Raw genomic sequence first — 54,891 nt, forward strand, 5'->3', positions numbered from 1 at the left:
CCGCGTGCTGACCTGGACGATCGTCCTCTTCGCCGTCTTCACCGGCATGTGCGCGCTCGCCCAGGGTTACTGGGACCTGCTGATCTACCGCACCATCGCCGGCCTCGGGCTCGGCGGCGAGTTCGGCATCGGCATGGCGCTGGTCGCCGAGGCCTGGCCGGCCTCGAAGCGGGCGCGCGCCTCCTCCTATGTCGGCCTCGGCTGGCAGGTCGGCGTGCTCGCCGCGGCAATAGCCACCCCGATCCTGCTGCCCACGATCGGCTGGCGCGGCATGTTCGCCATCGGCATCCTGCCGGCGGTCGCGGCCTATTTCATCCGCCACTCCCTGCACGAGCCCGAGGTCTTCGTCGCCCGCTCCAAGGACCGGCCGAAGGAATCGGCGCTGCGCCTGCTGGTCAAGGACCGCGAGACCGCCAAGCTCAGCCTCGGCATGGTCATCCTCTGCTCGGTCCAGAATTTCGGCTATTACGGCGTGATGATCTGGCTGCCGAACTAYCTCGCCACCCGGTTCGGCTTCGCGCTGACCCAATCGGCGGTGTGGACGGCGGTAACCATCGCCGGCATGGCGCTCGGCATCTTCGCCTTCGGCCATATCGCCGACCGGATCGGCCGGCGCCCGGCCTTCTTCGGCTACATGATCGGCGCCGCCGTGATGGTCGTGGTCTATTCGCGCCTGACCGACCCGATGCAATTGCTGGTCGCCGGCGCGGTGATGGGCTTCTTCGTCAACGGCATGCTCGGCGGCTATGGCGCGCTGATCAGCGAGCTCTTCCCGACGGCGGCGCGCGCCACCGCCCAGAACGTGCTGTTCAACATCGGCCGCGGCGTCGGTGGCTTCGGCCCGGTCGTGGTCGGCGCCATCGCCGCGGCTTATGGCTTCCAGACCGCCATCGCGCTGCTCGCCGCCCTCTACATCCTCGATCTCCTCGCCATGTGGCTCCTCATCCCCGAGAAGCGCGGCGCGGAATTGACGTGAGGCAGGCATGAGCCAGCAGCCCATCATCGCGGCTGGCGGGTGTTCCGCCGGCTGGAAGCCGAGCATCGTCGCCGAGCTGGCGCGGGTCGTCCGCCACACGGCGGTCAACGCCGAATACCGCCATCTCGTGCTCGATTGCAGCGACGAGGCGGCTGCGGCGCAGCCCGGCCAGTTCTTCCAATTGCTCTGCCCGCATCCGGTTGGCGAGCAGCCCTTCCTGCGCCGGCCGATGAGCCTCTACGGTGCCGATCCCGAGAAGCGCCAGGTGGAGTTCCTCTACAAGGTCACCGGGGCGGGTACGCGCGGCCTCGATACGCTCGAGCCGGGCGACAGCCTCGACATCATGGGCCCGCTCGGCACCGGCTTCACGCTGGACGAGAGCATGAGCCATATCATCGCCGTCGGGCGCGGGGCAGGGCTTGCGACGCTCGCACCGCTTGCCGCTGCGGCGAAGGCGAAGGGGATCAAGGTCACCGCCATCCTCAGCGCAAGGCGGCCGGAATTGCTGGTCTCGGTCGATCTGTTCCGGAGCAAAGGCGCGGAGGTCATCGCGGTCACTGATTCCGAGCAGACGAGCGGGCCGGCCAATGTCGAGCGCATCCTGCGCCGCGAGATCGCCGAGGGGCGCTGCGACGCCTTCTTCACCTGCGGATCGAGCCGCCTGATGCGCGTGCAGCAGCGCCTTGCCCGCGAATTCGGCCTGTCCGGACAGGTCGCGATGGAGCAGCAGATGGCCTGCGGCATCGGCCTTTGCTATTGCTGCGTGCGCGACTTCAACGTCGATGGCGAGATCGTCAACCGCCGCGTCTGCTGGGACGGGCCGGTCTTCGACCTGATGGAGGCGCTGCCATGAATGCCGCCGCCGTGAGGCCCGCAATCGATCTCTCGGTGAAGGTCGGCGGGCTCACCCTGCGCAACCCCGTCATGCCGGCCTCGGGCACCTTCGCCGAGGGGCTGGAGAAGGTGATGGACTTCAACCGGCTGGGCGCCTTCGTCACCAAGACGATCACCCGCGAACTGCGCGCCGGCAATCCGCTGCCGCGCGTGGTCGAGCGGCCCGGCAGCCTGATCAACGCGATCGGCATCCCCTCCAAGGGCGTGCCCTATTTCATCGAGACCACAATGCCGCATTACGCGGCCTATGACACGCCGCTCGTCGTCTCGATCTCGGCGCCGACGGCGGAAGGTTTCGCCAGCCTCGCAGCCGAACTCTCGATCCCTGGCATTGCCGCGATCGAGGCCAATATCTCCTGTCCGAATATCGAGGAGGACGGCAAGGCCTTCGCCATGCGGGCGGAATCGACGGAAAAGGTGACGCGCGAACTGCGCCGGGCGACCGATCTGCCGCTCTGGGTTAAGCTCACGCCCAATACCGGAGATGTGCCGGAGGTGGCGCGCGCGGCAGAGGCCGCAGGTGCGGATGCCGTCGTCGTCGCCAACACCATCCTGTCGATGGCGATCGACTTGAAGACCTTCAAGCCCTGCCTCGGCAACATCATGGGCGGGCTCTCCGGCCCGGCGATCAAGCCGATCGTGCTGCGCCAGGTCTTCCAATGCGCCAAGGCGGTATCGATCCCGGTGATAGGCTGCGGCGGCATCTCGACCGCCGAGGACGCGATCGAATACATGCTCGCCGGCGCCACCGCCGTGCAGGTGGGCACCGCGACCTTCCTGCAGCCGGCAGCGATGACGACGATCATCGACGGGCTGGAGACATTCTGCCTGCATCGCGAGATTCCGCGCGCCGCCGACCTGATCCGCGGTGTCGTGATCGAGGAGGCGGACGAGCCCGAGCTCTCCTGGCTGGACCCGGTGTCATGAGCGTCGCCGCGATCGAACGCCCGAACGGCTTTGCGGGGAATGCCGAGGACCGGGCGCTGGCCGAGGCATTGTTCGATGCGCTGAAACAGGCGACCGGCGACGGCATCGGCATCACCCGCGAGGCCTATGGCCCCAAGGAGAGCGAGGCACTCGACATCGTCGAGGCGCGGGCGCGCGAACTCGGTCTGTCGACGGAGCGCGATGCCGGGGCCAATCTGGTGGTGACACTCGAAGGCAGCGAGCCGGACCTGCCCTTCCTCGCCTGCGGCTCGCACCTGGATTCCGTGCCGCAGGGCGGGAATTTCGACGGCGCGGCCGGCGTCATTGCCGGGCTCGCCGTCATCGCGGGCTTCCGGGCCGAAGGCTTCGTGCCGCGCCGGACGATCAAGGTCTACGGCCTGCGCGGCGAGGAAAGCTCGCGCTTCGGCCGGGCCTATATGGGTTCGAGCGCGCTGTTCGGGAAACTCTCGGCCGCCGATCTCGCGGTGAAGGATGCGAGGGCCGGGCGCACGCTGGCGCAATGCATGGCCGATGTCGGCGTCGACATGGGCCGCGTCAGCAAGGGTGAGCCATTGCTCGACCCCACCGCGGTCTTCGCCTGGATCGAACTGCATATCGAGCAGGGGCCGGTGCTGGTCGCGCGGGATTTGCCGGTCGGCATCGTCACCGGCATCAGGGGTAATATCAGGCATCGCACGGTGGAATGCGTTGGCGAGGCCGGCCATTCCGGCGCCGTGCCGCGCTGGCTCCGGCGCGATGCGGTCTTCGCCACGGCCGAGCTCATCACCCATCTCGATCGTCACTGGCGCACGTTGCTGGAGCGCGGCCGCGACGTCGTCGTGACCTCCGGCGTGTTCGGCACCGATCCGCAGGAGCACGCCATCGCCCGTATCCCCGGCACGGTGAACTTCTCCTTCGAAGTACGCAGCCAGAGCCGCGAGACGCTGGAGGCGTTCTACGACCTCTTCCTCTCGGAATGCGGGATGATCGGCGAGGAGCGCGGCGTGGACTTCAAGCTCGACCGCCGGCTGGAGGCCGAGCCCGCCGTGATGGATGCCGGCTGGATCGACAGGCTCAAGACCGCGGCGCGCGATCTCGGCCTGCCCGACGAGGAGATCCCGAGCGGGGCAGGGCATGACTCGGCGGTTTTCGCCAATGCCGGCATTCCCAGCGCCATGCTCTTCGTGCGAAACGAGCACGGCTCGCACAACCCGCACGAGGCGATGGAGATCGACGATCTCCTGGCCGGCATCGCGGTGATGCGGGCGGCGATCCAGGAGGCGGTGCGATGACGGTGACTCAGGCGATCCGCCCCGAGCGGGAGATCAGCCACGCGGTCGCGCGGCTGCTGCTGCGCGCCGGCGCCGTCCATGTCAGCCGGCAGCAGCCCTTCGTGCTGGCGGCCGGCTGGGCGAGCCCGGTCTATGTCGATGTCCGCCTGCTGCTCGGCGAACCGGACCTGCGCCGCGCGGTCACCGAACTGGCGGCTAGGCATCTCCGCGCAGGCTTTCCGGATGGCGGCTTCGATGCGGTCGTCGGTGCGGAGACGGCCGGCATTCCCTTCGCCGCCTGGCTTGCCGATGCGCTGGACCTGAAGCTGCGCTATGTCCGCAAGCGCCCGCTCGGCGTCGGCCGCAATGCCCAGGTCGAGGGCGGGCCGGTCGATGGCTTGCGCGTCCTCCTGATGGACGATCTGACCACCGATGGCGCGAGCAAGCTCAATTTCGTGCGCGGTCTGCGCGCGGCGGGGGCCGATGTCGGCGACGTGCTGACGATCTTCTATCATGACGCCTTCCCCGGAGCCGGCGAGCGCCTGACCGAGGCGGGACTGAGCCTGCATGCGCTGGCGACCTGGGCCGATGTGCTCGCCGCCGACGACGAGAATCGGCTGGCGCGCGAGGATCGCGCCGAGATCGAGCGCTTCCTCGCCGATCCCGTTGCCTGGTCGATGCGCCATGGTGGCCGTGCCAGCCTGACGCCGCGCGTCTGAGGGGAGGGTGGCAGGCCGCCGGCCCATGCGGTGAGTGCAATGCCGTGACGCCGGCTTATGAAATTGTGCGCGGGCCGGCGATCATCTAGAGCCTTCAACCGCGTCACGAGGCGGGAATCGGCCTGCCGGAGACGCCGCGGGACTAAGCCCAGATGACCGTCAGCGCGCCGACTGCCTCCCTGCCGCAACGCGCCATGATGCCGGTGCTGATCGCGCTGAGCTTCACGCATCTGCTCAACGACATGATCCAGTCGCTGATCCCGGCGATTTATCCGATCATCAAGGAATCCTATCGGCTCGATTTCGGCCAGATCGGCCTGATCACGCTGACCTTCCAGGTCTCGGCCTCGCTGCTGCAGCCGGCGGTCGGGCTCTACACCGACAAGCATCCGATGCCCTATTCGATGGTGGTCGGCATGGGCTTCACGCTGTCCGGCCTGATCGGCCTCGCCTATGCCGGCAGCTACGGCTTCCTGCTGCTCTCGGCGGCCTGCGTCGGCATCGGCTCCTCGATCTTCCATCCCGAGGCGACGCGGATGGCGCGTAACGCCTCCGGCGGGCAGCACGGGCTGGCGCAGGGCATCTTCCAGGTCGGCGGGCAGACCGGCGGGGCGCTCGGGCCGCTGCTGGCGGCCTTCGTCATCGTGCCGCGCGGGCAGGGCAACCTCGCCTGGTTCTCGGTCGCGGCGCTCATCGCGATGATGCTGATGGTCTGGACCGCCGCGAGCTACGCGCGGCTCGACAAGGCGAGGCCCCCGAAGGCCGCAGCGGCTGCGGCGCCGGCCCGGCCGGGCAAGCGCTCCGTCGCCTTCGCGATCACCATCCTGATCATCCTGCTGTTCTCGAAGAACGCTTATTCGGCGAGCTTCACCTCGTTCTACACCTTCTACCTGATCGGCAAGTTCGGGATCTCCGTGCAGAATTCGCAGGTGATGCTGTTCCTGTTCCTCGGCTCCTCGGCGGCGGGCGCATTGGCCGGCGGCATGCTGGGCGACCGGATCGGCCGCAACAAGATCATCTGGTTCTCGATCCTGGGCGCACTGCCATTCACGCTGATCCTGCCCTATGCCGACCTGTTCTGGACCGGCGTGCTGACGATCCTGATCAACCTGATCATGTCGAGCGCCTTCGCCGCGATCCTGATCTATGCGCTGGAATTGCTGCCCGGCCGCGTCGGACTGGTCGGCGGCTTCTTCTACGGGCTGTCCTTCGGGCTCGGCGGGCTCGCGGCAGCGCTGCTCGGCGAGTTCGCCGACATTCTCGGCATCGAGGCGGTCTACAAGATCTGCTCGTTCATTCCGCTGATGGGCCTGCTCGCCTGGTTCCTGCCGCGGCTGAGCGAGGGCACGCGGGGCGCCAGGGTCGGGCATTAGGCGGCTTGCGTCGTCACGCTCGGGCTTGACTCGAGCATCTCTGGAGGGAAGGGCGCCCTATCCCGTGGGAGATTCTCGGGTCGAAGCTTGGCTTCGCCCGAGAATCGAGAATGACGGGCGCTGTCAGAGCGCCAGCTTGCCGGCCTTGGCGGCGGCGTAGCGCTCGTTGACCTTCTTCCAGTCGACCACGTTCCACCAGCCCTTGAGATAGTCGGCGCGGCGGTTCTGGTACTTCAGGTAATAGGCGTGCTCCCAGACGTCGTTGCCGAGCAGGACCATCTGCTTGTCCATGATCGGGCTGTCCTGGTTCGGCTTGCCGAGCAGGGCGAGCTTCCCGGCCTTGTCGACCGTGACGAAGACCCAGCCGGAGCCGAAGACGCGCAGACCCGCCGCCTCGAAATCCGTCTTGAACTTGTCGAAGCCGCCGAGATCGCGCGTGATCGCCTCGGCGACCTCGCCGGTCGGCGCACCGCCGGCAGCCGGCGCCATGATCTCCCAGAACATGCTGTGGTTGGCATGGCCGCCACCATTGTTGCGGACGAGGGTGCGGATGCTGTCCGGGAGCTGGCCGAGATCGGCGATCAACTCTCCGACCGAGGCCTTGGCGAGGGCGCCATTGTCCTTGGCGGCGTTGTTCAGCGCGGCGACATAGGCGGCATGGTGCCGGTTGTAGTGGATGTCCATGGTGGCTGCGTCGATATGGGGCTCCAGCGCATTGGCCTCATAGGCGCGCTTCGGCAGCGAGAACGGGCCGGTTGGGGCTGCCGGCGCTGCCGCCTGCGCCCAGACCCTCGGCGCGGCGACGACGGCGAGCGCTGCGGCACCCAGGCCGATCAGGCTGCGGCGGGAGACGGCGGACATTGCGGTCATGGAATTCCTCCGGAAAGCGTTGGGGCGTGTCGGCTTCCTGCTCAACGCGCGTGCCCCGTTGCGGGTCCGTCGTCGATCGCTCCAACTATAGCACGGCCCGGCGCGCCGGTTGACCCAAGGGCAACATCGCAATCCCGGCGCCTGTATCGAAAGTGGTAAACCGCCCGATCGCGCTCTTAACCGGCGATTTACCGCGTTTCTCTACGGTTCTGGCAAGAAATCCTCCCGGGTTGAAGGGGCGCCCCGCCATGCATGCACTGGCTCGCAAGCTCGACCTGCCCGTTGACGCGGCAGGGCAGGACCTTGCCGGCGAGCCGACTGGGGTCGGTGCGGAGCGCGCGGTGCGCGAAATTGCCGCCCGTTTCGGCAAGCTCAGTGCCGAGATCACCGATATCGCCGGGCGCGTCGGCGACGTGACGCAACAGTTCGATCAGCAGACGGCGGGGCTGCGTCGGGTGGTCGGCGCGGTCGAGCAGGTGTCGCAGGCGAACAATGCGATCCGGCAGGCGGCCGAGGGTGCGCAGGCTGCCGCGTCCGGTGTCCGCAACGGCCTCGAGCGCGTCACCAAGTCGGTGCGGCTCGGTCTCAATGCAGCGCAGGCCGATATCGAGACGCTGTCGCAGGAAGCCCAGTCGATGTCGCAGGTGCTGGCGCAGGCCGTCGGCGACGCGCACAAGGCGCGGGCGTCGAGCGATGCGATCCAGTCGATCACCCGCGAGATCCAGCTCCTGTCGATCAATGCCGGCGTCGAGGCAGCCCGCAGCGGCGAGGCCGGCAAGGGCTTCGCGGTCATCGCCGCCGCCGTGAAGGCGCTTGCCGAGCAGACCCGCGCGGCGACGGCGGCGAGCGCAGCCCAGCTCGACCTGCTGGTCAAGGCGGTCGATGCGGTCGCCCGGCGCAGCCAGGAGAACGCGCAGACGGCGCAGCGCGCGCAGGCGGGCAGCCAGACTATCTCGCTGCAGATCGGCGAGTTCGACAGCTTCGGCCGCTCCGTCGTCGAATTGATCGGCGAGATCGAGGCCGTATCGCGCCCGACCCGGGAGAATGCCGAGGCCTGCGCCAAGGCCGGACAGGACCTCGCCGGCCTCGTGGCCGGGGTCGATGCATCTACCGACAATCTCGAGCAGGCGGGGCAGCGCACCGAGGCGCTGGTCGCGATCAGCGAGGGCATCCTCGGCTCGATCGCGGCCTCGGGCGTGCGGACGGCGCAGTCGGAACTGATCGCGACCGTCATGGAGACGGCCAGCCGGATCAGCGGGTTGTTCGAGGGGGCGCTGGCGCGCGGAGAGATCGGGCTCGCCGAGCTGTTCGACGAGACCTACCGTCCGGTGCCGGGCTCGGACCCGGTCCAGCACATGACCCGTTTCGTCGCCTTGACCGACCGACTGCTGCCGCCGCTGCAGGAGGAGCTCCTGACCTCGAACGGGCGGATCGTGTTCTGCGCGGCGGTTGACCGCAACGGCTTCCTGCCGACGCATAACCGCAAATATGCGCAGGCTCAGGGCTCCGATCCGGTCTGGAACAACGCCAATTGCCGCAACCGGCGGATCTTCGACGACCGGACCGGCCTCGCCGCCGCCCGCAACCGCAAGCCGTTCCTGCTGCAGAGCTACCGGCGCGACATGGGCGGCGGGCAGTTCCTGGTGATGGAGGACCTGTCGGCGCCGATCATGGTCAAGGGCCGGCACTGGGGTGCCTTCCGCTTCGGCCTCAAGGTTTAACGCTTCGTCCGTGCCTGTCCTGTCGAGTTGAGTGAGCGAGTTCCCGAGTCAGCGCCATGCATATCGCGCCATCCTTCCCCAACCTGTCGGTGCTGCTCATCGATCCGAGCCCGCATTACCGCCGCATCGTGCGCACGATGCTGTATCAGGCGCAGCTCAACCGCATCTTCGAGGCGGCCGACCTCTCATCGGCGGCCTCGACCTTCATCCAGAAGCAGCCGAACATCGTCATCCTCGACTGGGACATGCCCGAGGGCAACAGCATCAAGTGCCTGGCGGCGATCCGCTCGTTCAAGACCTCGCCCTTCGCCAAGGCGCCGGTGCTGGTGATGATGGAGCGGCCGGACAGGCGCTCGGTCGTCCAGGCCGCAAAGCTCGGCGCGCATGAGATCATCACCAAGCCGATCTCGCCCAACAATCTCTGGCTTCACCTGTCGGGTGTCATCAACGTGCCGCGAAAATACCGGGAGGCGACGGGCAAGATCACGCTAGTGCCGCGCGCGATCAGCAACAACATGTTCTGATGCTCGTGGCTGCGCACCGCAATTGCCACGAAAGCGCCAAGAGTATTGATAGGCGCGTCCCTATTTAGCGAAGTTTTTACCAGTTTGCCGCGATGCTCCAGGCGCAATCCTGGGTCGCCCTCCATGCTCATCACCGTCTCGCTTCCCCCTTTCCTCGGCCGCTCCGAGGCTGCGACGTTCCGCAACCAGCTTCTGGTGGCGCTGGAACAGCGGGAAAGCATCGCCGTCGAATGCGCCGAGGCGGGAGCCTTGCCCAGCCTCTGGATCCAGCTTCTTCATTCCGCAGCCACCAGCGCCGCCGCGCGGGGGCTTTCGGTCACGCTCAAGGCGGCTTCCGAGGAATGCCGCGAATCCTTGCGGGCGATCGGCTTCGATGCCGCTCACAGCGCTCTCGTTCTGGAGTGACAGGCATGAAAATCCTGGCGATCGACGATACCAAGACTTTGCTCAGTCTGCTTAGCCTGACGCTGCGCAATGCCGGCCATGAGGTGGCCGAGGCCGAGAACGGCGAGGACGGCCTCAACAAGTTCGAGCAGTTCAAGCCCGATCTCGTGATCACTGACCTGAACATGCCGATCATGGACGGCATCGAGTTTACCCGTGCCTGCCGCTCGCGCCCGGCCGGGCAGAACACGCCGATCATCGTGCTGACCACGGAGAACGGCGCCGAGATCAAGGCGGAAGGCCGCCGCGCCGGCGCCAGCGCCTGGATGGTCAAACCTTTCGAACCCGACACGCTGCTCGGCCTCGTCGCGCGCTACCAGAACTGAAGGTCGGCCGATGGATCCGTTGGCAGAACTCAAGCAGACCTTCTTCCAGGAATGCGAAGAACTCCTCGGCGCGCTGGAGCAGAAGCTCCAGGCCCTCGACGAGGGCTCCGTCGATCCCGAGGACGTCAATGCCGCCTTCCGCGCCATTCACTCGATCAAGGGTGGGGCCGGCGCCTTCGGCTGCACGGAGCTGGTCGGCTTCGCGCATGTCTTCGAGGCCTCGCTCGACCATCTGAGGTCCGGCCGCGTCGCCGTCGAGGATGCGCCGTTCACCCTGTTCCTGCGCTGCGCCGATGCCGTTGCCGATCTCGTCTCGGCCGCCCGCAACGACGAGCCCGCGACCGAGCGGCCGGATCTGCTGGCCGCGCTCGAGCAGGTCGGCAAGGAGCCGCAGGCGCCCATCGCCGCGCCGCCACCTCCCGCTTCTGATCCGGTAGCTCCTGCCGCCGACAACGACGCGCCCATCGGCATCGCCGCGCTCGGCAATCTGCTCGCCATGGTCGAGGCGAAGACGGCGGCGCCCGCCGCTGCCGCCGACGATGGCTGGGACGACGAGCCCGCTGCAGCGTCTGCCCCTGTCGCGGGCAAGCCAGGCCGCGACGTGCAGTTGCGCATCGCGCCGGAAACGGACCTGTTCCGCCGGGTGATCGAGCCGCGTGTCGTGCTCGGCTCGCTGCCGGCCGCCGACATCGTTTCGATCCGTTGCGACCTGAGCCAGGTGCCGCCGCTGGAAAGCCTCGATGTCAGCGATTGCTGGCTGCGCTTCGACGTAGCCTTGCGCACCGAGTTGTCGGTCGAGGACCTGCATGGCCGCTTCGACTTCAGCCTGGCGAACGAGGAATTCGAGATCACCTTCGCCGAGGAGGCCGTGACCGAGGCACTTCCGGCGAGCGAGCCGGAGGCCGCTGAGCCCGAAGTCTCCAGCGCGGTTGCCGCCGACCTCTCGGCGATCCTGGCCATGCTCGGCCCGGCACCTGAAGCGGCGAACGAGCCCGATATCAAGCCCGAGCCGGCCCCGGTTGCCGTCGCTGCTCCGGTCGTCGCCGCCGAGCCAGCGGTCGCCCGTGCCGCGCCGCGTGCTCCGGCGGCTCCCGATGCCTCCGCACGCCAGCGCCAGGCAGTCAGCGTGCGCGTCGATCTCGACCGCATCGACAAGCTGATGAACCTCGTCGGCGAGATCGTCATCACCCAGTCGATGCTGGTCGAATGCGTGCGCTCGCTGCCCTACGACGTCCACGCCAAGACCGCCGAGGGCATGCTGACCCTGTCGCGCCAGACGCGGGAGCTGCAGGACCATGTCATGGCGGTCCGCGCGCAGCCGGTGAAGGCCGTGTTCCAGCGTATGCCACGGCTGGTGCGCGAGCTCGCCCAGACGCTGGGCAAGGAAGTGCGTCTCGTGCTCGAAGGCGAGAACACCGAGGTCGACAAGACGATCATCGAAGAGCTCGCCGATCCGCTGACCCATATGATCCGCAATTCGATGGATCACGGATTGGAGACGCCCGACGAGCGCATCGCGGCCGGCAAGCCGCGCGAGGGCACGATCAGGCTCATCGCCGAGCATCGCGCCGGCCGTATCGTCATCTCCGTCACCGATGACGGGCGCGGCATCGGCCGCGACCGGCTGCTCGCCAAGGCACGCTCGCGCGGCCTCGTCGGCGCCGACGAGAGGCTGCAGCCGGAGGAGATCGACCAGCTCATCTTCGCCGCCGGCCTGTCGACGGCCGAGGTCATCAGCGACGTGTCGGGCCGCGGCGTCGGCATGGACGTGGTGCGCCGCAACGTCGAGTCGCTCGGCGGGCGCATCAGCGTCGATTCCGAGCCGGGCCGGGGCTGCAAGTTCACGCTCGCCCTGCCGCTGACGCTCGCTGTGCTCGAAGGCATGGTGATCCGCTGCGGCGACGACCGCTATGTCATCCCGATCGCCTCGGTCATCGAGACCCAGCATCTCGCCTCGACGCCGATCGAGCGTCTGCCTTTCGGCCAGGAGGTGCTGCGCTGGCGCGGCGAGGTCACGCCGCTCTACCGGCTCGGCGACGTGATGGGCTCGATGGGCACCACCAACGAGAACATCGTCATCATCGCCGAGACCGAGCGCGGCAACAATGTCGGCATCGCCGTCGACGAGATCGTCGGCCAGCAGCAGGTCGTCGTGAAGAGCCTCGAGGCCAATTACGGCGCGGTCAACGGTGCCTCGGCGGCGACGATCCTCGGCGACGGCCTCGTCGCCCTGATCCTGGATATCGACTCGATGCTGCGGCTGGCCGCTTCCGCCAGCCGCTCCTCCCAATCTGACCTCAAGATGGCTGGATGACCATGAGCCTCCAACTCGGCGAAAAGCACTTCTCGTCGGCGCAGCCGGAATCGGCGGCGCGCCGCATCGTGACCTTCAAGGTCGGCGACCGTACCTTCGGCATCGATGTCGGCATGGTTCGCGAGATCAAGGGCTGGCAGGCGACGACGCCGCTGCCGCATGCGGCCCCGCATGTGCGCGGCGTGCTCAACCTGCGCGGCGTCATCCTCGCGGTCTACGACCTGCGGACCGCGATCGGGCTCGGTGCCACCGACGCCACCGCGACCCATGTCATCGTGGTCGTCGATGTCGAGGACAAGACCGCCGGCCTGCTGGTCGACTCGGTCTCGGACATCGTCGATGTGCCGGTCAGCGCGGTGCGCCCGGCTCCGGAGCTGGAACGTGACGAGCACGGCCTGATCGAAGGCCTCGTCCTGCTCGACACCGACATCGTCGCGCTGCTCGACCTTGCGGCGGTGATCCGCGACGGCGGCGCCGAGGCCCAGATCAAGACCAGCCGGGCCGCCTGACCTTTTTGAGACCAGCCCGAGCGTAGCGTTCAAAAGCGGGCGAGAACAAGAAACGATCGACCCCTATGGGCAGCGCGCTCGGCCCCTTCTCACGTCTCTCGGTCAGCCAGCCGCTGCTCGCCGCCGGTTCGGCGGCGCTCGCGGGCAGCCTGGCGTCCTATGCGGCACTGGCCGGCGCTCCCGCGCTGGGTGCCGCCGCCGTTGCGGGCGTCGCATTGCTCGGCGGCTTTGCCGCCTGGAGCGCGGCCCGTCCGCTCGCGCGCAGCGCGGCGGCTGCGGCGCGCCTGGCCGAAGGCGGCGAGGTTACGCTTCCCGATGCATCCGGGTCGGGTGAGGGCGCGGATTTGTCGCGCGCGCTCGCAGCCATTCGCGAGCAGGGCCAGGAAGCCGAAAGGCTGCGCGCCGCGCTCGATCAGGGTCGCGCCAGCGTCATGCTCTGCGATCCCGATGGCCGGGTGGTCTATGTCAGCAAGGCGCTGTTGCGTTTCTTCGGCGAGGCGCAGGAGGATTTTCGCGCCGCCTTTCCGGGTTGCTCGGCCAAGGACATGCTGGGCCGCGTCATGGAGCGCGTGCAGGGCGAGCACCAGCCGGTCGGCGGCCAGCCAGTGCGCCTGACGCTCGGCCGTCGCACGATCTGCCTGACCTTGACGGCCATGGTGCGCAGCGATGGCCGCAGCCTCGGCACCGCCGTGGAATGGCGCGAGGTGACCGGGGATCTCAAGCTCGCGGCCGAGATCGTGGAACTGGTCGAGGCGGCCGAGGCCGGCGACTTTTCCCGCCGCCTGTCATCGGAAGGGCAGCCGCTGCCGCTCGGCCATGCGATCAAAGGCCTGAATCGGATCAACGCCGCGCTCGAAGGCACGCTCGAAGAGATGGCCCATGCTGTCGCCGGGGTGGCTCAAGGCGATTTCAATCGGCACGTTCCGGTGACCAGCCAGGGCAGCCTCGGCTTCCTTCAGGACAGCCTCAACGAGGCCTTCGGACATGTCGGCGCGACGCTTGCGACCATTCGCGACAGCGCGGGCCGGGTTTCGCATGTCGCAGCCGAGGTCGATGTCGCGACGACGGAGCTTGCAGCGGGAGCCGGGCGGGCGGCTGCAGAGCTCGGTGAAACCTCTGCGGCAGCCGAACAGGTCGCGGCCTCCGTCGGGCGCAGCAGCATCCGCACCCGCGAGGCCGGCGAGCTCGCCGGCGAGACGATGAGCGTCGCGCAGCAGGGGCAGGGCGTCGTCACCCGCGCTGTCGCGGCGATCGAGCGGATCGAAAGCTCGTCACTGAAGATTTCCGAGATTGTCGGGGTGATCGACGAGATCGCCTTCCAGACCAATCTGCTGGCGTTGAACGCCGCCGTCGAGGCGGCGCGCGCCGGCGATGCCGGCAGGGGTTTCGCGGTGGTCGCCTCCGAGGTGCGGTCGCTGGCGCAGCGCTCGGCGGGGGCCGCCAAGGACATCAAGGGCCTGATCGCCTCGTCCAACGGGCAGGTCGCTGAGGGCGTTGGCTTCGTCCGCGAGACCGGTACGGCGCTGGAACGCATCGTCACTGCCGCGGGCAAGGTCGCGACAACGGTTTCAGAGATTTCCACGGCTGCGGCCGAACAGGCACAGGGCGCCGGCGAGATGGGCCGCAGTGTGGCGAAGATGGACAAGGGTGTCAGGCAGAATGCCGCCCTGGCCGAGCGCAGCGCCGCGGCGGCTGTCGAGCTCGCCGACCGGGCAGCGGCGCTGCATGCCACGATCGAAGCATTCCGCGGCGGCCATGCCGCGGTCGGCGGCGCGCTGCCGCCGCGCCGCGCCCCGACCGCTGCGCAGCCGCCGCGGACGATGCCGCAGCCACAGCATCGCCGCGTCGCCGCCGGCGGCCGCACGGGGATTTGAGAGATGACCAGACCTGCCTCGTCGAATCCCTTTGCCATGATCCAGCCCGGCATGGCCGATGTCACGCTGACGCGCGACGACATGAAGTTCATCGCGACGCTGGTCTATGAGCAGGCCGGCATCGTCATCCGCGAGCACAAGGAGGCAATGACGCGCGGGCGGCTGGCGCGGCGCGTCAAGGCGCTCGGCATGGGTTCGGTTGCCGAATACTGCGCCTTCCTCAAGACCCCGCAGGCGGCGGGCGAGCTGCCGGAGCTGATCAATGCGGTGACGACCAACCACACCGCCTTCTTCCGCGAGCGCCACCATTTCGACCATCTGCGCAAGGATGTGATGCCGCGGCTGCTGCAGGAGCGGGGTGGGCGGCGCGGCCGAATACGCATCTGGTCGGCGGCCTGCTCGTCCGGCGAGGAGCCCTATTCGATCGCCGCGTCCTGCCGCGACGTCATGGGCCCGCGCAGCGATGTCGATTTCAAGATCCTGGCGACCGATATCGATACCGATATCCTGGTGCGGGCCGAGGCCGGCCTCTATCCGGCGGAGCTGTTCGAGCGCCTGCCGGGCGATGTGAAACCCTTGCTCAAGCTCGAAGGCGGGGCAGGGCGGGGCGAGGCCCGCATCGTCGAGGAACTGCGCCGCATGATCGCCTTCAAGCGGCTGAACCTGATCGAGAAATGGCCGATGAGCGGCCCGTTCGACGTGATCTTCTGCCGCAACGTCTTCATCTATTTCGACACGCAGACCAAGGCCTCGATCCTCGACCGTTTCGTGGCGCTGCTGGCGCCCGGCGGCTTCCTCTATCTCGGGCATTCGGAATCGCTGCCGCAACCGCATCCGAAGCTGCGCCTGATCGGCCGTACCATCTACGAGAGGACCGCATGAGCGTTTCACGGTCTTCCCGCCGTTATTTCGATCCGCGTTTCCAGGCGACGATCATCACGGTCGCGCCGGGCGAGCACGAGATCACCTCCGCCAAGGACGAGATCGTGGCGACGGTGCTCGGCTCCTGCGTCTCGGTCTGCATGCGCGATCCGGTTGCCGGTGTCGGCGGCCTCAACCACTTCCTGCTGCCGAAGAACAATGGCAATGCCGATCCCAGCGCCGGCGAGCGCTATGGCGACACCGCCATGGAAGTGCTGATCAACGACCTGCTCAAGCGCGGCGCCAAGCGCAACAATTTCGAGGCGAAGGTGTTCGGCGGCGCGCGCGTGCTCTCGGGCGCGACGATGCTGGCGATCGGCGACGGCAACATCGCCTTCGTCAACGAGTTCCTGAAGGTCGAGGGCATCCCGGTGGTCTCGCGCGATGTCGGCGGCACGCGCTCGCGGCGCATTCATTACCAGCCCTCCACGGGCCGGGCCTGGGTGCAGCACGTCCAGCCGACCGCGCGCGACAGCGGCCACGAGCAGGAAATCGCCTATCTCAACCGGCTCAAGACGCAGCCGGTGGCCGGTGAAGTGGAGGTCTGGTGATGAACATGCCGCTATCCTCCGCCACCCCGGTCAAGGTCCTCGTCGTCGACGATTCCATCCTGATGCAGAAGCTGATGACGCAGATCATCGACTCCGCGCCGGGCTTCAAGGTGATCGGCGTCGCCGGCAGCGCCGAAGAGGGTTGGGACGCGATCCAGGATCTCAGACCCGATGTCGTGACGCTTGATCTCGAACTGCCGGGCCGGCACGGCCTCAAGCTTCTGGCGCGCGTCCTCAAGCAGGATCCGCTGCCGGTGCTGATCGTCTCGGCCTTCGGCGGGCCGGGCGCCGACAACACCATTCAGGCGCTGGAGCTCGGCGCTATCGACTTCATCGAGAAGCCCGATGGCACGACCCATACGCTCGACGGCTTCATGAAGCATCTCGTCGCAGCGCTGCAGCGCGCCGCGGCCAGCCGCAAGATGCTCGCCGCCGCACGGCAGGTGGCCCAGGCCGCCGTGCCCGCCCGCCCTGCCGTACCCTCGCCGCGCGAGCCAGCCCGCGCCGGCAAGACCTCGCTGATCGCGATCGGCGCCTCGACCGGCGGCGTTCCGGCCGTGCAGACGGTGATGCGGGATCTCGCGCCGCTCAGGTTGCCGATCGTCGTGGTGCAGCACATGCCGCCGGGCTATACGGCGAAATTCGCGGCCCGGCTCGCGACCGCGACCGGTCTCGATGTCCATGAGGCCGTCGACGGCGACAGGCTGAAGCCAGGGATGGCGGTGGTGGCGCCCGGTGGTTCGCGCCATCTCGAGATCGAGGAGCGGCGCGGCGAATTCGTCTGCGCGCTACGCGAAGGGCCGCTGGTCAGCGGCCACTCGCCGTCGGTCGACGTGATGTTCCATTCGGTGGCGCGCAGCGCCGGCAGCCACGCGGTCGGGATCCTGCTCACCGGCATGGGGCGCGACGGTGCTGACGGTTTGTTAGCCATGCGCAAAGCCGGCGCCGAGACGTTAATCCAAAGCGGTGAGACCTGCGTGGTAAACGGGATGCCGAAAGCGGCCTATGAACTGGGAGCGACCGAGCGGGTCGTTCCGCTTACCCAGATTGGTACCGCGGTCAGCCAGTTGATCGGCGAGAGGCCGAACCTGCGCACCGCGTAAGGAGATTATGATGTCAAAGGCCAGAAGCGAATACCGCATCCTGGTGGTCGACGACCAGAAGAGCATGCGCGGCCTGGCGACCTATTTCCTCAAGCAGATCGAGTTCCAGGACATCGACGAGGCGGAGAACGCCCGCGAAGCCCTGATGAAGATGCAGACCAAGCGCTACGACCTGCTGCTGCTCGACTGGAACATGGACGGCATGAGCGGCATCGACCTGTTGCGCGCGATCCGCTCGGTGCCGGAGCTGAACCAGATCAAGATCATCATGGCGACCTCGGAGCGCTCGGTCGACAAGATGGACGAGGCGACCAGCAACGGCGCCGACCATTACGTCGTGAAGCCCTATGAATTGCGCGATCTCGAAGTGCGGGTGAAGAAGGTCCTCGCCTGCTGAGGCTTTCTCCGGTCTCGCCATCGTGAAGCGAAGCCCCGTAGCCGTTGGCTGCGGGGCTTTCTGCTTTCGGGCATGATGCGCCGGTTCGGTTGTCGGATCGGAGAGAAGCCATGCTGCCGTCACGCCGCCAGATCGTTGCCGGGATAGCCGGAGTGGCTGCTGCCGGTCTCGCCTCTCGCGAGACAGTGGCGCAGGCTCTCACCGGCGCCCATGCCTTCGGCTTCGACAAACCGGGGGGCGGGCGCCTGCCGCTGGCCGATTATCGCGGCCGGCCGATCCTCGTCGTCAACACGGCGACGCGCTGCGGCTATGCCGGGCAGATGGCGACACTGGAGCAGCTCTGGCAGCGCTACCAGACGCGCGGGCTGATGCTCGTCGCGGTGCCGAGCAACGATTTCGGCGGGCAGGAGCCGCTTGACGGCGCGGCCATCGCCGAGGCTGCAAAGCAGAGCCATGGCGCGACCTATACCTTCGTCGAGAAAAGCGTGGTGCGCGGACCGGAGGCGCATCCGTTCTATCGCTGGGCCGCGTCGGAGAAGCCGGCCGACACGCCGCGCTGGAACTTCCACAAATACCTGGTCGGCCGCGACGGCACACTGCTCGGCGGCTTTCCGGCCGCGACCGATCCGCTCTCGCCGCAGCTCGTGCAGGCGATCGGGCGGGAACTGGCGGCGGGGTAGTCGCTCAGGCTTTTGGCTTTGCGCCCGGACGGAACGCCGCGATCAACGCCGGATCGGTCTCCAGCCACGGCCCCTCGATCAGGTCGATGCAATAGGGGATCGCCGGCATCACCGCGTCCAGGCATTCGGCGATGGCGCGGGGGCGGCCGGGCAGGTTGACGATCAGGGACTTGCCCCGGATGCCGGCCGTCTGGCGCGAGAGGATCGCGGTCGGGACCTTGGCGAGGCTCACCTGGCGCATCAGTTCGCCGAAGCCGGGCATCGGCTTCTCGACGACATCTTCCGTCGCCTCCGGTGTGACGTCGCGCGGGGCGGGGCCGGTGCCGCCGGTGGTGACGATCAGGCAGCAGCCTTCGCGGTCGGCGAGATCACGCAGCGTTTCGGCGATCACGGCGCGGTCGTCGGGGATGACGCGTGCCACCGCTTCCCAGGGCGAGGTCAGGACCTTCGCGAAATAGGCCTGGATCGCCGGCCCGCCCTCATCGGCGTAGATGCCGGCCGAGGCGCGGTCGGAGACCGTGACGATTCCAATCCGGGCGGTCGCGGTCATCGGCTCTCTCCTGCGGGCGGGCCTGCTCTATCGGTGGCGTGGATGAATGGTCAAGCGGGCCTCTCGCCAGCTCCGGAGCGATCTGGTAGCGCAGCGCCATGCGCTCTGCCGCCTCGGCCCCATCTCCCACCGGCAACGGCTTCGCCGCCAGCTTCGCGGCGACGGTGATGCTTGTCGTTGGGCTTTTGGCCGTGCTGACCCTTTGGCGCGACCCCTATTGGGTGTTCCGCGACAGCCCGCCCTGGACCCGTGACGGTGCCGGCGCGAGCCGCCTGCTCGATGTCGAGATGCGCCTGATCAAGCCACTCCAGATCTCCAGGCTGAAGCCGCAGACGCTGCTGATCGGCTCGTCGGTGGTCTATCGCGGCCTCGATCCGCGCGATGCCTCCGGCGTCGGGGGGCAAGTCTACAATGCCGGCGTCTCCGCCCTGATGGCGCGCGAATTGCCGACGCTCGCGGCTTTGGCCGTCGATGTCGGCAGCGTCAGGCAGGTCGTGATCGAGCTCGACTATTTCATGTTCACCGCCTGGCCGCCGCCACCGCCGATCGACCGGAAGCTCGCGACGGCATCGGGCCGCCGGGAGGCCCTCGTTTCGATCGTGCTGAATCCGAAGGCGATCGACAACCTGCGCGGGCGGCAGTCCCGAAGGACCGAGCCCGGCCTCTGGCATGGCGACGGCTACAAGGCGACGCCGGATTTCGATGCGGAGCTGGTGGGCAGGATCACTCGCGAACAGAACATCGCGGCGATGGTCTACCGGCCGGGCGATCTGGCTCATCTCGAACGCGCGCTCGATCTGCTTCGGACGCGGAAGGTCTCGATCGTCCTGTCGCCGATGAGCGCGGCCCAGCGGCAGCTGGTCATGGATGGTGGGCGCGGCGCCGAACTGGCGGCCTGGCGGCGGGACGTCGCCGCGTTGGCGGCGGCGCGCGGCCTGCCGTTCCACGATTTCGTCTCAGACCATCCGTTCGAGGATTTCGATCCCGCCAAGGCGTCGTCGCGCTACTGGCTCGACACCCTGCATTTCAAGCCGGAGGTCGGCCGCTGGCTGCTCGGGCGGATCGGGCTCGGACGGCTTCCCGCAGGCGCCTGAGCCACATCCGGCTGAGGGCCGCGGCCTGCGCTGCGCCGGGGCGGCCGGGGCCAACGCGAATGATGGCATTGGCCATCTCGCGGCGCTCGCCCCAGACATAGGTGCCGGCATCGACACCTTCGCCGGCGCCGCTGTCGAAGAAGGCCGGCGGTGTCCCGTTGAAATCGGCCTGCAGCATGGCGATCGTCAGGGTCCGGCCGGGCGAATGGCGGCTTTGCGTCTCGTCGTAGGCGATCTTGAGGAAATGCCGGCGGTTGCCGCTCTCGACCAGCAGGCCCATGGCGATGGCCCGGCCGTCATGCAGCAAGGTGTCGATCAGCAGCGTGTCGTCGTTGGCGCAAAGCTCGGCCAGGCGGCGGATATAGGCGGCGTCCGCCGGCAGGCAGGCGATGGCCGTACCGGCTTCGCCTTTCCAGCCGGAGGCTTCAAGCGCGAGGAAGGCGTCGAGCGCCTCCAGCGCGCTGCGGCCGCGATTGCGCCGGAAGGTGAGGGCGCCCTGCTTCGCCACGGCCCGGAACTGCTGCATCCGCTTCTTGTAGGCGGAGCCGAGCGCGCGGCGCAGATAGCTCTCGAAGCTGTCCTCCGGGCGCGGGATCATCACCGGCCGGACCCAGCGCTCATAGGTCGAGATCGCGCTGCCGGTCTGGCGGCAGGCTTCGGCGAGGGCGGCATGACAGGGGCCGTCGAGCGGCAGCAGCGGCAGCAGCAAACGGTGCGGCAGGTCGCGCGAGGCGCGCAGATAGCGCATCAGGGCGCGGGCCGCTTCCGCCGCGTGGTCGCGGTCGAGCACCGGCAGCGAGGAGACTTCGTAGAGCGGCACGAGTGGTGAGGCGAGAGCGGGGCTGAAGCCGCTGCGCCAGCCCTTCACGCGCCGGAAGGCCCAGATTCCGACGAGCTGTTCGAAGTCGAGCGCTTCGCTGAGCCAGGCGCAGAGCACGACGATCTCGTCCTCCGGCACCAGCGTCGTCGCGGCCGAGACCGCAGCCGGTGCCATATGCGGATTGGGCTCGAGCGCGTGGCGGGCGAGTTCCGCGAAAACCGGCCCCAGATCCGCGTAAGCGGCGGGGCCGAGGCGCCTGACGACGATTCCCGTGCTCAAGACCGATGGCCGTTCCGGTTCGGCAGGCGCCATTCGCCGCGCAGGGCGAGGACGAAGGCGATCACCTGCGCCGTGGCGCGGTAGAGTTCCTCGGGAATCTGGTCGTCAAGTTCGACCGCCGAGAGCGCCTGCGCAAGGATCGCGTTCTGCTCGACCTCGACATCGTGCTCCCTGGCTGTCTCGACGATGCGCTCGGCCAGTTCGCCACGGCCCTTGGCGGTGACGCGCGGCGCGCCATGTCCGTCATATTCCAGCGCGACGGCGATGCGGGGCTGTCGCGGCGTGCTCATGACAGGCGGTCCAGGAACTGGCCGGCGGTCGGCTGCACCACGCGGGGCTGGCCGGTGTGGATGTCGATGACACCGCTAGCGAAATCGGCATCGAGCAGCGCGCCTTCGAGGCCGGGCGCGGCGCCGCGCAGGAGCTGGCTGGTCTCCTCGCGCTCGGCCCAGATCGAGACGCCGACATCGCGGCCCTGCAAGGTGACGACGCCTTGCAGCGGCCCCATCGGCTCGACATCGAGCGCGAAGCGGATGCGCCAGAGCGGCGGGCTCACCCCTTGCGCGTCGCGGCGCGGGGCGTCCCGCTCGACCTGGAGCGGCAGGATCGCGGTGCCCTGATGGAAGGCGATCGGGATCTCGGCGAGCCAGCGCTGCGCTGCTTGCGTGCCGTCCTGCCGGGTGGGCTCGAGCGGCAGCGAGGCGTATTGCGCGAGCTTGATCCGGTCGAGCGCGGCTTCGGTCTGGTCGAGCAGCGTCTCGGCGATGGCGAGCGGCTTCTCGGCCGGGTGGAGCGTCGGCTCGACGGCGGGTTGCAGCGCGAGCGGGCCGTCCCGGCGCGGCGGGGCGAGGCGGGCGGGCTGGTCGGTGGTGGTGAGCTCCGCCTGCCGATCCACCGCCTGGCCATTGTCGTGCTCATGTCGGCCCGCCTTCGGGTCCGGCGACAGGGCGTCGATGATCGGCAGCAAGGTCTCGCGCAGCGCCTGCAGCCCGGCCTTGAGGTCGCCCTGCCGGGGCTGCGGCAGGCCGGCGGCCTGCCGTGTGTCGAGGAAGAGCCCGGAGGCCTGGAAGGCCTGCTTGAGTCCTGCCGCCGTCGGCGCCTGCCGCTCGGCCGGAACGGCCTGGGCGAGCACCTGCTGGATCGCGGGCGGCAGCGTTTTCGGCAGGGCCAGCGAAATCGCTCCCTGCGCCAGCGCACGCAGATTGGCGAAGAGCGGGGCGAGCCCAGCCTGCCGCTGCAGGACCGGGCCGAGCAGCGGTCCGGCGATTGCGCGGGCGATCACCGCTGTCGGGATGGCGGGAAAAGCGACTGCGGTCGCTGTCGAGGTTGCCGGGGGCGTGCTGGCAGGAGCCTGACCGGCGAGCGCCGCAGGTGCGTGCGCCGCCGAGGCCGGTGCCGGAACCGGGACCTGGGTCGCAGGAGGGCCGAGCGTCTGCAGGGCCTGCTGCAGGAAGGCCTGCTGCATCGCCACCGGGGAAGGCGGGTGCGCGGCCTGTGCGGCAGCCGGCGCAGCCGGTGTGGCAGCTTGTGGAACAGGAGAAGGCACAGGCGCCATCTGCGGGCGGACCGAAACCGGTGATGCCGGGGCTGCATCCGGCTGCGCAGGCGCAGGCGTGGGCGCTGGAGCTGGTTGCGACTGGGCTTGCCCGGGCGCTGGCGCATTGGGCGGGCGCACTTCGACCAAAGTCGCGCGCAGATCGCCGCCTTGCTGTTCGGGCGGATCGAGGCGCAACAGCAGGGTGGCGCCTGGCTGCAGAGCCGCCTGCCTCGCCTGCGGACCGGCGAGGATGAGCGCGACCCTGGTTTCGCCGATCATGGCGGTCGCGGTGCCATCCGGCTCCAGCGAGGCGAGCCTGGCTTGCACCGTCCGGCCAGCCGTCAGCTCTCCGCCTGCGTCGAGCGCCTGCAGCAGAGTGGCGAGGGTCTGGCTCTTGACGAGCTGGGCGAGATTCATCGGGCGACCACGTGAGGACGCAATACCCTGTCACGAAAGATTAAGCATTTCCTTGCCGACCGGCCGTGTCATGCAGGGCGTGCCTGCGCGCCGGGCGCTGGCCTCGGGCGCGCCGCTGCGGCAGGGTTGGCCATCGCGTTCGAGGATTTCAGCCATGGATTACCGCCGTCTCGGCCGTTCCGGCCTCAAGGTTTCGCCGCTCTGCCTGGGCACCATGATGTTCGGCGGCCCGGCCGACGAGGCGACCTCGCGCCGGATCATCGACAGCGCGCACGAAGCCGGCATCAATTTCATCGATACGGCCGATGTCTATAACGAGGGCCAGTCCGAAGAGGTGACCGGCCGCGCCATTGCCAACCATCGTCATGACTGGGTGCTGGCGACGAAGGTCGCGAACCCCATGGGCAAGGGGCCGATGAATGGCGGGCTGTCGCGGCGCTGGATCATGCGCGCCTGCGAGGACAGCCTGCGCCGGCTCGGCACCGGGACCATCGATATCTACTACCTCCACAAGGAGGATCACACGACGCCGCTGGAGGAGACGGTGCATGCGATCGCCGATCTCGTGCGCCAGGGCAAGATCCGGCATTTCGGCGTCTCGAACTACCGCGCCTGGCGATTGGCCGAGATCTGCCGGCTCTGCGACGAGCTCGGCATCGACCGCCCCGTCGTCAGTCAGCCCTACTACAACGCGATGAACCGCATGCCGGAGGTCGAGCACCTACCGGCCTGCGGCTATTTCGGGCTGGGTGTCGCCTCCTATTCGCCGCTGGCGCGCGGCGTTCTGACCGCGAAATACGCGCCGGGGCAGGCGCCGGCGGAGGGCACGCGCGCCGGGCGAGGCGACCGGCGGATGATGCAGGCGGAGTGGCGCGAGGAAAGCCTGATCATTGCCCAGACGATCAAGGACCATGCGGCGCGCAAGGGGCTGACGCCGATCCAGTTCGCGGTGCGCTGGGTACTGAACAACGCCTTCGTCACGGCGGCGATCGCAGGGCCGCGGACCTTCGAGCAGTGGGAAGCCTATCTCGCGGCGCTCGATGCCGGCTTCGACGCGGAGGACGAGGCGCTGGTCGACCGGTTGGTGCCGGCCGGTCACCCCTCGACGCCGGGTTACAGTGACCCGGCCTATCCGCTGGAAGGGCGCGTCAGCCGCGCCTGAGATCGATCCCTCAGTTCATCATGCAGAAGCCGTTGACCACGACATCCGTCTGGCACCACGGCTTCTTGGCCTCGCTGTTCGCGGTGAGGCGCAGTGGCACGGGTTCCTCGCGCTGGGCGGTTGCCGGCGGGAAGGGGACGCGCTGGGGCTGGCCAGTCGCGGCCTGTGAGCGGCTCGCGCCGGCGGCGATGCCGGGCACGACGACGACGCTGCGACTGGTCTTGGCTGGCGCGGCCGAACTGCGTCCGCCGACGCGGAACTTGGCGGCCTCGGCCTGAACGGGCAGCAAGGTGGCGGTCGCGAGCAGGCAGGCAAGGGCGGCGATGCGGCGCATGAGAACGGTCTCCCGGTTGCCGAGAGGATGCCGCGATCTGCCGCAACGGCAAGGAAAGCCTGAAATCAGCCTCAGCGAGGCGTTAACGCCGGCGCTCAGGCGGCTGCGCGTGGCCGTGTGAGGCTATCCCAGGCCGCCATCGCGCCCTGGGCGATCGTCTCCAGCATTGTTCGCGATGCGCCGTCGCGCGCCTGGATCGACATGCCCTGCTGGACGGTGACGTAGTAGCTCGCGACCGGATGCGGATCGAACGCGGCCGGCAATTCGCCCTCGGCGCTCGCCCGCCGCAGCCGTTCCTCGATCATGCCGACGCTGCCGGCGCGCATCTCGCGCAGGATGCGGCTGGTCTCGTCGCCGACGCCGATGGCGTTGACCGCCGAGAGCACGACCATGCAGCCCGGCGGCCGACCGGGCCGGGTGAAGGTCCGGGCGCTGGCCATCAGATAGCCTTCAAGCGCCGCGCGTGCCGTCGGTTCGTTCTGTAGCGGCGCGAGGATGTCGTCGCTCTCGGTCGCGGCGAAATGGTGGATGGCCTCGCGGTAAAGCTCCTCCTTGCTGCCGAAGGCGGCGTAGAGGCTGGGCGAATTGATGCCCATCGCCTCGGTGAGGTCGCTCATCGAGGCGGCCTGGTAGCCGCGCTCCCAGAACACCTCCATGGCGCGCTCCAGCGCCGCCAGCCGGTCGAAACTGCGTGGACGGCCGCGTTCGGCCATGGCCCGCCTCTCTCAAAAATATTCTGTTACGATCATTATATATTTAACTTGACGCCCGCAGGCAAGCACGCCAGTTATTATGTATCGATCATAACATAAATGGAGTTTGCCATGTCACGCCTTGCCGGAAAGCGCGCTCTCGTCACCGGCGGCAGCCGCGGAATCGGCGCCGCCATCGCCCGCAGGCTCGCCACTGAGGGCGCCGATGTCGCGCTGACCTATGAACGCTCCGCCGACAAGGCAGCTGCGGTCGTGAAGGAGATCGAGGCGCTCGGTCGCAAGGGCTTCGCCATTGCCGCCGACAGCGCCGATCCCGCGGCTGTGACGGGCGCGGTCGACCAGGCCGCGAAGGTGCTCGGCGGGCTCGACATCCTCGTCAATAATGCCGGGATCTATCGCGGCGGCCCGGTCGCGGACTGGAGCCTCGCCGATATCGACGCGACGCTCGCCGTCAATGTTCGCGCGGTGGTGCTCGCCTCGCAGGCCGCAGCGGCGCATCTCGGTGAGGGCGGGCGGGTCATCTCGACCGGCTCCTGCCTCGCCGACCGGGTCGTCGAACCCGATATCACGCTCTATGCGATGAGCAAGGCGGCGCTGATCGGCTTCACCAAGGGGCTGGCGCGCGATCTCGGCCCGCGGGGGATCACCGTCAACATCGTGCATCCCGGCTCGACCGATACCGACATGAATCCGGCCGGCGGCCCCGGTGCCGACGCCCAGCGGGCGCGCATGGCGATCCCGCGCTATGGCCAGCCGGAGGATATCGCCGGGCTGGTCGCTTATCTCGCGAGCGAGGAGGCGCGTTTCATCACTGGCGCCGGCTTCGCCATCGATGGCGGCGTGAACACCTGACGCCGCTGGCCTAATGCCCGGGCAGGACGATCATGGTGGGCTTGGCCGGCAGTGTCGCCTTGGCCAGCGTGATCGTCGCCTGCTCGCGGCGCTCGACCGGCCAGATATCCTGGGTGCGGGCGAGGAAGCGTGAGAGCGTGCCGCCGCCGAAGAAATGCATGGGGATCATCACCCGCGCCTGGATCGATTTCAGGACATCCAGCATGCCGGACTGGTCGAGCGTGTAGCTGCCGTCGACCGGGAAGAGCACGATGTCGACCCGGCCGAGCGCCCGCAGATGGCCGGGCTCCAGCGGATGATGCAGATGGCCGAGATGGGCGATGCAGAGCTCGCCGATCTCGAAGACGAAGATCGAGTTGCCGTCGTAATCGGTGCCGCCCTCATAGGTTCGGATATTGGTCGGCACGTTGCGGACCCGGACATCGCCGAGCGTGAGGTCGTGCCGCGCCGCGCCCTGGCCGGATAGGTCCCAGCCGGGCAGGACATGCTTGATCGCGGGATCGGGGCTGCGCGAGTTATGCGTCGAATGTGCCTTGTTCATCGTGGCGATGTCGGGCGTCACCGGCGGGCGGACATAGTCGTTGTAATCGGTTGCGATCCTCACGCCGCCCGGCGTCTCGATCAGGAAGGTGGCGTGGCCGACGAAGGTGAGCCTGGCCTCGTCCTTCGCCAGTTGCACCCGGTGGATCGGCAGGCCCAGGCTCGCCATTTCCGGCCGGCAGCCGGGTTCGTTCGACTGGGCGCGGGCGGGCAGCGTGGCCAGCAGCGCCAGGGTCAGACTCACTAGAATACGCAACAGGACGGCGGGCAGGCTCATCGGCGGGCTCCGGCATCACGCAGGCATGGGAGCTTCCGGCAAAATCCGGGCTGGGGGAAGGGCGCCTGGATCGCTCTACCGGTTTTGTGAAAGGCACCTGCTCCACCGGCAGGCGGTTGCGGGCGGCGCGCCCGGTCGCTACATAGCGGCCAGATTTCCCGACATCCCGTGTCGCAGTCCCCGAAAGCGGAGTCCGCTCGCCTCATGTCCCGCCAGTTCATCTACCATATGCGCGGCCTGTCCAAGACCTATCCGGGCGGCAAGCAGGTGCTGAAGGACATCCATCTGTCCTTCTACCCGGATGCCAAGATCGGCGTGCTCGGCGTCAACGGCGCCGGCAAGTCGACCCTGCTCAAGATCATGGCCGGGTTCGACAAGGAATGGACCGGTGAGGCCTGGGTCGCGGAAGGCGCGCGCGTCGGCTACCTGCCGCAGGAGCCGAAGCTCGACGAGGGTCTGACGGTCCGCGAGAACGTGATGCTCGGCGTCGCGCCCCAGAAGGCGATCCTCGACCGCTACAACGAGCTCGCTATGAACTACTCGGACGAGACCGCCGACGAGATGACCAATCTCCAGGACGAGATCGAGGCCAAGGGGCTGTGGGATCTCGATTCCAAGGTCGACCAGGCGATGGACGCGCTACGCTGCCCGCCGGATGACTGGCAGGTCGACAAGCTCTCGGGCGGCGAGCGCCGCCGCGTCGCGATGTGCAAGCTCCTGCTGGAGCAGCCGGAACTGCTGCTGCTCGACGAGCCTACCAACCATCTCGACGCCGAGACCACCGCCTGGCTCGAAGGCCACCTGCGGACCTATCCGGGCGCGATCCTGATCGTCACCCACGATCGCTACTTCCTCGACAACGTCACGAGCTGGATCCTCGAGCTCGATCGCGGCCAGGGCATCCCCTACGAGGGCAACTACTCGGCCTGGTCGGTGCAGAAGCAGAAGCGCCTCGCCCAGGAAGGCCGCGAGGACGTCTCGCGCCAGAAGACGCTGGAGCGCGAAGCCGAATGGATGGCCGCTTCGCCCAAGGCCCGTCAGGCCAAGAGCAAGGCCCGTATCCAGCGCTATGACGAACTCGTCCAGAAGGCCAACAACAAGGGGCCGGACACCGCGCAGATCATCATTCCGATCGCCGAGCGGCTCGGCAACAACGTGGTCGATTTCGAGGACCTGTCGAAGGGCTTCCAGGACAAGCTGCTGATCGACGGGCTCTCGTTCAAGCTGCCGCCCGGCGGCATCGTCGGCGTGATCGGCCCCAACGGCGCCGGCAAGACGACGCTGTTCAAGATGATCACCGGGGTCGAGAAGCCGGATGCCGGCTCGATCAAGGTCGGCGAGAGCGTCCAGCTCGGCTATGTCGACCAGAGCCGCGACTCGCTCGACGACAAGAAGAATGTCTGGGAGGAAATCTCCGGCGGCAACGACATCCTCTATCTCGGCAAGCGCGAGATCAATTCCCGCGCCTATTGCTCGGCGTTCAACTTCAAGGGCGGCGACCAGCAGAAGAAGGTCGGCTCGCTCTCGGGCGGTGAGCGCAACCGCGTCCACCTCGCCAAGATGCTGAAGTCCGGCGCCAACCTGCTGCTGCTCGACGAGCCGACCAACGACCTCGACGTCGACACGCTGCGCGCGCTCGAAGAGGCGCTGGAGGACTATGCCGGCTGCGCCGTGATCATCAGCCACGATCGCTGGTTCCTCGACCGCATCGCGACCCATATCCTCGCCTTCGAAGGCGACAGCCATGTCGAATGGTTCGAAGGCAATTTCGCCGATTACGAGGAGGACAAGAAGCGCCGCCTCGGCATCGACTCGACCATTCCGAAGCGCATCCAGTACAAGAAATTCTCGCGCTGAGTGATTGATATCTGGCTCAAAAAGCCCCGCGGTGCCGCACGGTCCGCGGGGCTTTTTTCATGTCTTGCTTCAAGATGAGGCAAGGCGCGCGACGTCCGGGCTGGACTGCCGCCGCGCCCCGGCTTCAACTGAGGCATGCTGACCCTCGACCATCTCACCGTGATCACGCCGACGCTCGCGGAGGGCGTCGCGCATGTTCGTGACTGCCTCGATCTCGACGTCCCCTTCGGCCAGCGGCACGGCTATATGGGGACCTGGAACCATCTGCTTCAGCTCGGCGACATGATCTATCTGGAGATCGTCGCGCGCGATCCCGATGGTGCGTCTCCCGGGCGGGCTCGCTGGTTCGGGCTCGACGACGAGAAGCAGGTCAAGCGGGACTGGGATGCCGGCCGCCGGTTGCGCGGCTGGGTCGCCCGAACCGACGGGATCGACGCTGCCCTTGCGGGCAGGGAGGCGATCTTCGGCCACAAGGTCGGGCTGCCGATGGACGCGCCGGCTTTCGATTTCGCCATTCCCGATGACGGCTCGTTGCCCTGGGACGGGGCGGTGCCTTCGCTCATAGACCGGCGCGGCAAGGCGCGTTCGATGGCGTCGATCGCCGATCTCGGCGCCCGATTGCGCGGGTTCTCGCTGGAGCATCCGGAGGCCGAGGCAATCGCGGCGCTGTTGCTGGAGCTTGGGGCGGAGCGGGGACCCGTCGTCAGCCATGGGCCAGAGCTGCGCTATCGCGCCCAGATCGACACGTCCGGTGGCCTCAAGGAATTGTCCTGATCGCCAGTCCGGGCGGCGGTTCTACATCCGCTCTCCAGGTATCCGGCTTGCCTGCCTGACCCAGTCCGAGAACAGCGCTTCGTCGAAGGCATCATTCTCGTGGATGTCGAGATAGCGCACCTCCTTCTGCTTGGACGGGCCAGGCGGGACCGGATCCAGCGAGGCGCCCTTGAAGAAAGACACCTTCACATAGCGCGTGAAGCAGTGGATGCCGAGAAACCATTCACTGTTGCCCATGCCGTAGAGCGGAGAGTTCCACTTCACCGCCTTCTGCACATCCGGTACGGCCTTGACGATCAGCGCATCGATACGCTGGCCGATTGCGCTCTTCCAGCCCGGCATGGCGGCGATATAGGCTTGAACCGGCGCATCGTCGGCGCCCTTCGGGATCTGCGGGTTGCCGCCCGATAGAAGGCGCGGCCTGTCGTCTTCGCTCATGCTGTTGCTCCTGCCGGCTTGCCCTGGCGTGGCCATGGTAGGGAGGCGGGCAGGCGGTCTGCAACCGCCGCTTGCGGCGCTGGGGAACGCCCCGGCGTCGACTGCGACGCTGTGACATGGCTTCCGATTAGTCCGGCGGGCAGCGCTTTTCCCTTGGGAATCAGCGTATTTCGGCCGGGGCTACGAGTGGCAAGCAGGCCCGGTATGCGGCTCTCTTCTGACGACTTAAGTTATGATTAAGCCAGCGGCTCCTAGGAGCAGAGTCGCGCCCAAGGCTATTCTACGCCTTGGATCTGATAAATCCGATCTGGAACTGGTCAAGTTATTGATCGTGTTCTTGCTGCCATGACGTGAAGGTTGATTATGACTAGCCAGTATATCCAGGGTATGGTGCAGGACGTGAAGAAGGGCGGCCTGTCGCGGCGCTCCTTCATCCAGAAGATGGCGGCGCTCGGCATCACCGCGCCGATCGCGACCCAGATCCTCTCCTGGAACGATGTCGCGATGGCCAATGCCACGCTCGAATACAAGCCGACCAAGGCCGGCGGCGGCGGGCCGCTGAAGATGCTGCTCTGGCAGGCCCCGACCCTGCTCAATCCGCATTTCGCCTCGGGCACCAAGGACCAGATCGCGTCGCGCGTGTTCTACGAGCCGCTCGCTGGCTGGGACAAGGAAGGCAACCTGATCCCGCAGCTCGCGGCCGAAGTTCCCAGCAAGGCCAATGGCGGCCTGTCCGAGGATGGCACGACCGTCACCTGGAAGCTGAAGAAGGACGTGAAGTGGCATGACGGCAAGCCGTTCACGGCCGAGGACGTCGTCTTCACCTGGGAATACGCCGCCGACCCGGCGACCGCCGCCTACACCACCGGCGCCTACAAGGACATCAAGGTCGAGAAGGTCGACGATTTCACCGTCAAGGTGATCTTCGCCAAGCCGACGCCGTTCTGGGCCGATCCCTTCGTCGGCGTCGCCGGCATGATCATCCCGAAGCACCATTTCGGCGACTACAAGGGCGCCAAGTCGCGCGAGGCTCCGGCCAACTTGAAGCCGGTCGGCACCGGCCCCTACAAGTTCGCCGAGTTCAAGCCGGGCGACATTCTGTCGGGCACCCGGAACGAGAGCTATCACGTCGCCAATCGTCCGCATTTCGACACGTTCGAGATCAAGGGCGGTGGTGATGCGGTCTCGGCGGCCCGTGCCGTCCTTCAGACCGGCGAATATGACTACGCCTGGGATACGCTGGTCGAGGACGAAGTCCTCAAGCGCATGGAGATGGGCGGACGCGGCAAGATCAGTGCGGCCCCGGCCGGTGACATCGAGTTCGTCACGCTGAACACGACCGACCCGTGGACCGAGGTCGATGGCGAGCGCTCGAGCGCCAAGACCAAGCACCCGACCCTGTCGGACCCGGCCGTGCGCCAGGCGATCAACCTGCTGATCGATCGCGACTCGATCCAGAAGTTCATCTATGGCCGCGCCGGCGCTGCCACGGCGAGCTTCGTGAACGAGCCCAAGCAGTTCAAGTCGGAAAAGCTCAAGTACGAGTTCAGCATCGAGAAGGCCAACAAGATCCTCGACGAGGCCGGCTGGAAGAAGGGCTCGGACGGCATCCGCGAGAAGGATGGCAAGAAGCTCAAATACGTCTTCCAGACCTCGATCAACGCTCCGCGCCAGAAGGTGCAGGCCATCATCAAACAGGCCTGCCAGCGCGCCGGCATCGATATCGAGCTGAAGTCGGTGACGGCCTCGGTGTTCTTCTCGTCGGACGTCGCCAACCCCGACACCTACACCAAGCTCTATACCGACATCGAGATGTACACGACCACGCAGCCGCAGCCCGATCCGGAGCGTTTCCTCAACCAGTTCACCTCCTGGGAAGTCGCCAGCAAGGAGAACAAGTGGCTGGGCCGCAACGTCTCGCGCTACACCGACCCGGCTGCCGACGAGGCCTACAAGGCCGCGCAGAAGGAGCTCGACCCGGCCAAGCGCGCAGCGCTGCTGATCAAGGTCAACGAGATCTTCTGCGAGGCCAACGTCATCCTGCCGATCCTGTCGCGCAAGAAGGTGGTCGCCGCGTCGAACACCCTCTCGCATGACCATTCGGGCTGGGACGTCGACACCTGGAACCTCTCGTCCTGGTATCGCGCCTGATCTGGAAATCGGTCCCTTGCGGAGAGCGATCTCTGCAAGGGTGATGCAATGAAGAAGGCCCGGCGGAGCGCTCCGCCGGGCCTTTTCGATGATTGTTGGCTGTTTGGCCGGGGAACCGCGTCAGCTCGCCAGCCGCTTGATCGCCCCGGCGCGACCGCCGACGAGGATGCGCTCGTCGACATCCTTGATGTCGCGCAGGCCGCAGAGCGCCATGGTGGTGTCGAGCTCCTTGCGGATGATGTCGAGCGCGGCGGTGACGCCCTGCTCGCCCATGGCGCCGAGCCCATAGAGGAAGGCGCGGCCGATGAAGGTGCCGTGCGCGCCGAGTGCGATCGCCTTGAGCACGTCCTGGCCCGAGCGGATGCCGCCATCGAACAGGACCTCGACGCGGTTGCCGACCTGTTCGACGATGCCGGGCAGGGCCTCGATCGAGGAGAGCGCGCCGTCGAGCTGGCGGCCGCCATGGTTCGAGACGATCAGCGCGTCGGCACCGCTCTTGGCCGCCATCTCGGCGTCTTCCGGATCGAGGATGCCCTTGAGGATCAGCTTGCCGCCCCATTGCTCCTTGATCCACTGGACGTCGTCCCAGTTCAGCTGCGGGTCGAACTGGCTGGCGGTCCAGGAGGAGAGCGAGGACATGTCGGCGACGCCGGTGACGTGGCCGACGATGTTGCCGAACTGTCGGCGCGGCGTGTCCAGCATCTTCAGGCACCAGCGCGGCTTGAAGGCGAGGTTGATCAGGTTGGCCAGCGTCGGCTTCGGCGGGGCGGAGAGGCCGTTGCGGATGTCCTTGTGGCGCTGGCCGAGGATCTGCAGGTCGAGCGTCAGCACCAGGGCCGAGCAGCCGGCTGCCTTGGCGCGCTGGATCAGGCGCGAGATGAAGTCGCGGTCCTTCATCACATAGAGCTGGAACCAGAACGGTGCGCTGGTGTGGTTCGCGACATCCTCGATCGAGCAGATGCTCATGGTCGAGAGCGTGAAGGGCACGCCGGCCTTGGCGGCGGCCTTGGCCGCGAGGATCTCGCCATCGGCGTGCTGCATGCCGGTGAGGCCGGTGGGCGCGAGCGCGACCGGCATCGCGACCGGCTGGCCGATCATCTCGGAAGCCAGCGAGCGATTGGTCATGTCGACGGCGACGCGCTGGCGCAGCTTCACCTTGGCGAAATCGGTCTCGTTGGCGCGATAGGTGCCCTCGGTCCAGGCGCCGGAATCGGCGTAGTCGTAGAACATGCGCGGCACGCGGCGCTTGGCCAGAAGGCGCAGGTCTTCGATGGTCAGGGGCTGGGCCATGTCTCGTCTCGCCGTTGGCGTCCCGTCTTGTCCTTCCGGCTTGCTCGCATGCTGGCCGGCAGGGCGCAACCGTTCGCCGCGCAAACGGGCCTGCGTCAGGAGACCGCCCTGTGCCAAGACACGGAGCATGCTGACGAAACCTTGACGAAAGGCGGCAGGGCTTGCCTGAGCTTTCATCTCGACAAGGATCGGTTTTCGGTCAATCCTACCTTACCGGCATAGGGGCCATGCGTTCAGTGCCGGTGAGAGACGCTTTGGCTTCGAGGGATGTGGCGATGGCGACCGGAACCGTGAAATGGTTCAATACTGAGAAGGGGTTCGGCTTCATTCAACCGGCGGAAGGCGGCAAGGATGTGTTCGTTCACATCACGGCCGTGAAAGAGGCCGGCATGATGACGCTGACGGAAGGGCAGCAGGTTTCGTTCGAGTTGAAGACCGAGCGCGGCAAGACGGCCGCGGGCGATCTGAAAGTACTCTGAGACTGTTCTGTCGCCGTGAGGTTCGCCTGCCGCGCGCGGCGGGATGCTGGCGAGCGCGTGCCTGAAAGATGACGACCGGATCGGCGTTGTCGCCGTATGTCCGGCGCTGTTCCTTTGATACGACATGATGCGCCGAAAGCCCCGTCCAGGTCTGGCCTGCGGGGTTTTCTTGCTTGAGAATCCGTGGGATGCGCGGAGCCGGACGCACCAGGCGGCCCTCTGGTTCTTTCGCTCACGCAGAAGCGCCGCGCGGCTGACGCGGGAAGATCGCACGCCCATCCGTCTCGGCTTTGCCGAGCCGCCTTATCCCAGCGGGGAGAAGGAAGAGTCCGTCCTATCTTCCGCACGACAATCCGCTTGCACGAACGGCGCGTTCGATATAAAGATATCTTTATATCTTTTTCCTTGTCGACAGAGGACGCCAGCGCGTGCGGCAGCCGACGACATTGTCATCCGATGTGCTGCTCGCGGGCCTCAGGGCCGCCGGCGAGGAGACGCGGCTGCGCATTCTCGCCCTGCTTTCCGAGGGCGAGCTTTCGGTGTCCGATCTCACCGACATCCTCGGCCAGTCGCAGCCGCGCATCTCGCGCCATCTCAAGCTGCTCGCCGAGGCCGGGCTGGTCCGGCGTTCACGCGAGGGGGCCTGGGCCTTCTTCCGCCTCGACGAGACCGGGCCGGGCGGCGCCTTCGCCGCGTCGCTCGCCGCCTGGCTCGACCTGAGCGACCCGGTGCTCGCGGCCGATCGCGAGCGCCTCGCCGCCGTCCGGACAACGCGGGCCGAGGCCGCGCAGAGCTATTTCGCCAGCGTCGCGCGCGACTGGGACCGGCTGCGCGGCCTGCATGTGCCCGACCATGCTGTCGAGGCGGCGGTCGAAGAGGCGGTCGGCGAAGGCTCGCCCGGCGCGATGCTCGATCTCGGAACTGGCACGGGGCGGATGCTGGAGCGGATCGCGCCGAAATTCGGCCGCGCCGTTGGCGTCGATGCCAACCATGCGATGCTGGCGGTAGCGCGCGCCAATCTCGAGCAGGCGGGGCTGTCGCGCGTCGAGCTAAGGCAGGGCGACATCTATGCATTGCCCTTCCCACGCGGCTCCTTCGACCTCGTCGTGATCCATCAGGTGCTGCATTTCCTCGACGACCCCGGGCGGGCGGTGCGCGAGGCCGCCGCGATGCTGGCGCCCGGCGGGCGCCTGATCGTCGTCGATTTCGCTCCGCACGAGATGGAATTCCTGCGGACCGAGCATGCGCATCGCCGGCTCGGCTTCTCCCGCCAGCAGATCGCGGCCTGGTTCGCCGAGGCGGGCCTGTCCTGCGATCTTTCCCGCGAAGTCACCCTTGCTGATGGCGGCTCGGGCCAGCTCCCGGTCATGCTCTGGCGTGGCCGCGACCGGCGCGTCCAGGCCGATCCGCCGGCCCGCACGATCAATCTCGAGGTTGCGTGATGAATGCTTTCCGCCCCAGCCGCCACGGCTCGCGCCGTCCGCGCGTGTCCTTCGAGTTCTTTCCGCCCAAGACGGAGGAGATGGAGGTCGCGCTGTGGGACAGCGTGCGCCGGCTCGAGCCGCTTGGTCCGAGCTTCGTCTCGGTGACCTATGGCGCCGGCGGTTCCACCCGCGAGCGCACCCACGCCACCGTCAAGCGCATGGTCGACGAGACCGGGCTGAAGCCGGCCGCGCATCTCACCTGCGTCTCGGCCTCCAAGGCCGAGGTGGACGAGGTCATCCGCTCCTATTGGGATGCGGGCGTGCGCCATGTCGTGGCTTTGCGCGGCGACCCCGCAGGCGGGCTGGGCACTCCTTATGAGCCGCATGCGGACGGCTATCACCAGACCTCGGACCTCGTCGCAGGCCTGAAGCGCATTGGCGATTTCGAGGTGACGGTCTCGGCCTATCCGGAGAAGCACCCGGAGGCCGCCTCGCTGGATGCCGATATCGACGCGCTCCAGAAGAAGGTCGATGCCGGCGCGACGCGGGCGATCACCCAGTTCTTCTTCGATAACGACGTCTATTTCCGCTATCTCGACAAGGTCCGCGCGCGCGGCATCGAGATCCCGATCCTGCCCGGCATCGTGCCGGTCCAGAATTTCAAGCAGACTGCGAATTTCGCCCGCAAGACCGGCGCCAGCGTGCCGCAATGGCTGGCCGACCGCTTCGAAGGACTGGAGGACGACGTCGCGACGCGCCGTCTCGTCGCGGCTGCCGTCTGCGCCGAGCAGGTGCTGGACCTGATCGATCGCGGCGCCACCGACCTGCATTTCTACACGATGAACAAGGCCGACCTCGTCTATGCCATCTGCCATCTCGTGGGGTTGAAGCCCGAGAAGCCGGCGGCGCAGGCCGTGGCGGCGGAGTAAGCCTATGTCCGACTTCATTCCCGCTCCCGTCGACGGCGCCGAGATCGAGCGCTCATTGCGCCAGGCCGCGCGCGAACGCATCCTCGTGCTCGACGGCGCGATGGGCACGCAGATCCAGAACCTGAAGCTCTCGGAAGCCGATTTCCGCGGCGAGCGCTTCAAGGGCTTCAATCACGACCTCAAGGGCAATAACGACATCATCGCCCTGACCCAGCCTGAGGCGCTGCGCGACATCCATCTCGCCTATTTCCGGGCGGGTGCGGATATCGTCGAGACGAATACCTTCTCGGGCACCTCGATCGCCCAGGCCGATTACGGCATGGAGGCCTATGTCTACGAATTGAACGTCGCCTGCTCGCGCCTCGCCCGCGAGGCGGCCATGATCGCCGAGAAGGAAGACGGGCGCCGCCGTTACGTGGCCGGCGCGATCGGCCCGACCAACCGCACGCTCTCGATCTCGCCCGACGTCAACAATCCCGGCTTCCGCGCCGTGACCTTCGATCAGGTCCGCGATTCCTATGCCGAGCAGGTGAGGGGCCTGATCGACGGCGGCTCGGAGCTGCTGCTGATCGAGACGATCTTCGATACGCTCAACGCCAAGGCCGCGATCGTCGCGATCGAGGAGGTGTTCCGCGCCAAGGGCATCCGCCTGCCGGTGATGATCTCCGGCACGATCACCGATCTTTCGGGCCGCACGCTGTCGGGCCAGACGGTCGAGGCGTTCTGGAACGCGGTGCGCCATGCCGCGCCGCTGACCATCGGCCTCAACTGCGCGCTCGGCGCGCGCGAGATGCGGGCGCATATCAAGGACATGTCGCGCATCGCCGGTACGCTGGTCTGCGCCTATCCGAATGCCGGCCTGCCCAACGAATTCGGCCTTTATGACGAACGGCCGGAAGCGACCGCGCAGATGCTGGCGGAGTTCACTGATTCCGGCTTCGTCAACATGGTCGGCGGCTGCTGCGGCACCACGCCGGACCATATCCGCGCCATCGCCCAGGCCGTCGCCGGCAAGGCGCCGCGCCAGATTCCCGAACCCAAGCCCTGGCTCCGTCTGGCGGGGCTGGAGCCGTTCACGCTCGACGAGACCATTCCCTTCGTGAACGTCGGCGAGCGCACCAACGTCACCGGCTCGGCCAGGTTCCGGAAGCTGATCACGGCCGGCGACTATGCCGCCGCGCTCGACGTGGCGCGCGACCAGGTCGCCAACGGCGCCCAGGTCATCGACATCAACATGGACGAGGGCCTGCTCGATTCCGAGAAGGCGATGACCGAGTTCTGCAACCTGATCGCCTCCGAGCCGGATATCTCGCGGGTGCCGATCATGGTCGACTCGTCGAAATTCCCGGTGATCGAGGCCGGTCTCAAGACGATCCAGGGCAAGCCGATCGTCAACTCGATTTCGATGAAGGAGGGCGAGGACGCCTTCCTCGAGCAGGCGCGCATCTGCCGGCAATACGGCGCGGCGGTGGTCGTGATGGCCTTCGACGAGGTCGGGCAGGCCGACACCTTCCAGCGCAAGATCGAGATCTGCACCCGGGCCTACAAGCTGCTGACCGAGACGATCGGCTTCCCGCCCGAGGACATCATCTTCGACCCGAACATCTTCGCGGTGGCGACGGGCATCGAAGAGCACGACAACTACGGCAACGACTTCATCAACGCGACGCGGGCCATCCGCGAGAGCCTGCCGCATGCCCATATCTCGGGTGGCGTCTCGAACCTGTCCTTCTCGTTCCGCGGCAATGAGAAAGTGCGCGAGGCGATGCATTCGGTCTTCCTGTACCATTGCATCAAGGCCGGCATGGATATGGGCATCGTCAATGCCGGCCAGCTCGGCAGCTATGACGATCTCGACCCCGAACTGCGCGAGCTCTGCGAGGACGTCGTCCTCAACCGCCGCAAGGATTCGACCGAGCGCCTGCTGGAGGCCGCGCCGCGCTTCAAGGGCGACGGTTCGGTTGCCGCGTCCGGCAAGGACCTCGCCTGGCGCGAACTCCCGGTCGAGAAGCGGCTGGAGCATGCGCTGGTCGCCGGGATCACCGAGTTCATCGAGGCCGATACGGAAGAGGCCCGCCAGAACGCCGAGAAGCCGCTGCACGTCATCGAAGGCCCGTTGATGGCCGGCATGAACGTGGTCGGCGACCTGTTCGGCGCGGGCAAGATGTTCCTGCCGCAGGTGGTGAAATCGGCCCGCGTGATGAAGCAGGCTGTCGCCTATCTCATGCCCTATATGGAGGAGGAGAAGCGCCTCAACGGCGGCTCCGAGCGCTCGGCCGCCGGCAAGGTGCTGATGGCGACGGTCAAGGGCGATGTCCACGACATCGGCAAGAACATCGTCGGCGTCGTGCTCCAGTGCAATAATTATGAGGTGATCGACCTCGGCGTGATGGTGCCGACCCAGAAGATCCTGGAGACGGCGCGCAAGGAGAAGGTCGACATCATCGGCCTCTCCGGGCTGATCACGCCCTCGCTCGACGAGATGGTGACGGTCGCCTCCGAGATGGAGCGCGAGGGCTTCGACATCCCGCTCCTGATCGGCGGGGCGACGACCAGCCGCGTCCATACGGCGGTGAAGATCCACCCGGCCTATGAGAAGGGCCAGGCGGTGCATGTGAACGATGCCTCGCGCGCCGTGGGCGTGGTGTCGAGCCTGCTCTCGTCGGAACAGAAGCCGGGTTATGTCGCAGGCGTGCAGGCGGAATATGCCAAGGTCGCCGAGGCGCATCGCCGTTCGGAAGCCGACAAGCAGCGCCTGCCGCTGGCCAAGGCGCGCGCCAATCCCTTCAAGACGGATTGGGCAGCCTACCAGCCGCCGAAGCCGAGCTTCCTGGGCACACGGACCTTCCGCACCTACGACATTGCCGATCTCGTGCCGGTGCTCGACTGGACGCCGTTCTTCCAGACCTGGGAGCTGAAGGGCCGCTTCCCGGCGATCCTGCAGGACGAGAAGCAGGGCGAGGCCGCGCGCGCGCTCTGGGACGATGCGCAGTCGATGCTGAAGCGCATCGTCGAGGAGCGCTGGTTCAATCCGAAGGCGGTGATCGGCTTCTGGCCGGCGAACGCGGTCGGCGACGACATCCGCCTCTATACCGGCGAGAGCCGGGCCGATGAGCTCGCGACCTTCCATGGCCTGCGCCAGCAGCTCCTGCGCCGCGACGGCAAGCCCAATCTCTGCCTCTCCGACTTCGTCGCGCCGGAAGGCGTGGCGCCCGACTATATCGGCGCCTTTGCCGTCACGGCCGGCGCTGAGGAGGAACGGATCTCCGAGAAATTCGCGCGCGACAACGACGACTACCGCTCGATCATGGTCAAGGCGCTAGCGGATCGCTTCGCCGAGGCTTTCGCCGAGCGCATGCACCAGCTCGTGCGCAAGGAGTTCTGGGGCTACGCACCAGACGAGGCCTTCTCGAACGAGGATCTGATCCGCGAGGAATATCGCGGCATCCGTCCGGCGCCGGGTTATCCGGCCCAGCCCGACCATACCGAGAAGGCGACCCTGTTCCGGCTGCTGGAGGCCGAGCGTCGCGTCGGCGTGAAGCTGACCGAGAGCTATGCGATGTGGCCGGGCTCCTCGGTCTCGGGGCTCTATTTCTCGCATCCGGAGGCCTATTATTTCGGCGTCGCCAAGGTCGAGCGCGACCAGGTCGAGGATTATGCCGCGCGCAAGGGCATGACGATCGAGGAGGTCGAGCGCTGGCTGGCGCCGATCCTCAACTACGATACTGCGGCCTATCGCCTGCAGGCGGCGGAGTAGTTGCCTTCCAGCGCTACGGCGGGCATCACGCCTGCGGCAGCGCCGGAGAGAATTCGTGACGACTGACGCGACAAGGCTGATCCGCAAGGCGGTGGCGGCGGACCAGCCGCGCATCCACGCCATCCGTATGGCCGTGCGCGAGAACATCCTGAGCGATCCCTCGAAGGTGACGGCCGAGGAGGTCGCCTGGTATCGCGATCATGCGATCTTCCTCGTTGCCGAAAGCGCGGGCGAGATCGCGGGCTTCGCTTGCGCCAACCATCAGACCGGATTGGTCTGGGCTCTGTTCGTCGATCCGGTGCAAGAGGGGCGCGGCCATGGCCGGGCGTTGCTCGATGCGGCGCTGGCCGGGTTGAAGGCAGCGGGCCATGCCCAGGCCTGGCTCGAAACCGGCGCCGGCACGCGGGCGGAGCGCTTCTATCGCCGCCATGGCTGGCGCGACATGGGCCGTGGTCTCGACGGACAGATCGTCTTCACGCGGCAGTTGTAAGTTTTTGGGTGGCCTAACCCGCAAGCGCTGCCCGGCTGACGGCCGTGACCGGGCCGTCGAAGACGCGGATGCAGTCTCCGCCGGCGAGGCCCGCGACATGGAGTGCCGCCTCGGCTTCCGCGAAGATCTCGTTCTGCTCGCAGTAGCCCTCAGTCTTCAGCAGGGCCGCGCCGATCGAGGCCGTGAAATCGATGACGAGGTAGCCGCGCGGGATCGGCCGGCACAACAGCTTGCGCGTGCCGGCGAGCATCGAGGCCAGGTAACCCTTGTCGCCCGGCATTCGCAGCAAAAGGGCGAAAGCGCTCGGGCCCGTCTGGTCGATCGCCAGGGCATCGGGAAAGAGCCGGCGCAGGCGCTCGCCGAAGCAGCGGATGATGTCGTCGCCGGCGGCCCGGCCGTGATTTTCGACGATTGTCGGAAAGCGATCGATCTCGAAGATCGCAAGAGCGAGGCATTCGGATGCCCGGCCCCGGTCCTGCCGCACCTGCCTGAGGATGTCGGTGAAGCTGCGGCGTGCTGCGGGGCTCGTTGGGGGCTCCGCTCGCGTGAGGCTGGAGACGCTGTTCCACAAGCCCTTCTCGGCGGTGACATCCTGCTTCGAGCCGAAGATGCGGCTCGGCCGGCCATGCTGATAGCCGACGCCGACGATGAGGCGCATCCAGCGCTTGTCGCCATTCACCGCCCTGATCCGGCAATCGAGCGCGAAGCCCTGCCCGGTGCGGATGGCGTTGCTGCGATGCTGCTCCATCTCGCGCCGGGACCCCTCCTCGTAGAGGTCGAGGGTCGCCTTGCGGTAGATTTCGCTGCCGCGCTGCAGGCTGAACAGGTCGTAGACCCCGTCGGTCCAGCTCAGGGTCTCGTTGGCGAGGTTGCATTCCCAGGCGCCGAGCGCGGCGGGCGCGAGCGAGCGCTCGTAGAGCGGCCTGGTGGCTGCGATGAGCTGCTGGCTATCCACGGCGCCCTCCTGCCGGTCGACGATCGAGGGCAGCCTAGGCCGCGAGCGTTAAGCGACCCTTGCGCTTCGTGGCGCGTTTGGCCGTTTCATGCGCTGCGGCGTCACGGTCCCTGGTTCAGGCGCTGCGCCCGCCTTGCGCGGACGCAAGCAGGTCGCGCAGGGTGGTGATCGTCGAGGAATCGGCGATGCCGTCGACCTTTTCCGGGCGCCAATGGCGTTGGAAGGCGGCGACGATCGCTTCCAGCCTGTCGTCGAAGACGCCGTCGACCGTGACGCCGTAGCCGAGCATCGCGAACATCGCCTGAAGCGCCTCGACCGGCTGGCCGCTCTCGCCGCGGGCGAAGAAGCGCCCGCCGCGGATCGGGGCCGGCTCGCTCCACAGGCCGACGCCAGCTTCGGCGAAGCGGCGCCAGGGGAATTTCTCGCCGGGATCGATCTTGCGGCCGGGCGCGATGTCGGAATGGGCGAGCACGCGCTCGGGCGGGATCGACCAGCGCTCGCAGATGTCGCGGCAGAGGTTGAGCGTCGCGATGATCTGCTCTTCCGGGTAATCGGGCAGGCCACCGGGATGACCGGGATTGGCGATCTCGATGCCGATCGAACAGGAGTTGATGTCGGTCTCGCCGGCCCAGTGCGAGGCGCCGGCATGCCAGGCGCGCCGACCCTCCGGCACAAGCTGGAGCGTGTGGCCGTTCTCGAACACGAAATAATGCGAGGAAACCTGCGCGACCGGGTTGCAGAGCCATTGCAGCGCTTCGCCGGCCACCGGCATGCCGGTGTAGTGCAGGATCAGCATGTCGGGCCGGCGGCCGGGCGTGCCGTCCGGGTTCTTGCGCTCGCCATGGTTGGGCGATGGGAAGATCTTTGCGGCAAAGCGGCTGTCGGGCCTGGCAACGTCCGGCGGGGCGATTTCGGTCATAGGAGGCGGCTCAGGCGGGTTGGGGCGCGAGGCTGCGGCTCATGCCGCGTTCTTTCTGGATCGCGTCCCAGGCCGCGTTGATCGCGGCGATGCGGCGCGTCGCGATGGCGATCGCCTCCTCGGGCAGGCCGCGGGCGATCTCGCGGTCGGGATGGGTTTCGGCGACGAGGTGGCGGTAATGGCGCTTCAGCTCGGCGTCGTCCATCTCGCGGCTGGCGCCGAGCACGAGATAGGGGTCGTCCGGGCGGCGGGCATGGCGGGCCTCGATCCGGGCGAAATCGGGCTCGGCGATGCCGAAGATACCGGCGACCGACTGGAGATAGGCGTGCTCGGCCTCGTGGATCGCGCCATCGGCAGCGGCGATCAGGAAGAGGCCGTCGAGCACGTCCTCCAGCAGGGCAGGCTCATCCTTGAAGGCGCCTGCGATCTGCGAGGCATAGGCCTCGAAGCCGGCGCTGGTCTGCTTGGCGAGATCGAACAGGGCCTCGATGCGCTGCTGCTGATCGGGCGGGACCTCGATGATGCGGCGGAAGGCGGTGATCTCGTCGCAGGTCACGACGCCGTCCGAGCGCGCCATCTTGGCGGCGAGCGCGACGAGGCCGGTGGTGAAGACGAGCTCGCGCGGTGCCGGGCCGAACGGCGCGCCTTCGCGATCGACCAGGACATGGCCGGCCAGCGCGCCGACGAGCGCGCCCAGCGGCCCGCCGATCACGAGGCCGAGCCCGCCGCCGCCCAGAGCGCCCCAGAAAGAGGAAGCCATCACATAATCGATCCCGGTGAATCCGAATGCGCCGATGATGGGAGAAGGGGGCTTGTTCGCGCAAGAGCGCCCGGTGCGACGGCCTGCCGCGCCAAAAATCCGGTTCCGGCCGGGAATGCGGCCGGAATGCGGCGGCCGATTCGCCTGCTTGATTCGTTCCGGCGGGCGGGGAGCCGGCGAAGTTTTTCGAGCGACCGAATACATATGAATACTGAATAGTTAAATATAGAATATATTCCTGTTTACGCTGATAGTTATGCGTTTTTCTATGGTATGCGCCAGATTATCGACACATTCGACCATCAGTTGAGCGGCCCCATCGGCCAGTCATGGCTCAATGGGGTTCAATTCGACATGCGATATATCTGTGGTGGTCTCGCGGCTGCGTGCCTGATTAGCCTCTCCGGGGTTGCCCTGGCCGAGGATTTCGTCAATGCGGAAACGGACCCCAGAGCTATCGTTCTCCGCGACGCCGAGATCGCCCGCGCCAAGGCCGCTGAAGCCGGGGGCGAGAAGGCTTCCGCCGAAGCGCCTGCGCCGAAGGCAGCCACCCGCGCTGCCAAGGCTCAAGGCGACAAGACCGAGGCCCGCGCCAGCCGCGCGCTGGCGGCTCCGGCCGGAACCGAAGGCATCAAGGCGATCGTCGCGCGTCACGCGGCTGCCAATGGCGTGCCGTTCTCGCTGGCCGATGCCGTCGTGCGCGTCGAAAGCCGCTACAATCCCCGCGCCTCGCATGCCGGCAATTACGGCCTGATGCAGATCCGCCACCAGACGGCGCGCGGCCTGGGCTATTCCGGCAGCGCCAGTGGCCTGCTCGATGCCGAGACCAATGCGCGCTACGGCATGAAATATCTCGCCATGGCCTACAAGATGGCCGGCGGCGACACCTGCCGCACGGTGATGAAGTACCAGAGCGGCCATATGACGAACCGGATGAGCGGTGCCAACCGCGCCTATTGCGCCAAGGTGCGCACCATTACCGCCCGCAACTGATCCTGGACCGCCTCGCGTCCTATCGGGCGCAAGGTGGCGATCTGGCTTTTCATTTTAGCGTCGGATTTCTCCAAAAAGTGCATTCCACTTTTCGGTCCGATGCTCTCGCTGCGCGGTTGCGCTTGACGCGGGCCGCGCCAGCGCGCATTTCCCCCTCGCCAGTCGGCCGGACGGCCGCTCTCGCTCGCGGGGGAGGAAAGTCCGGGCTCCACGGAAACACGGTGCCGGATAACGTCCGGCGGGGGCGACCCCAGGGAAAGCGCCACAGAGATCGAACCGCCCTGCGCTGGAGAGCTTCGGCTTTTCCGGCAGGGTAAGGGTGAAAAGGTGCGGTAAGAGCGCACCGCGGACCCGGCAACGGGGACGGCATGGCAAGCCCCACCGGGAGCAAAACCGAATAGGGACGATGCTGCCTGCGCAAGCGGGCAGGGGCAGGTTTCTGTGCCTGGTCGTCCGGGTTGGTTGCTCGAGGCGCGCAGCAATGCGCGTCCCAGAGGAATGGCCGTCACGTCGGGGGAGCGATCCTCCGGCCATCCAAAACCCGGCTTACAGGCCGACTGGCACCTCGACCGTCGTGAATTCTACTCCGGCGGGCATCCGACGCGGCTTTCTGCGCTTCCGGTGCTCACGGACCGATGTCCGCAGCGCTCCGGTTCTCGAAAGCCACACCGGCTGCCTCACCGGAGCGAATTCCCGATCGGTCTCGGGGAGCGGCTCATTGAGCCGGATCGTGCAGGCTCAGGCCACCGTCGTCTCGACCGGGATGTTGCCCTTCGTCGCGTGCGAATAGGGGCAGACCACATGGGCCTTCTTGACGAGGTCCTCGACGGCGGCCTTGTCGAGGCCGGGCACCGTGACGGTCAGCTTCGCAGTGATGCCGAAGCCCTGGCCGTCGTCGCGCGGGCCGATGCCGATATCGGCCGAGACCTTCGCATCATCCGGGATCTTCACCTTCTCCTTGCCGGCGACGAATTTGAGCGCGCCGAGGAAGCAGGCCGAATAGCCGATGGCGAAGAGCTGCTCGGGATTGGTGCCGTCGCCACCGCCGCCGCCGAGCTCCTTGGGTGTATTCAGCACGAGCTTGACGTTGCCGGTATCGGTCGCGGCCTGGCCTTCGCGGCCGCCGGTGGTGGAACCATGGGCGGTGTAGAGCGTCTTCATGATCGGTTTCCTTCCTCGGGTGAGCTGATGGTTGTTATTTAGATTGTGTGCAATTAGATTGTCAACAACTGATTTGAGCGTGATAGAGGGCGGTTGATTATGGGGCCGCTTTCGGTTTTGCGTGAAACAGGATGATCGGCGAGGGCGTGATGGCGAAGCGGGACAGGGCCGGGGACGGGATGCCGCGTCTGGAGCAGCAGCTCTGCTTCGCGATCTATCAGGTCGGCCACGCCTTCAACCGGGCCTATCGTCCGATCCTGGCCGCGCTCGGGCTGACCTATCCGCAATATCTGGTCATGCTGGTGCTCTGGGAGCAGGACGGGCTCACGGTGAAGGAGCTCGGCGAGCGATTGATGCTCGATTCCGGCACGCTGACGCCGCTGCTGAAGCGGTTGGAGGCGTCCGCCCTGATCCGGCGCGAGCGCGACGCCCGCGATGAGCGGCAGGTGCGCATCCGCCTCGCCGAGAAGGGCGAGAGCCTGCGCGAGCAGGGGCGCTGCGTCCAGGAGGCTGTCGGCGAGGCGCTCGGCGGGACGGCGGGCGATGCGGGGCGCTTGCGCGACCAGCTCGGTCTCGTCCGCGATGCGCTGCTGGCGTCGTCACGCGACGGCTGATGGCGCCTTTTGCCGTAGCCGCCGCCATTGTCATTCCGGTTCGCGCCTGAAGCGCGCGCCGGAATGACAACTGTGCGGTGTTTTTCGAGGCTTCCGGATCTGTCCCGCTTGTCGGCTCGCCAAAAATAACGGCGCGCTTTCGTAAAAATTTTTCGCAGCGTTGACGCGTCTTCCGCTGGCCCAGGAGGTCAGGCGGGTGCCGAATTGCGCGTGCTTACGGATACTTAACCTTAACAAGCTGTGATGCCGGAGAGTCCCGGCAGGTGCGTCGCTGCGCCTGCGATTCCATTGACGCCCATGAAGGCCCATGCTATCCCAAATCATCCCGTCGAAGCCGGCAGGCAATCCAAGGGTCAGGCTCCGTGTGCCGCGCGGAATTTGGCTTGCGGGCGTGCCTTGCCCGCTTCGACGGGGGGACTTTTCGCCGCTTGCCCATCTCAGCGGTGGCGCCTTGAAGAGCAGGCCGGGAGGCGGCGTTGACGGACCGCTTCGTCTCGAATTTCACGAACCGGCTCGACGCCAAGGGGCGCGTTTCCATTCCGTCGAGCTTCCGGTCGGTGCTGGCGAAGGATGGCTACGAGGGCCTCTATGTCCATCAGGGCCTCGACCTGCCGGCACTGGATGCCGGCGGCAATGCGCTTCGGGCCACGATCGACGATATTCTCGCGCGCTTCTCGCCGTTCTCGGACGAGTGGGAGCTGCTCTCGACGGCGCTGAACGGCACCTCGGAGGTGCTGAAGGTCGATACGGAGGGGCGGATGGTGCTGAGCGAGGCGCTGAAGGCGCATGCCGGGATCGGCGACGCCGTGACCTTCGTCGGGCACGGCCACAAATTCCAGATCTGGGAGCCGGAGCGGTTCCGCGCCCATCTCGATGCGGCGCGGACCCGGTTGCGCGACGTCAAGCGCACGCTCGGCGGATTGGTGGTTCCAACGGGAGGCACGGGCACATGAGCGACCATGGCGACCGTTCCGGCGGAGCCATTGGCGGACCGGTTCGTCATGTGCCCGTATTGCTCGCCGAGGTGCTGGAGGCGCTCGCGCCGCAAGCCGGCGGGCGCTATCTCGACGGCACCTTCGGGGCAGGGGGCTATTCGCGCGCGATCCTCGATGCCGCGCCTGAGGTCACCCTGCTCGGGCTCGACCGCGATCCCTCTGCGATCGCTGGCGGGGCCGATCTCGTGGCCGCCATGGCGGGACGATTGACACTGTCCCAGGCCAATTTCGGCGAGCTGGCCGAGGAGGCCGAGCGCTTCAGGATGACGCCGCTCGACGGCGTCGTGCTCGATATCGGCGTCTCCTCGATGCAGATCGATCAGGCCGAGCGTGGCTTTTCGTTCCGCTTCGACGGGCCGTTGGACATGCGCATGAGCAGCTCCGGGCAGAGCGCCGCCGACCTCGTCAACGAGGCCGAGGAAGGGCTGCTCGCCAATATCTTCTACCACTATGGCGAGGAGCGCCGCTCACGTGCCGTGGCGCGGGCCGTGGTCGAGGCCCGCCGCAAGGCGCCGATCACGACGACCAAGCAATTGGCGGATCTCGTCGCCGGGATCGTGCGCGGCGAGCCTGGTGGCGCCCATCCGGCGACGCGGGTCTTCCAGGCGCTGCGCATCGCGGTCAATGACGAGCTCGGCGAGCTGGTCCGGGCGCTGCACGCGGCCGAGACGGTGCTGAAGCCCGGCGGGCGGCTCGTCGTGGTCACCTTCCATTCCCTCGAAGACCGCATCGTCAAGCAGTTCTTCGCCGAGCGCTCTGGCCGGGTGTCGGCGGGCTCGCGCCATGCGCCGGCGGTGGCCGTTGCGCAGCCGACCTTCAGGCTGGTCGAGAAGGGCGCCGTCGCACCGTCCGAAGCCGAGATGCGCGCCAATCCGCGGGCGCGCTCGGCCAAGCTGCGCGCCGCCGAACGCAACGATGCGCCGTCGCGCCGGGCCGATGCCGGGCTCGTCGCTCTCTCCACCGTTCCTGCCCCGCAGCCGCGCCGGAGGCCCTGAGCGTGATCAAGCTCCTGCACATCATCGCCATCGGCGCGCTGGTCTCCTCGGCGGTCTATGCCTATTCGATCAAATACGAGACGACGCTGGCGACCGAGCATCTCCAGAAGCTCAAGGGCAAGACCCAGCGCGAGCGCGACGCGATCCAGGTGCTCAAGGCCGAGTGGCAGTTCCTCAACCGGCCCGACCGCGTCCAGATGCTGGCCGAGCGCCATCTCGACCTCCAGCCCTTCGTGGTGACGCAGGTGGTCAAACCCTCGGACATCCCGAACCGCGGCCCCAAGGTCGATGCCATCGGCCGCAAGCTCGAGGATCTCGGCCTCGGCCTGCCGACCGAGACCCCCAGGGATCGCAAGGCGAGCGCGACGACGCCGGGAGCCATGCCATGAGCCAGTCGATGCATCACGAAGCGACGGAGCAGCAGGCCGAGGCGACGGAACCCGTCGTGAAGCGCGGGCGTCTGGCCTGGCTGCGCGACGTCTTCCGCATGAGCGGAGAGAAGAGCGAGCCGCGCGTCGGCCTCGTCATCCTCGGTTTCTCCGCCCTGTTCCTCGCGATCATCGGCCGGCTGGTCTATCTCGGCGTCGCTCCGAACGAGCAGGTCGGCCTGCGCCGCGCCACCTCCAACGCCATCTCCGCTGCGCGGCCCGACATCGTCGACCGCAATGGCGATGTCATGGCGACCGATATCCGCACGGTCTCGGTCTTCGCCGAGCCACGCCGCATCCTCGACAAGGACGAGGCGACCGAGCTGCTGACGGCCGTTCTGCCCGACCTCGACGCCAAGGATTTGCGCGACAAGCTCGGTACCAAGAAGGGCTTCGTCTGGGTCAAGCGCGAGATCACGCCGCGCCAGCAGGCCGAGGTGCACCGGCTCGGCATCCCTGGCGTCGGTTTCGTGCCCGAGAACAAGCGCGTCTATCCGAACGGCAACGCGGCGGCGCATGTGCTCGGCTTCGCCAATATCGACAATGTCGGCATCGCCGGCATCGAGAAATACATCGACTCGCAGGGACTGCAGGACCTGAACGGCGCGGGCCTCGCGACCGAGGCGTCCGACCTGAAGCCGGTCAAGCTGTCGATCGACCTGCGCGTCCAGCACCTGCTGCGCGACGAACTGTCCAAGGGGCTCGAGCGCTTCAAGGCGATCGCCGCGGCGGGCGCGATCATGGACGTGAACACCGGGGAGGTGATCGCGCTGGTCTCGCTGCCGGATTTCGACCCCGGCAACCCCGTCGACGCGCTGGAGAAGGACCGGATCAACCGGATGAATGTCGGCGTCTACGAGATGGGCTCGACATTCAAGGCGCTGACCATCGCGATGGCGCTCGATTCCGGCAAGGTCAACATCAATTCGAGCTTCTCGACCGCCGGCGGCATGATGCGGTTCGGCCGCCAGGTCATCAAGGAATACCATGGCACGGGCCGCACGCTGACAGTGCCGGAGGTGTTCCTGCATTCGTCGAACATGGGCTCGATCAAGATGGCGCTGGCCGTCGGCGTCGAGGGCCACAAGGCCTTCCTCAAGAAGATGATGCAGCTCGACCGGATGACGACGGAGCTGCCGGAAAGCGCGGCGCCGATCGTCCCGCAGCGCTGGGGCGAGATCAACACCGCGACCATCGCCTTCGGCCACGGCCTCGCCGTCGCGCCGCTGCAGGCGCTGGCGGCGGTGGCGGCGCTGGTGAATGGCGGCTACCTGATGAAGCCGACCTTCCTGGTGCGGTCCGAGGAGGAGGCCCGCAAGGTCGCGACGCGCGTCATCAAGCCGGAGACCTCCGAGGCGATGCGCTTCATCATGCGGCTCAACGGCGAGAAAGGCTCGGCCCGCAAGGCGAATATCGAAGGCTATTTCGTCGGCGGCAAGACCGGCACGGCCGAGAAGGTCATCAACGGCCGCTACGCCAAGAACAAGAACTTCACGACCTTCACGGCGATCGCCCCGTCCGACAAGCCGAAATACCTGTTCCTCGCGATCTATGACGAGCCGAAGGGCTATGCCGAGAGCGGCGGCTATTCGACCGCGGCGTGGAATGCCGGCGTCACGACCGGCCGGGTGATCGAGCGCGCCGCGCCGATCCTGGGGCTGAACCCCCGCTTCGATCCGCCGCCGTCGCCGTTCCCGCTGATGGCGAGGCTCGGTGCCTGGGGTTCGCGCTGATCTCGACCTATAACGGTGGCCATGACGATGACCGGATACCGCCTCGGAGACCTGTTCCCCGAGATGTTCGAGACTGAGGCCGCCAGCCAGCAGGTGCATGGCGTTGCCTTCGACAGCCGCAAGGTGACGGGGGACGACGTCTTCGTCGCACTCGCTGGCGCCAAGGCGGATGGCGCCCGCTTCATCATGGATGCTGTCGGGCACGGCGCCGTCGCGGTGGTCTCGGGTGGGCCGCGGCCGGCCGACCTGCCGGCCGGCGTCGCCTTCGCACAGGTGGAGGACCCGCGCCTCGCGCTGGCGCTTGCTGCGGCGAATATCCACCCGCGCCAGCCCCGGACGATCGTCGCGGTGACCGGCACCAGCGGCAAATCCTCGGTGGCGGATTTCACCCGCCAGATCTTCCAGGCGCTCGGCCATGAGGCGGCGAGCGTCGGTACCATCGGCGTGGTCACGAGCAAGGGCGCCGATTACGGCTCGCTGACGACGCCGGACCCGCTCTCGCTGCACGCTTCGTTCGACAGGCTCGCGGGCGAGGGCATCACGCATCTCGCCATGGAAGCGTCCTCGCATGGGCTCGACCAGCGCCGCCTCGACGGTGTGCGATTGAGCGCCGGCGCCTTCCTCAATCTCGGGCGCGACCATCTCGATTATCATCCGAGTGTCGAGGAATACCTAGCCGCGAAGCTCCGGCTCTGGGAGCTGCTGCCGGACGGCGCGCCGGTGGTGATCAACCGCGACGAGCCTTATGCGGACGCGGCAGCCGAGGCTGCGGCCATGGCCGGCCACCCGATCATCGGCATTGGCCGCAAGGGCGAGACGTTGACGCTGCTGCGCAACGAGCGCGACGGCTTCTCGCAGCGCCTGACGGTCGGTTTTGACGGGCAGGAGCTCTCCGTCGCCTTGCCGCTGGTCGGCGATTTCATGGCCGGCAATGCGCTGGTCGCGGCCGGCCTCGCCATCGCGACCGGCGAGGACAAGGCTGCGTCGTTGAAGGCTATATCCGGGCTCATCGGTGTTGCCGGGCGGCTTGAACGCATCGGTGAGGCCAATGGCGGGCTCGTTGTCGTCGATTACGCCCATAAGCCCGATGCGCTCGCCGCGGTGCTGACCACGCTCAGGCCCTATGCGACCGGCCGCCTGATCTGCGTCTTCGGCTGCGGCGGCGATCGCGACAAGGGCAAGCGCCCGCTGATGGGCGCGATCGCGGCCGAGAAGGCCGATATCGCCATCGTCACGGACGACAATCCGCGCAGCGAGGACCCGGCGACGATCCGGGCCGAGATCATGGCGGCATCGCCGAGGCTCCAGGAGATCGGCGACCGCGAGGATGCCATCCGTGCCGCGGTGAAGATGCTTAAAGCCGGGGATTTGCTGGTCGTGGCGGGAAAAGGCCATGAATCCGGCCAGATCATAGGCGACCGCACGCTGCCCTTCTCCGATCACGACGTGGTCCGGAAAGCGCTATCGGAGTTTCAAGGATGAGCGCCCCGCTCTGGACCGGAGACAAGCTGATCGCTGCGCTGCACGCGCGGCCCGAGGGCGCCGTGCCGCCGGTCGTGACCGGTGCTTCGATCGATACCCGCACGCTGGAGCCCGGTGACGTTTTCTTCGCGATCACCGGCGAGGCCCGCGACGGGCATGATTTCGTCAGAGGTGCGCTCGACAAGGGCGCGGCGCTCGCTGTGGTCGACGAGGCGCACGCGGCTGAGTTCGAGGGCGCAGGCGCGCTCGCCGTTGTGCCGGACGTGCTGAAGGCGATGGAACATGCCGGCACTGCGAGGCGTGCCGAACTCAAGGCGGGAATCGTCGCGGTCACCGGCTCGGTCGGCAAGACCGGGACCAAGGAGGCGCTGCGCCTCGTGCTCTCGCGCCAGGGCAAGACCCATGCGCCCGTCGCGTCCTACAACAATCACTGGGGCGTGCCGCTGACGCTCTGCCGTACCCCCGCCGATATCGCGTATGGCGTCTACGAGATCGGCATGAACAGCCCCGGCGAGATCGTGCCGCTGGCGCGGATGGTGCGCCCGCAGGTTGCCATCGTCACCACGATCCAGCCGGTGCATCTGGCCGCCTTCGCCTCGCTCGAAGGGATCGCCGAGGAGAAGGCCGGGGTCTACTGGGAACTTGAAGAAGGCGGCACGGCGATCGTCAATGCCGACATCCCGCAATCCGAGCTGCTGCGCGACATCGCCAGATCCGGTCCGGCCGGGCGGATCGTCACCTTCGGGGAAAGCCCGGATGCCGATGTAAAGCTCATCTCCTGTGCGCTGAAGCCGGACATGTCGGTGGTCGAGGCCCGCGTCCTCGGCGAGCCCGTGACCTATCGGCTCGGCAGTCCGGGCAAGCATATCGTGCTGAATTCGCTCGCCGTGCTCGCGGCCGTCCATGCGCTCGGCGCCGATCTCGCGCTGGCCGCGCTGGCCCTCGGCGACCTCAAGCCGCCGGCTGGACGCGGCGCACGCCAGGTGCTGCAGGCGCCGGGCGGCAGGGTCACGCTGCTCGACGAGAGCTATAACGGCAACCCCGCCTCGATGCGGGCCGCAATCGAGAATCTCGGCCGCCTGCCGGTCGAGGGGCGCGGCCGGCGCATCGCCGTGCTCGGCGACATGCTGGAACTCGGGCCGACCGGCCCGGAGCTGCATCGGGGGCTCGCCGAACCGCTGGTCTCGAACGGGATCGACAAGGTCTTCACCTGCGGCCCGCTGATGAAAGGGCTCCACGAGAGCTTGCCTTCCGCCATGCGGGGGGCTTATGCCGCGACGGCGAGCGACCTGGAGCCGCTCGTGCTCGATGCGATCCGCGGCGGCGACACTGTCACGGTCAAGGGATCGCTGGGCACGCGCATGGGTCCGATCGTCAAGGCGATCCTCGCGCGCTTTCCTGCCGTGCCTGCCGAAGACTGACCTGCAAGAGAGCCCAGAAGCATGTTCGCCCTGCTCGCCGAACTGTCCGGCACCTTCCCGGTGCTGAACGTCTTCCGCTACATCACCTTCCGCGCAGGCGGGGCGACGGCGACGGCGCTGCTCTTCCTGTTCTTTTTCGGCCCCTCGGCCATATCCTGGCTCCGGATCAAGCAGGGCAAGGGCCAGCCGATCCGCACGGACGGCCCGGAATCGCATCTTGCCAAGCGCGGCACGCCGACCATGGGCGGGTTGATGATCCTGACGGGGGTGTTCGTCGCGGTGCTGCTCTGGGGCAATCTGCGCAACCCCTATGTCTGGATCGTGCTCGGCGTCACCGCAGCCTACGGCGCGATCGGCTTCTATGACGATTTCCTCAAGGTCACCAAGCAGTCGCACAAGGGCTTCTCGGGCAAGGCGCGCATCTCGATCGAGGTCGTGGTCGCGCTCGTCGCCTGCTACTTCGTCATGCAGACGCAGCCGCCGGCGATCGGCTCGGGCTTCGCGATGCCCTTCCTCAAGGAAGCGATCATCCCGCTCGGCATCCTGTTCCCGCTGGTCGCGTCCTTCGTCGTGGTCGGCGCCGGCAACTCGGTGAACCTGACCGACGGGCTCGACGGGCTCGCCATCGTGCCCGTCATGATCGCGGCCGGTACCTTCGGCTTCATCTCCTATCTCGTCGGCAACGCGATCTTCGCCAACTACCTGCAGATCCACCATATTCCCGGCGCGGGCGAACTCGCCGTGATCTGCGGCGCGGTGATCGGCGCCGGCCTCGGTTTCCTCTGGTTCAACGCACCGCCGGCCCAGATCTTCATGGGCGATACCGGCTCGCTCGGTCTCGGCGGCCTACTCGGCACCATCGCGGTCGCGACCAAGCACGAGATCGTGCTGGCGATCGTCGGCGGTCTCTTCGTCGTCGAGGCGCTCTCGGTGATCATCCAGGTCTTCGTGTTCAAGCGCACCGGCAAACGCGTCTTCCTGATGGCGCCGATCCACCACCATTTCGAGAAGCTGGGCTGGACCGAACCGCAGGTGGTGATCCGGTTCTGGATCATCTCGGTCGTGCTGGCGCTGGTCGGCCTCGCCACGCTGAAGCTGCGCTGAGATGACTCCGGTTTCCGTCTTTTCGGGGCGCAAGGTCGCCCTGTTCGGGCTCGGCGGCTCCGGGCTCGCCACGGCACGCGCGCTCAAGGCGGGCGGTGCCGAGGTCGCGGCCTGGGACGACAACGAGAAGAGCCGGGAGAAGGCGGCTGCCGAGGGCATCGCCGTCGTCGATCTGGCGAATGCCGACTGGTCGGGCTTCGCGGCTTTCGTGCTCTCGCCCGGCGTGCCGCTGACCCATCCCGAGCCGCACTGGACCGTCGGCAAGGCCAAGGCTGCCGGCGTCCCGATCATCGGCGATGTCGAATTGTTCTTCCTTGAGCGGGCGACGGTGGCGCCGGGCTCGCCGGTCGTCTGCATCACCGGCACCAACGGCAAGTCGACCACGACGGCGCTGATCGCGCATGTGCTCGGGGCGGCCGGCCGCGACGTGCAGATGGGCGGTAATATCGGCACCGCCGTGCTGGCACTGGAGCCCCCGGCCGCGAACCGCATCCATGTCATCGAGTGCTCGAGCTACCAGATCGACCTCGCGCCCTCGCTTGCGCCCAGCGTCGGCATCCAGATGAACCTGACGCCGGACCATCTCGACCGGCACGGCTCGCTGGAGAACTATGCAGGCATCAAGGAACGCCTCGTCGCCGCTGCCGATATCGCGGTGGTCGGCGTCGATGACGAGGCCTCGAAGCAGATGGCGCGCCGCCGCGCTGCCGGCGGCCGCCCGCTGGTCAAGATCAGCGGCGAGCAGCCGCTGGACGAGGGCGTCTTCGCCGGGG

The 54,891-nt window shown here is 67.3% G+C and carries 54 protein-coding genes and 1 other RNA gene (1 of these 55 only partly in view); 40 read left to right on the top strand and 15 right to left on the bottom strand.

The features are described 5' to 3' along the window. The 6 genes from ASE61_RS09885 to ASE61_RS09910 form a co-directional block, all read left to right on the top strand. On the top strand, positions 1 to 976 hold a 976-nt coding region (locus tag ASE61_RS09885; RefSeq protein WP_061966728.1), incomplete at its 5' end, for an MFS transporter. Between the two features lie 7 nt (positions 977 to 983). Next, a complete protein-coding gene (locus ASE61_RS09890; RefSeq protein ID WP_061966729.1) occupies positions 984 to 1,829 on the top strand; it encodes a dihydroorotate dehydrogenase electron transfer subunit in 846 nt (281 codons plus the stop codon). Beyond that, positions 1,826 to 2,797, top strand: coding sequence for a dihydroorotate dehydrogenase (locus ASE61_RS09895; protein ID WP_061966730.1), 972 nt, complete (start codon positions 1,826 to 1,828; stop codon positions 2,795 to 2,797). Before ASE61_RS09890 ends, ASE61_RS09895 begins: the two co-directional genes overlap by 4 nt. Next, on the top strand, positions 2,794 to 4,089 hold the full coding sequence (locus ASE61_RS09900; RefSeq protein ID WP_061966731.1) for a Zn-dependent hydrolase: 1,296 nt from the start codon (positions 2,794 to 2,796) through the stop codon (positions 4,087 to 4,089). Before ASE61_RS09895 ends, ASE61_RS09900 begins: the two co-directional genes overlap by 4 nt. Continuing rightward, positions 4,086 to 4,787 (top strand): orotate phosphoribosyltransferase, encoded by a 702-nt coding sequence (locus ASE61_RS09905; protein WP_061966732.1) that lies wholly within the window; start codon positions 4,086 to 4,088, stop codon positions 4,785 to 4,787. The genes ASE61_RS09900 and ASE61_RS09905 overlap by 4 nt, the downstream gene beginning before the upstream one ends. Before the next feature lie 152 nt (positions 4,788 to 4,939). Beyond that, positions 4,940 to 6,160: an MFS transporter gene (locus tag ASE61_RS09910; protein WP_061966733.1), complete on the top strand. Its 1,221-nt coding sequence runs from the start codon at positions 4,940 to 4,942 to the stop codon at positions 6,158 to 6,160. Positions 6,161 to 6,283: 123 nt separating this feature from the next. On the opposite strand, the gene ASE61_RS09915 is transcribed toward ASE61_RS09910, so the two are convergent. Next, entirely contained in the window at positions 6,284 to 7,021 is a 738-nt protein-coding gene (locus ASE61_RS09915) for a superoxide dismutase (RefSeq protein ID WP_061966734.1), read from the bottom strand. 257 nt (positions 7,022 to 7,278) lie between these two features. On the opposite strand from ASE61_RS09915, the gene ASE61_RS09920 reads away from it, so the two are divergent. The 12 genes from ASE61_RS09920 to ASE61_RS09975 all read left to right on the top strand — a co-directional run bounded on the left by ASE61_RS09920 (position 7,279) and on the right by ASE61_RS09975 (position 18,394). Next, positions 7,279 to 8,751, top strand: coding sequence for a methyl-accepting chemotaxis protein (locus ASE61_RS09920; protein WP_061966735.1), 1,473 nt, complete (start codon positions 7,279 to 7,281; stop codon positions 8,749 to 8,751). Positions 8,752 to 8,807: 56 nt separating this feature from the next. Further along, positions 8,808 to 9,275: a response regulator gene (locus ASE61_RS09925; protein ID WP_061966736.1), complete on the top strand. Its 468-nt coding sequence runs from the start codon at positions 8,808 to 8,810 to the stop codon at positions 9,273 to 9,275. A gap of 123 nt (positions 9,276 to 9,398) precedes the next feature. After that, entirely contained in the window at positions 9,399 to 9,680 is a 282-nt protein-coding gene (locus ASE61_RS09930) for an STAS domain-containing protein (protein ID WP_061966737.1), read from the top strand. Between the two features lie 5 nt (positions 9,681 to 9,685). Further along, positions 9,686 to 10,045 carry a response regulator gene (locus tag ASE61_RS09935; RefSeq protein ID WP_061966738.1) on the top strand — a complete coding sequence of 120 codons (360 nt, stop codon included), beginning with the start codon at positions 9,686 to 9,688 and terminating at the stop codon, positions 10,043 to 10,045. A 10-nt stretch (positions 10,046 to 10,055) separates the two neighbouring features. Continuing rightward, positions 10,056 to 12,359, top strand: a complete 2,304-nt coding sequence (locus ASE61_RS09940) for a chemotaxis protein CheA (RefSeq protein ID WP_061966739.1) — start codon at positions 10,056 to 10,058, stop codon at positions 12,357 to 12,359. After that, the gene (locus ASE61_RS09945; protein ID WP_082617344.1) at positions 12,356 to 12,868 is read left to right on the top strand and encodes a chemotaxis protein CheW; all 513 of its coding nucleotides are present in this window, start codon (positions 12,356 to 12,358) and stop codon (positions 12,866 to 12,868) included. Before ASE61_RS09940 ends, ASE61_RS09945 begins: the two co-directional genes overlap by 4 nt. Before the next feature lie 65 nt (positions 12,869 to 12,933). Next, entirely contained in the window at positions 12,934 to 14,742 is a 1,809-nt protein-coding gene (locus ASE61_RS09950) for a methyl-accepting chemotaxis protein (RefSeq protein ID WP_061966741.1), read from the top strand. A 3-nt stretch (positions 14,743 to 14,745) separates the two neighbouring features. Further along, a complete protein-coding gene (locus ASE61_RS09955; protein ID WP_244492787.1) occupies positions 14,746 to 15,624 on the top strand; it encodes a CheR family methyltransferase in 879 nt (292 codons plus the stop codon). Next, positions 15,621 to 16,214, top strand: coding sequence for a hypothetical protein (locus ASE61_RS09960; RefSeq protein ID WP_061966743.1), 594 nt, complete (start codon positions 15,621 to 15,623; stop codon positions 16,212 to 16,214). Before ASE61_RS09955 ends, ASE61_RS09960 begins: the two co-directional genes overlap by 4 nt. After that, positions 16,214 to 17,317, top strand: a complete 1,104-nt coding sequence (gene cheB / locus ASE61_RS09965; RefSeq protein ID WP_061966744.1) for a chemotaxis-specific protein-glutamate methyltransferase CheB — start codon at positions 16,214 to 16,216, stop codon at positions 17,315 to 17,317. The genes ASE61_RS09960 and cheB overlap by 1 nt, the downstream gene beginning before the upstream one ends. Before the next feature lie 10 nt (positions 17,318 to 17,327). After that, positions 17,328 to 17,714 carry a response regulator gene (locus ASE61_RS09970; RefSeq protein ID WP_047578914.1) on the top strand — a complete coding sequence of 129 codons (387 nt, stop codon included), beginning with the start codon at positions 17,328 to 17,330 and terminating at the stop codon, positions 17,712 to 17,714. Positions 17,715 to 17,824: 110 nt separating this feature from the next. Then, complete coding sequence (locus ASE61_RS09975; RefSeq protein ID WP_061966745.1) at positions 17,825 to 18,394, top strand: glutathione peroxidase; 570 nt, start codon at positions 17,825 to 17,827, stop codon at positions 18,392 to 18,394. 4 nt (positions 18,395 to 18,398) lie between these two features. Here ASE61_RS09975 and mog read toward each other — a convergent pair whose 3' ends face one another. Further along, positions 18,399 to 18,944, bottom strand: a complete 546-nt coding sequence (gene mog / locus ASE61_RS09980) for a molybdopterin adenylyltransferase (protein WP_061966746.1) — start codon at positions 18,942 to 18,944, stop codon at positions 18,399 to 18,401. Positions 18,945 to 19,042: 98 nt separating this feature from the next. Between mog and ASE61_RS09985 the strand changes: the two genes are divergently transcribed. Then, entirely contained in the window at positions 19,043 to 20,038 is a 996-nt protein-coding gene (locus ASE61_RS09985; RefSeq protein ID WP_061966747.1) for a hypothetical protein, read from the top strand. Here the strand turns inward: ASE61_RS09985 and ASE61_RS09990 are convergent. From ASE61_RS09990 to ASE61_RS27400, 4 genes are read right to left on the bottom strand one after another with little or no spacing between them, the layout of a single operon-like run. Beyond that, the gene (locus tag ASE61_RS09990) at positions 19,971 to 21,137 is read right to left on the bottom strand and encodes a GNAT family N-acetyltransferase (protein ID WP_061966748.1); all 1,167 of its coding nucleotides are present in this window, start codon (positions 21,135 to 21,137) and stop codon (positions 19,971 to 19,973) included. The genes ASE61_RS09985 and ASE61_RS09990 overlap by 68 nt on opposite strands. Next, positions 21,134 to 21,427 (bottom strand): EscU/YscU/HrcU family type III secretion system export apparatus switch protein, encoded by a 294-nt coding sequence (locus ASE61_RS09995; protein WP_061966749.1) that lies wholly within the window; start codon positions 21,425 to 21,427, stop codon positions 21,134 to 21,136. Before ASE61_RS09995 ends, ASE61_RS09990 begins: the two co-directional genes overlap by 4 nt. Further along, positions 21,424 to 23,091 (bottom strand): flagellar hook-length control protein FliK, encoded by a 1,668-nt coding sequence (locus ASE61_RS10000; protein WP_061966750.1) that lies wholly within the window; start codon positions 23,089 to 23,091, stop codon positions 21,424 to 21,426. The genes ASE61_RS09995 and ASE61_RS10000 overlap by 4 nt, the downstream gene beginning before the upstream one ends. Positions 23,092 to 23,121: 30 nt before the next feature. Next, positions 23,122 to 23,247, bottom strand: coding sequence for a hypothetical protein (locus ASE61_RS27400; RefSeq protein WP_274532860.1), 126 nt, complete (start codon positions 23,245 to 23,247; stop codon positions 23,122 to 23,124). Between ASE61_RS27400 and ASE61_RS10005 the strand changes: the two genes are divergently transcribed. Continuing rightward, positions 23,246 to 24,253 (top strand): aldo/keto reductase, encoded by a 1,008-nt coding sequence (locus tag ASE61_RS10005; RefSeq protein ID WP_061966751.1) that lies wholly within the window; start codon positions 23,246 to 23,248, stop codon positions 24,251 to 24,253. The genes ASE61_RS27400 and ASE61_RS10005 overlap by 2 nt on opposite strands. A gap of 10 nt (positions 24,254 to 24,263) precedes the next feature. Here ASE61_RS10005 and ASE61_RS10010 read toward each other — a convergent pair whose 3' ends face one another. Both ASE61_RS10010 and ASE61_RS10015 read right to left on the bottom strand, forming a co-directional pair. After that, positions 24,264 to 24,587: a hypothetical protein gene (locus ASE61_RS10010; RefSeq protein ID WP_061966752.1), complete on the bottom strand. Its 324-nt coding sequence runs from the start codon at positions 24,585 to 24,587 to the stop codon at positions 24,264 to 24,266. A gap of 95 nt (positions 24,588 to 24,682) precedes the next feature. After that, positions 24,683 to 25,300: a TetR/AcrR family transcriptional regulator gene (locus ASE61_RS10015; RefSeq protein ID WP_061966753.1), complete on the bottom strand. Its 618-nt coding sequence runs from the start codon at positions 25,298 to 25,300 to the stop codon at positions 24,683 to 24,685. 111 nt (positions 25,301 to 25,411) lie between these two features. Between ASE61_RS10015 and ASE61_RS10020 the strand changes: the two genes are divergently transcribed. After that, positions 25,412 to 26,152, top strand: coding sequence for an SDR family NAD(P)-dependent oxidoreductase (locus tag ASE61_RS10020; protein WP_061966754.1), 741 nt, complete (start codon positions 25,412 to 25,414; stop codon positions 26,150 to 26,152). A gap of 10 nt (positions 26,153 to 26,162) precedes the next feature. Here ASE61_RS10020 and ASE61_RS10025 read toward each other — a convergent pair whose 3' ends face one another. Then, on the bottom strand, positions 26,163 to 26,969 hold the full coding sequence (locus ASE61_RS10025; protein WP_061966755.1) for an MBL fold metallo-hydrolase: 807 nt from the start codon (positions 26,967 to 26,969) through the stop codon (positions 26,163 to 26,165). A 204-nt stretch (positions 26,970 to 27,173) separates the two neighbouring features. Here ASE61_RS10025 and ettA point away from each other — a divergent pair, with 204 nt between their 5' ends. Continuing rightward, positions 27,174 to 28,826 (top strand): energy-dependent translational throttle protein EttA, encoded by a 1,653-nt coding sequence (gene ettA, locus ASE61_RS10030; protein ID WP_061966756.1) that lies wholly within the window; start codon positions 27,174 to 27,176, stop codon positions 28,824 to 28,826. Between the two features lie 135 nt (positions 28,827 to 28,961). Continuing rightward, positions 28,962 to 29,600, top strand: a complete 639-nt coding sequence (locus tag ASE61_RS10035; RefSeq protein ID WP_061966757.1) for a VOC family protein — start codon at positions 28,962 to 28,964, stop codon at positions 29,598 to 29,600. Positions 29,601 to 29,621: 21 nt separating this feature from the next. Here ASE61_RS10035 and ASE61_RS10040 read toward each other — a convergent pair whose 3' ends face one another. Then, positions 29,622 to 30,074, bottom strand: coding sequence for a DUF1801 domain-containing protein (locus tag ASE61_RS10040; RefSeq protein WP_061966758.1), 453 nt, complete (start codon positions 30,072 to 30,074; stop codon positions 29,622 to 29,624). A gap of 327 nt (positions 30,075 to 30,401) precedes the next feature. On the opposite strand from ASE61_RS10040, the gene ASE61_RS10045 reads away from it, so the two are divergent. Next, positions 30,402 to 32,189 carry a peptide ABC transporter substrate-binding protein gene (locus tag ASE61_RS10045; protein ID WP_061966759.1) on the top strand — a complete coding sequence of 596 codons (1,788 nt, stop codon included), beginning with the start codon at positions 30,402 to 30,404 and terminating at the stop codon, positions 32,187 to 32,189. Between the two features lie 120 nt (positions 32,190 to 32,309). Here the strand turns inward: ASE61_RS10045 and ASE61_RS10050 are convergent, their stop codons facing one another. Then, positions 32,310 to 33,479, bottom strand: a complete 1,170-nt coding sequence (locus ASE61_RS10050) for an alpha-hydroxy acid oxidase (protein WP_061966760.1) — start codon at positions 33,477 to 33,479, stop codon at positions 32,310 to 32,312. A gap of 275 nt (positions 33,480 to 33,754) precedes the next feature. On the opposite strand from ASE61_RS10050, the gene ASE61_RS10055 reads away from it, so the two are divergent. The 5 genes from ASE61_RS10055 to ASE61_RS10075 all read left to right on the top strand — a co-directional run bounded on the left by ASE61_RS10055 (position 33,755) and on the right by ASE61_RS10075 (position 40,558). Then, the gene (locus ASE61_RS10055) at positions 33,755 to 33,958 is read left to right on the top strand and encodes a cold-shock protein (protein WP_061966761.1); all 204 of its coding nucleotides are present in this window, start codon (positions 33,755 to 33,757) and stop codon (positions 33,956 to 33,958) included. A gap of 428 nt (positions 33,959 to 34,386) precedes the next feature. Further along, positions 34,387 to 35,400: an ArsR/SmtB family transcription factor gene (locus tag ASE61_RS10060; protein WP_061966762.1), complete on the top strand. Its 1,014-nt coding sequence runs from the start codon at positions 34,387 to 34,389 to the stop codon at positions 35,398 to 35,400. Continuing rightward, entirely contained in the window at positions 35,400 to 36,311 is a 912-nt protein-coding gene (gene metF / locus ASE61_RS10065; RefSeq protein WP_156407040.1) for a methylenetetrahydrofolate reductase [NAD(P)H], read from the top strand. Before ASE61_RS10060 ends, metF begins: the two co-directional genes overlap by 1 nt. 4 nt (positions 36,312 to 36,315) lie before the next feature. Beyond that, the gene (metH, locus tag ASE61_RS10070) at positions 36,316 to 40,068 is read left to right on the top strand and encodes a methionine synthase (protein ID WP_061966764.1); all 3,753 of its coding nucleotides are present in this window, start codon (positions 36,316 to 36,318) and stop codon (positions 40,066 to 40,068) included. 55 nt (positions 40,069 to 40,123) lie between these two features. Further along, positions 40,124 to 40,558 (top strand): GNAT family N-acetyltransferase, encoded by a 435-nt coding sequence (locus ASE61_RS10075; RefSeq protein ID WP_200959625.1) that lies wholly within the window; start codon positions 40,124 to 40,126, stop codon positions 40,556 to 40,558. A 13-nt stretch (positions 40,559 to 40,571) separates the two neighbouring features. Here ASE61_RS10075 and ASE61_RS10080 read toward each other — a convergent pair whose 3' ends face one another. From ASE61_RS10080 to ASE61_RS10090, 3 genes are all read right to left on the bottom strand, one after another. Next, positions 40,572 to 41,513 carry a GGDEF domain-containing protein gene (locus tag ASE61_RS10080; protein ID WP_061966765.1) on the bottom strand — a complete coding sequence of 314 codons (942 nt, stop codon included), beginning with the start codon at positions 41,511 to 41,513 and terminating at the stop codon, positions 40,572 to 40,574. 115 nt (positions 41,514 to 41,628) lie between these two features. Beyond that, on the bottom strand, positions 41,629 to 42,432 hold the full coding sequence (locus ASE61_RS10085; RefSeq protein WP_061966766.1) for an N-acetylmuramoyl-L-alanine amidase: 804 nt from the start codon (positions 42,430 to 42,432) through the stop codon (positions 41,629 to 41,631). Positions 42,433 to 42,442: 10 nt separating this feature from the next. Beyond that, complete coding sequence (locus tag ASE61_RS10090) at positions 42,443 to 43,192, bottom strand: TerB family tellurite resistance protein (protein ID WP_061967233.1); 750 nt, start codon at positions 43,190 to 43,192, stop codon at positions 42,443 to 42,445. A 354-nt stretch (positions 43,193 to 43,546) separates the two neighbouring features. On the opposite strand from ASE61_RS10090, the gene ASE61_RS26915 reads away from it, so the two are divergent. Continuing rightward, complete coding sequence (locus ASE61_RS26915; RefSeq protein ID WP_200959626.1) at positions 43,547 to 44,185, top strand: lytic transglycosylase domain-containing protein; 639 nt, start codon at positions 43,547 to 43,549, stop codon at positions 44,183 to 44,185. 158 nt (positions 44,186 to 44,343) lie between these two features. Further along, positions 44,344 to 44,750: RNase P RNA component class A (gene rnpB / locus ASE61_RS10100), an RNA gene on the top strand. Between the two features lie 173 nt (positions 44,751 to 44,923). On the opposite strand, the gene ASE61_RS10105 is transcribed toward rnpB, so the two are convergent. Beyond that, positions 44,924 to 45,346, bottom strand: a complete 423-nt coding sequence (locus ASE61_RS10105) for an organic hydroperoxide resistance protein (protein WP_061966768.1) — start codon at positions 45,344 to 45,346, stop codon at positions 44,924 to 44,926. Between the two features lie 149 nt (positions 45,347 to 45,495). On the opposite strand from ASE61_RS10105, the gene ASE61_RS10110 reads away from it, so the two are divergent. From ASE61_RS10110 to murD, 9 genes are all read left to right on the top strand, one after another. Beyond that, the gene (locus tag ASE61_RS10110; RefSeq protein ID WP_244492788.1) at positions 45,496 to 45,960 is read left to right on the top strand and encodes a MarR family winged helix-turn-helix transcriptional regulator; all 465 of its coding nucleotides are present in this window, start codon (positions 45,496 to 45,498) and stop codon (positions 45,958 to 45,960) included. Between the two features lie 476 nt (positions 45,961 to 46,436). Further along, positions 46,437 to 46,913: a division/cell wall cluster transcriptional repressor MraZ gene (locus tag ASE61_RS10115; protein WP_061966769.1), complete on the top strand. Its 477-nt coding sequence runs from the start codon at positions 46,437 to 46,439 to the stop codon at positions 46,911 to 46,913. Further along, on the top strand, positions 46,910 to 47,950 hold the full coding sequence (gene rsmH / locus ASE61_RS10120) for a 16S rRNA (cytosine(1402)-N(4))-methyltransferase RsmH (protein WP_061966770.1): 1,041 nt from the start codon (positions 46,910 to 46,912) through the stop codon (positions 47,948 to 47,950). Before ASE61_RS10115 ends, rsmH begins: the two co-directional genes overlap by 4 nt. 2 nt (positions 47,951 to 47,952) lie before the next feature. Continuing rightward, a complete protein-coding gene (locus tag ASE61_RS10125; protein WP_061966771.1) occupies positions 47,953 to 48,339 on the top strand; it encodes a hypothetical protein in 387 nt (128 codons plus the stop codon). Further along, positions 48,336 to 50,111, top strand: coding sequence for a peptidoglycan D,D-transpeptidase FtsI family protein (locus tag ASE61_RS10130; protein WP_061966772.1), 1,776 nt, complete (start codon positions 48,336 to 48,338; stop codon positions 50,109 to 50,111). Before ASE61_RS10125 ends, ASE61_RS10130 begins: the two co-directional genes overlap by 4 nt. A 27-nt stretch (positions 50,112 to 50,138) precedes the next feature. Beyond that, a complete protein-coding gene (locus tag ASE61_RS10135; RefSeq protein WP_061967237.1) occupies positions 50,139 to 51,593 on the top strand; it encodes a UDP-N-acetylmuramoyl-L-alanyl-D-glutamate--2,6-diaminopimelate ligase in 1,455 nt (484 codons plus the stop codon). After that, positions 51,590 to 53,014 carry a UDP-N-acetylmuramoylalanyl-D-glutamyl-2,6-diaminopimelate--D-alanyl-D-alanine ligase gene (locus tag ASE61_RS10140; protein WP_061966773.1) on the top strand — a complete coding sequence of 475 codons (1,425 nt, stop codon included), beginning with the start codon at positions 51,590 to 51,592 and terminating at the stop codon, positions 53,012 to 53,014. The genes ASE61_RS10135 and ASE61_RS10140 overlap by 4 nt, the downstream gene beginning before the upstream one ends. 21 nt (positions 53,015 to 53,035) lie before the next feature. Then, positions 53,036 to 54,118, top strand: coding sequence for a phospho-N-acetylmuramoyl-pentapeptide-transferase (gene mraY / locus ASE61_RS10145; RefSeq protein WP_061966774.1), 1,083 nt, complete (start codon positions 53,036 to 53,038; stop codon positions 54,116 to 54,118). A 1-nt stretch (position 54,119) separates the two neighbouring features. Then, positions 54,120 to 54,891, top strand: partial view of a UDP-N-acetylmuramoyl-L-alanine--D-glutamate ligase gene (gene murD, locus ASE61_RS10150; protein ID WP_061966775.1) — the 5' portion only. It continues 668 nt past the right edge of the window; the window shows 772 of its 1,440 coding nt (coding positions 1–772); the start codon lies at positions 54,120 to 54,122; its stop codon lies beyond the right edge, outside the window.

Source organism: Allobosea sp. Root670 (assembly GCF_001429415.1).
In the GTDB taxonomy this organism is placed as follows: Bacteria; Pseudomonadota; Alphaproteobacteria; order Rhizobiales; family Beijerinckiaceae; genus Allobosea; species Allobosea robiniae.

What these genes read in the sequence shown, in the direction of transcription:
- ASE61_RS10085 (WP_061966766.1), bottom strand. Translation starts at nt 42,432, where the DNA reads ATGACCGAAATCGCCCCGCCGGACGTTGCCAGGCCCGACAGCCGCTTT.
- metF (WP_156407040.1), top strand. Translation starts at nt 35,400, where the DNA reads ATGAATGCTTTCCGCCCCAGCCGCCACGGCTCGCGCCGTCCGCGCGTG.
- ASE61_RS10105 (WP_061966768.1), bottom strand. Translation starts at nt 45,346, where the DNA reads ATGAAGACGCTCTACACCGCCCATGGTTCCACCACCGGCGGCCGCGAA.
- ASE61_RS09995 (WP_061966749.1), bottom strand. Translation starts at nt 21,427, where the DNA reads ATGAGCACGCCGCGACAGCCCCGCATCGCCGTCGCGCTGGAATATGAC.
- mraY (WP_061966774.1), top strand. Translation starts at nt 53,036, where the DNA reads ATGTTCGCCCTGCTCGCCGAACTGTCCGGCACCTTCCCGGTGCTGAAC.
- ASE61_RS10025 (WP_061966755.1), bottom strand. Translation starts at nt 26,969, where the DNA reads ATGAGCCTGCCCGCCGTCCTGTTGCGTATTCTAGTGAGTCTGACCCTG.
- ASE61_RS10130 (WP_061966772.1), top strand. Translation starts at nt 48,336, where the DNA reads ATGAGCCAGTCGATGCATCACGAAGCGACGGAGCAGCAGGCCGAGGCG.
- ASE61_RS10140 (WP_061966773.1), top strand. Translation starts at nt 51,590, where the DNA reads ATGAGCGCCCCGCTCTGGACCGGAGACAAGCTGATCGCTGCGCTGCAC.
- ASE61_RS10055 (WP_061966761.1), top strand. Translation starts at nt 33,755, where the DNA reads ATGGCGACCGGAACCGTGAAATGGTTCAATACTGAGAAGGGGTTCGGC.
- ASE61_RS09960 (WP_061966743.1), top strand. Translation starts at nt 15,621, where the DNA reads ATGAGCGTTTCACGGTCTTCCCGCCGTTATTTCGATCCGCGTTTCCAG.
- rsmH (WP_061966770.1), top strand. Translation starts at nt 46,910, where the DNA reads ATGAGCGACCATGGCGACCGTTCCGGCGGAGCCATTGGCGGACCGGTT.
- ASE61_RS10000 (WP_061966750.1), bottom strand. Translation starts at nt 23,091, where the DNA reads ATGAATCTCGCCCAGCTCGTCAAGAGCCAGACCCTCGCCACTCTGCTG.
- ASE61_RS10040 (WP_061966758.1), bottom strand. Translation starts at nt 30,074, where the DNA reads ATGGCCACGCCAGGGCAAGCCGGCAGGAGCAACAGCATGAGCGAAGAC.
- ASE61_RS09955 (WP_244492787.1), top strand. Translation starts at nt 14,746, where the DNA reads ATGACCAGACCTGCCTCGTCGAATCCCTTTGCCATGATCCAGCCCGGC.
- ASE61_RS09925 (WP_061966736.1), top strand. Translation starts at nt 8,808, where the DNA reads ATGCATATCGCGCCATCCTTCCCCAACCTGTCGGTGCTGCTCATCGAT.
- ASE61_RS09945 (WP_082617344.1), top strand. Translation starts at nt 12,356, where the DNA reads ATGACCATGAGCCTCCAACTCGGCGAAAAGCACTTCTCGTCGGCGCAG.
- ASE61_RS09890 (WP_061966729.1), top strand. Translation starts at nt 984, where the DNA reads ATGAGCCAGCAGCCCATCATCGCGGCTGGCGGGTGTTCCGCCGGCTGG.
- ettA (WP_061966756.1), top strand. Translation starts at nt 27,174, where the DNA reads ATGTCCCGCCAGTTCATCTACCATATGCGCGGCCTGTCCAAGACCTAT.
- mog (WP_061966746.1), bottom strand. Translation starts at nt 18,944, where the DNA reads ATGACCGCGACCGCCCGGATTGGAATCGTCACGGTCTCCGACCGCGCC.
- ASE61_RS10045 (WP_061966759.1), top strand. Translation starts at nt 30,402, where the DNA reads ATGACTAGCCAGTATATCCAGGGTATGGTGCAGGACGTGAAGAAGGGC.
- ASE61_RS10015 (WP_061966753.1), bottom strand. Translation starts at nt 25,300, where the DNA reads ATGGCCGAACGCGGCCGTCCACGCAGTTTCGACCGGCTGGCGGCGCTG.
- ASE61_RS09935 (WP_061966738.1), top strand. Translation starts at nt 9,686, where the DNA reads ATGAAAATCCTGGCGATCGACGATACCAAGACTTTGCTCAGTCTGCTT.
- ASE61_RS09940 (WP_061966739.1), top strand. Translation starts at nt 10,056, where the DNA reads ATGGATCCGTTGGCAGAACTCAAGCAGACCTTCTTCCAGGAATGCGAA.
- ASE61_RS10090 (WP_061967233.1), bottom strand. Translation starts at nt 43,192, where the DNA reads ATGGCTTCCTCTTTCTGGGGCGCTCTGGGCGGCGGCGGGCTCGGCCTC.
- ASE61_RS09905 (WP_061966732.1), top strand. Translation starts at nt 4,086, where the DNA reads ATGACGGTGACTCAGGCGATCCGCCCCGAGCGGGAGATCAGCCACGCG.
- ASE61_RS10035 (WP_061966757.1), top strand. Translation starts at nt 28,962, where the DNA reads ATGCTGACCCTCGACCATCTCACCGTGATCACGCCGACGCTCGCGGAG.
- ASE61_RS09985 (WP_061966747.1), top strand. Translation starts at nt 19,043, where the DNA reads ATGCGCTCTGCCGCCTCGGCCCCATCTCCCACCGGCAACGGCTTCGCC.
- ASE61_RS26915 (WP_200959626.1), top strand. Translation starts at nt 43,547, where the DNA reads ATGCGATATATCTGTGGTGGTCTCGCGGCTGCGTGCCTGATTAGCCTC.
- ASE61_RS10020 (WP_061966754.1), top strand. Translation starts at nt 25,412, where the DNA reads ATGTCACGCCTTGCCGGAAAGCGCGCTCTCGTCACCGGCGGCAGCCGC.
- ASE61_RS09910 (WP_061966733.1), top strand. Translation starts at nt 4,940, where the DNA reads ATGACCGTCAGCGCGCCGACTGCCTCCCTGCCGCAACGCGCCATGATG.
- ASE61_RS10135 (WP_061967237.1), top strand. Translation starts at nt 50,139, where the DNA reads ATGACCGGATACCGCCTCGGAGACCTGTTCCCCGAGATGTTCGAGACT.
- ASE61_RS09950 (WP_061966741.1), top strand. Translation starts at nt 12,934, where the DNA reads ATGGGCAGCGCGCTCGGCCCCTTCTCACGTCTCTCGGTCAGCCAGCCG.
- ASE61_RS09930 (WP_061966737.1), top strand. Translation starts at nt 9,399, where the DNA reads ATGCTCATCACCGTCTCGCTTCCCCCTTTCCTCGGCCGCTCCGAGGCT.
- ASE61_RS09895 (WP_061966730.1), top strand. Translation starts at nt 1,826, where the DNA reads ATGAATGCCGCCGCCGTGAGGCCCGCAATCGATCTCTCGGTGAAGGTC.
- ASE61_RS09920 (WP_061966735.1), top strand. Translation starts at nt 7,279, where the DNA reads ATGCATGCACTGGCTCGCAAGCTCGACCTGCCCGTTGACGCGGCAGGG.
- ASE61_RS10110 (WP_244492788.1), top strand. Translation starts at nt 45,496, where the DNA reads ATGGCGAAGCGGGACAGGGCCGGGGACGGGATGCCGCGTCTGGAGCAG.
- ASE61_RS09970 (WP_047578914.1), top strand. Translation starts at nt 17,328, where the DNA reads ATGTCAAAGGCCAGAAGCGAATACCGCATCCTGGTGGTCGACGACCAG.
- ASE61_RS10010 (WP_061966752.1), bottom strand. Translation starts at nt 24,587, where the DNA reads ATGCGCCGCATCGCCGCCCTTGCCTGCCTGCTCGCGACCGCCACCTTG.
- cheB (WP_061966744.1), top strand. Translation starts at nt 16,214, where the DNA reads ATGAACATGCCGCTATCCTCCGCCACCCCGGTCAAGGTCCTCGTCGTC.
- ASE61_RS09915 (WP_061966734.1), bottom strand. Translation starts at nt 7,021, where the DNA reads ATGTCCGCCGTCTCCCGCCGCAGCCTGATCGGCCTGGGTGCCGCAGCG.
- metH (WP_061966764.1), top strand. Translation starts at nt 36,316, where the DNA reads ATGTCCGACTTCATTCCCGCTCCCGTCGACGGCGCCGAGATCGAGCGC.
- ASE61_RS10050 (WP_061966760.1), bottom strand. Translation starts at nt 33,479, where the DNA reads ATGGCCCAGCCCCTGACCATCGAAGACCTGCGCCTTCTGGCCAAGCGC.
- ASE61_RS09975 (WP_061966745.1), top strand. Translation starts at nt 17,825, where the DNA reads ATGCTGCCGTCACGCCGCCAGATCGTTGCCGGGATAGCCGGAGTGGCT.
- ASE61_RS27400 (WP_274532860.1), bottom strand. Translation starts at nt 23,247, where the DNA reads ATGGCTGAAATCCTCGAACGCGATGGCCAACCCTGCCGCAGCGGCGCG.
- ASE61_RS09900 (WP_061966731.1), top strand. Translation starts at nt 2,794, where the DNA reads ATGAGCGTCGCCGCGATCGAACGCCCGAACGGCTTTGCGGGGAATGCC.
- ASE61_RS10005 (WP_061966751.1), top strand. Translation starts at nt 23,246, where the DNA reads ATGGATTACCGCCGTCTCGGCCGTTCCGGCCTCAAGGTTTCGCCGCTC.